We start from the raw sequence: 56885 nt of genomic DNA, 5'->3' as shown, positions 1-56885 counted from the left end.
TCGGTATTCGTTCATTGCGTGACCACGCCCCCTAGTGGTGGGATCATAGCCCGAAGCTGAACCTGCAGGAAGGCCGTCAATATCAACAATTGACGTCCAACGCCCTCTTGCTGAAGCTACAAGGTCCTGAACTGCTTCGAAAGGTAGGACGCCGGCCGAATTAGGCAACGTATCCGACGGGACCTTTAGTTACGACGACGATAATCACGCGCGCGCATCAGGACGAACAGAGGTGGCTCATGATTTCGTGATCATAGTGGCACTGCATCTGGGATCGCCGGCGCAAGTAAGCCCCCTCTTTTAAACTTCTCAACGTCGCCAACGATACGGGCCCATTCCTTTTCATAATCGGCCGCGAGCTGACCGGACAAATGTAACGAATCAGCCGCCGCAGCCTCATCCCCTACTGAGCGACGAGGAAAAACGCTTCGTAATCCTCTCACGAGGTTTTTAATCCCCGAAAGTACTATATCACGGCTGGCTTCCTTAGCTAAACCCGCTCTAAGCCAAAGCACATGAACGATTTGTCCCAAGGTGGCGTCTAACCGAACCATAGAGGGGGGATGGTTGCGCGTTGCCACGTCCGGATGGCGAAGTTCATCAAAATCCGAGAAAAGGCAATGCACCAGCGAACTGACGACGGTCGCTGCCACAATAGATTCATTTAAAGAGCCCCAAGCAGTTTCCTGCGGAAGCGACCACTTGTGCCTGCCATTAACGCTTGTGACTACCGGTCCGATGGCCATCAAGAGCACGTGTTGGGTAGCGGCTAAATCGGCGTCCCACTCTAACGTCTGGCGCGTAAGGCTGAGGCTTTCCCTCGAACCGCTGCCCAATTCGACTAGGTCTTGAATCCCAAACGCTTCGTTCAGGTAATCCACGTGACCGTTGTAAATATGAGCTAGCTCGTGATGAACAATGTAGTAGAATGACCCCTGAGCCAGATTATGCGCTTGTTCCTCGCGGACAGGGTCAAGGAGTGGTTCAATATGCCATTGGTCTGCGCGCAGAGGGAAGCGAATGGTTTCTTCCGAGAAGCTAAACGGCAGCTGGTTGAATTTCAGCGGATCGCCAATGTGTGGGAAAACATCAGCATGAGATAGCATTGCGCGATACGCGGAAACCAAGGTCACAAGAACACCAGCATTTATAGCAATGACATCGGTTTCCCTAGCTACCGATGCCCAAGCACCAAACCTCATGTCCTCTAATAGGCCAAATTCTAATTCCATTGGGTGGCCGTTTTTTATACCAGGCTCGATCGACTTACTGATCTGCTCGCGAGCCCTTGACGTCCACATATCAAATATTGTGCCCGGCGGGCCGATGAACTCTCTGCCCTTCCCTGCTACAATCTCGGCAAACGACGGCATACTTTCCCCCTAAAGCGCATCAGGTTCGAAGAATGCGGCGGATATACCCTCCGCCGCGATCGCCGTTGCGCTAGGATTTCAGCCTCAAGCTTCTGACGCGACTCTCCACGGCTGATTTCGAACGGCCTAACGCTACGGCGATTTCACGCTGGCTCATAGTTTCAGTCAACAGACGAAGCTTTGCGTCGTCATCGGTCGTCCAAGGCTTCCTACTGTTCAACGCTCTCTTGCGCTGTGCCAAGTCGTCTGCTGCGGCCAAAGACCTTGCCATTCTTATCCTCAACCTTCCGAATGCGGCGGAGCCCCCCCCGCCTCGCTCACGGCTTGGCTCGACGCGAACCGTCGGCGACGCCTTGCTGATAGAGGAGGCAGTCCGTCGCAAGCCTCACCCGGCCGTAGCTGGAGAGCCCATTACGATCGGCGAAGGATCGAATGTACTTGTCCTGATCGCCGCTTTGAAGCGCGTTTTGACAGACCCGCGCAATCGTTGGCACCTGCTTACGCGCGCGCGTCTCAGCAGCTCGCGCCTCCTCGCTGCGGGGCGGCCTCATTCCGAAGTCGAGAATCGACGGATCGAGAGCTTGGATCGCGATGAGCATCGAAACGAACGTCACGTGGATCTCCCAAGGTCCTTATGCGGCGGAGACACCCCCCGCCGCAGCACGCTATGACTTGGTCGGCTCGTTGCGTTCCAAGAGGTCGACCAACGCCGATATCAGTCCGAGAGTGAGCACCGCCTCATCTCGCGAAAGCGACACAGAATTTGCACTGAACGGAGCGAGCGCAGCTTTAAAATGCTCCTCCATGCCTTTTGCGATGGCCGTTACGTCCAGTTCATTCACGCTTATTCCTCCTCATGCGGCGGAGAACCCCTCCGCCGCGACCTGTAAAGATCCGCGAAAACGGTGGGTTTTTGCGGTCGGCCATGGGAGATGTACCCCGACGATACCCCGCTTTTTCGCCCACGTTGGCGCGTCTTTTATCGACGCGCGCTAAAGACGAAATCGGATAGATCGCTAAGGCCGGCCAAGACGAAGCCGGCCAGCAGGGAAAGAAGGAAGCTTCTCATGCCCATCTAGCGTCTCCTGTGCCATCCCGAGTCAGGGGCTAATTTCCATGGGTAGAGCGAACGCGACTTTCTCGATCCGACGAACGGAATGAACGATCCGATATTTCGAAGTACGCCGGGGTGCATTGAAGGATGCAGCCCCTGCGAAGTGATGTGCGCCGTCATGGCCGCGATCCAGGAACAGTCATGGCAAGATCTGCAGGACGTTCTGCTGGCGCCGCGGCGGTCGGCCCTGCGTCGGGAAGCAGATCGCGCAGTTGCGACAGCCCAATGGGTAACCGCTTCGCAAGCAGCAGCGCTTGCGCGTCCACCGGGGCGGAAAGATCCATTGATCGCAACAGCCCCTCAAACATTCGTGCCAAAGCACGTTCGCTAGGCAGGGCTACCGCCATCATGACGTGATGGACCGTCGGCGCCGGCGGGGGCGGAGGTGCGTTCTCGTCCGGGTCGTCGGTCTCGCCTGACATGTAAGCAGGCGTCGTTTGGAGTTCTCGCGCAATTTTGTGGAGGTGCGTCGATGACCGAGATTTGCCGGAAATGAGATTGTGCATCGCGCTTTGGCTCATGCCGACCCGGCGCGCGAGCTCGGCTTGGCTGAGTTCCACGATCTTCAGACGAAGCAGAATGCGCTGACCTACGATCATCTCGTTAGTGCTATCGGATTACAAATAGCATACCAGTCACGAATTCCCATTGACTGACCTATCTGTTTACAGATAGCTGGAAGCATGGGAATCGAAGCCACTCTTGATACGCCGCTTGCCGAATCGGTCCGCAAGGCAGGTTCTCAGTCGGCGTTCGCTAGACTGGTCGGCAGGAGTCAGTCGTCGATCTACGCGCTGATGCGCGAAAACAAGCCGCTCTGGGCGGAGAGCGTCCTCGCGGTAGAGGCGGCAACCGGCGTGTCTAAGCACCGCCTCCGCCCTGATCTCTACGGTCCCGACCCAGTCGGCGATACCTCGGCTTTTGCTACGGTCCCCGCAAATCTCGAGCCGACGCGATGACGTCGGCCACAACAGTTTCTCTTGCCCGCCACCCTGGCGGCGAGCGTCGACGGCGTTCATTGGCTCCCTGTCTGTCGTCGACGTCACCAATCCACCCTTTCGACCGCTGGCAAACCGGTCGGAACTGCCGCGTTGCGTCTCCCAACGTACGCGCGGTCGCCCCCCTTAGTCTGCCACTCCCAAGTCGCACCCCTGGCGCCGGCTGCACCCATCAGTCGGCGCCGTCCTTTTGCGCTGCAACTGGGCGTTCTACACTGGGAACTTTCGCGAACGTTTCCCCTCTGTCCGATCGCGGTTCTTATGCGTGAATTCAGACAGCTTCCGATCAACGAACGCAGGCTCGCTGATGCGACCCAGCGCGCGGTTGACGCGCTCGGCGGGTTGAAGGTCGCAGAGGCCGAAGCGACGATCAAGAAGTCGCAGATCCAGCGTTGCTGCTCGAAGACGCACCCCGCCAGTATTTCGATACGCGACGCCGTTCGTATCGATGCGCTTGGCGCAGACGAGGCCGGTCACCCGCACATCCTAAATACGATGGCGGACCTCATAGGAGCCGTTGTGATTATGCTGCCCGAAGCAATTGGCGGCGCGTCCTCCCTTCAGACGAGCGTTATTACGCTCGCCGTAGAGCTCGGCGACGTATCTCGTTCGATCACGGACGCTTTCGCCGATAGCAGCGCGGGGGGTGACGAAGTTACCGCCCGGGAAGCTGAAACTGTCCTTCAGCAAGTAGGCGACCTTGAGCGGGCGACCGCCAAATTCCGCCACCAGCTAGAACGGATTATTCGCGCCGACCAACCGGCCGAAGCGCCGCCATGATTTCACCTTAGCGGCTGACGCCGCCAACCGACCAACATCGCCGCCAAACCCGCCCGCCCGCTGATCAACGCGATCAACGGGGCGGGAAACTGTTGCCTGGACGATTTGCCATGCCCGACCGACGCGACCTGAAGAACATCGCAAACACCCTGCGCGAACAGGCGCAGAAGCTACAGGCGTTCAACCTGCCGAGCGACCACGACATCCCACAGGGCATGCGACTGCTGCTCGATGCAATCGATCGTGTCGATGTCGCGGTGCTGTCGAACTTCGATGTCCGGCCCCGCGCATGACCGTCGCCCCTGCCCCCGAGGCGCTGACCGCAGCGATCGTCGCGCCTTCGATCACGCCGGGCACGTACATTCGCCTCCGTCGCGAAGCAGCCGGCCTGACGATCGAGAACGTCGCGATGATGATCGAGAGCGATCCGCCGGTGTGCGTACAGCGCCGCATCCAGGGTCTCACGATGATCGAGGCGGACATCGATGAGATCTCGCCGTCGACGGCAATGGTCTTGCACGACGTGATCGGCGTCGACCTGCGGATCCTCGCCTACTGGATGGCGATCGCCGAGGGCGCGACGCCACCGCCCGTCGGCGTCGTAGGCACCTCGAACTGTGAGCTGCCCGCATGAGCGCACTGCGCACCGTCCACGCGATCGCCGTAATGATGAGCGGCCTTGCGCTCGCTCTGGTCCTGTTCGGATCGGTCCGCCCCGCGATCGGCGTGCTGGCGATCGTCACCATCGTGCTGACCTGGAGCCTCGAGCAGCTCCGCGTCGCCCACCATCCCCGTCCGGAGAAAAAGTCATGATGCGTCAGCCGAAGATCGAGCGCACCTTTCGCATGCGCGAGCCGCACGTCCGTGTCGTTGAGATCCACGATCACGACTGCGATTGCGCCGCGTGCGCGCCGTACGTGCCCAGCGATCCCGATCGGCTGACCGCAACCGACATGGGCAAGCTCGCCTACCTCGGCGCGGCTGTCGGCTCCGCCATCATGTTCGCGATCAATCCGGCCGGCGCCGCGGCCGCGCTGCTCGCGACGATCAGCATCGTTTCGTGAGGGCGCGTCAATGGCTCGAGGGGTCGACGGTCAGCCTCCTCGGCTGTGATTCGGCCAGCATCACGGACTGCGCAGAATTCGAGCGCGACCTCGGCGCCGACAGTCTCGACTTCCTCGAGATCATCATGACGGCCGAAGACCGCTTCAAGATCGAGATCGCCGACGACGAGCTACCTGGCATAAAGACGTTCGGGCAGGCCGTGGCGCTAATCGAGAGCAAGGTCGCGCCAGAATGAGCGGCGACGAGCGCCAGCATGGCATGGGCGGCGGAGCGGTCGCTGCCGACGATCTCCGCCTTCTGATCGAACGCGCCGAACGCCTTGAAGAGGAGAAGAAGGGGATCTCTGACGACATCGCCAACGTGATGGCGGAGGCGAAGGGCCGTGGATACGACCCTAAGGCCATCCGCAAAATCCTGGCGATCAGGAAGAAGAAGAAAGAGGAATACCAGGAGGAGGAAGCTATCCTCGAGGTCTATCTCCAAGCGCTGGGGATGATCTGATGGCCTGCCAGCACGTCACCCTGCCAGGCTTAGGCTCCGCGATCGTATGCGGTACGCGCAGCCGGCAGCGGTGCGCGTGCGGCTGGCCGGCGACGCTGGCCTGCGATTGGAAGGTCTCGGCTCGCCGGAGCGGCACCTGCGACGCACTGATCTGCACCAGGTGCACGACGTCGCCAGCGCCGGACAAAGACCTGTGCCCAACGCATGCGGAGGCATTCGCAGCCTGGAACATCCGTTTCACTGCGTCAGGTAGTCGCGATCAGAACGTCAGCCGCCGCGATCCGGAAGATGCCGGCGTCGCGTTCTATTTCACGCTCGACAAGCGGCCGCACGTATTGGCCTGCGATCGGTGGGATACCGTCGCCGACAACATCGCTGCGATCGCTGCACGCGTTGAAGCGCTGCGGGGTCAGGAGCGCTGGGGCGTTGCGGATCTCAAGCAGGCCTTCGCAGGTCATGTCGCCCTGCCAGCGCCTGATCGCTGGTGGAAGGTTATTGAGATCTCACCTCGAGCTGATCGCGCGACGATCGACGGCGCCTATCGATCGATGGCGAAGACCGCGCACCCAAACGCGGGTGGCCCCCGCGACGCGTGGGACCGCCTCAGCAAAGCCTACGAACAAGCAAAACAGGGGACATTGTGATGGCGGGATCTACCCCCCAGCGGGAGCGCCGTACCTTGGCTCAGAGCAAGCAGCTCGGCGTGCCCAGCGCGCGAGGCCGCTTCCTTCGGCTGGACGACATGATCGCGTCGACCGGCCTGAGTGAATCAACGATTCGTCGACGCGTTCGTGAGGGCCAGATGCCCAAGCCAATAGCCCTCACCAAACGCTGCGTGGGGTGGTGGGAAGGAGACTTCGCAGCGTGGGCGGATGGTCACCGGACACCACCACCAGCCGAATGACGCCCCAAACGAGGGGGCATCCTTGGGGGCATCCCCCGAAATCGAAAACCAGTTTTCAGCGCATTTCCGGGACTTTAGCCATGTTCAATCGATCCCTGCAACCGGCACCACCTTTTCGGCACCACCTTTTCAAATCTGTAACTTCGGCCATAAGCTGTCACTTTCGACGGCATAAGCTGTCAACGGCGTAGCTCCAGGCCAATCGGTAGCACATCGTTTAGTATTCAGGAGTAGGACCGGGGAAAGAGGGGTCGAGTTACACGGCAGTGGTCGTTGGGGGACCAGCGCCAATCCTCGTATCAGCGTGTCGTGTGACACATGATCATGGAGGAAAGGGCTTCTGGGCATGCCGAACGCGGAACCGTGGAGACTGTATGAAACCCCTCTGAGGAAAGTGAACACGCGCGGATCGCGCAACATCACGGGCTTCGTCTGCAGCCGAAAGATGGCCGGCCGCACCATCGATCACGAATCTCGCAACGAACTGGCCTTCATAAAGCGCGCGGAAATCGACCCGCGTGTAACTTCAATCCTCGCCCAGCCAATGCTTGCACGCTACCGCGACGCCGCCGGCGTCGTGCGCGACTCCTTTCCAGACTTCGCGATTCACGTCGACGGCCGGCTCGAGATCCACGAAGTCAAACCGGACGCGCAATACGCCCGTCCGGAAGTCCGCGATCGGCTGAAGCGCATCGCGGACGCGGCCGAGAGGCAGGGCATCGCCTACGGCGTCGTGCTCGCCAGCGACCTGCATCGTTCAAAAGACGCGCCGGCGATAGAGGATGCGTGGCGGCGCCTGAAGACCGAGGTCGCGCCAGACGTGCAGGTCGCGGTCGACGACTGTCTGGCGAATGGCCCGCTTCCGTTGGGCGAAGTGGTGATGGCCACCGCGCGACACCGCACGAGCGTCGTCACCATGCACGCGCTTCTGGCACAGGGCCGCATCCGGGCCGACATGACGAAGGCTGCGGACCTGTCCATGCTCCTGCACAGCAGGCATGGGGAAGTCTGGTTCGAACGCCTTATTTCCTTCCGTGATCCGCGGGAGAACCGGCGATGACGCGTTTCGCGCTCACCGCCGCAACGCGTCTGCTGTATGACGGATCGAACCTTCGCCTCGTCGAACAGCGAGGCGACGAAGTCGACTGGTCGTGCGACCGGCACGCACGGCGCTTCACCTTCACCCACTCAGAGATGGCGGAACTGATCCGCACAGGCCAGGCGAGCCTCCCGATCGCTATGACAACCGCGTCACCGCAGCCTCTAGAAGATCCCGAGCAGGTCGAACCGGATCGGCGACGCGAGGCGGAACGCCGCTTCGCCTACGTCATCGACATGCACGAGACCGGGCTTGCAAGCCGGCCGCCGAAGGAAAAGGTCGAAAGCCAGATACGGAAGACCGCGCTCCGCCTCGACGACCCGCTCCCGCCCGAGATCTGGACTGTCAAACGCTGGATGAAGAAGGCCGGCGAGAAGCCGACGTGGCTCCGCCTGCTTGACGGAACCCCCGCCAAGGGCAATCGCGGCCTCCGCATCACCGAGGATCAGCGCGCGGTGATCGAACGCGAGATCGACGAGCGCTACATGAGGCGCCCGCCCATCTCCGTCGAGGCGTTCCTCCCCTTCGTCCGCGACGCGATTCGGCGCTGCAATCTCGAACGGCCGTCAGACGACCAGCTCGAGCACGCGTCGCGAGACGCAGTCCTATCCGTCATATCGCTGCGCGAGCCGAGAGCGGTCCACGCCGCAAGGCACGGCGAACCGGCTGCGAGGGACAAATTCGACCGAGTGACCAAGCAGAAGGACCCGGACGCGCCGCTCGACCGCATCGAGATCGACCACACCAAGGCGGACCTGTTCGTCGTGAGCGACGTCAACGGCCTCCCTATCGGTCGCCCCACGATCGGCTTCGCGATCGATCGGTGCACGCGCATGCCCTTCGGACTCTACGTCGGGTTCGAACCGGAAAGCGTCCTTTCCGTCATGCAGATCCTCAAGAACGGCATCTTCCCCAAGACCTACGTCACCGAGAAGATCGAATCCGGCGAATGGGATCTCAAACACGACTGGCCCGTCTGGGGCATGCCCCGCGGCCTCGTGTTCGATCGCGGCATGGCCGGCCTCAGCGCGGACCTGCGCGCCGCGGCGTCGGAGCTGGGCATCCGCGACGTCACGTTCGTGGCAGCACGGACCGGTCAGCAGAAGGGGGCGGTGGAACGGTTCTTCCGCACCCAGAACCAGAAGCTCCTGCACGCCCAGCGGGGCACGACCTACAGCAACGTCGTCATGAGGGGCGACTACGACTCCGCCAAGAACGCGGTGATTCCCTTCTCGGACTTCCTGAAGATGTCTCACCGCTTTCTGATCGACATCTACGCCCATGACAAACACGGAGGTCTCGGGGGCGAGATGCCTATCCGCGCCTGGCAGAGGCTGATCGACCGACACCCCAGCGATCCCCTCGTGCCGATGGCGGACATGATCCACCTCTTCACCCGCACCGAGACGCGGACCCTCCGGCGCGAGGGCATCCGCTTCAAGTCCATCTTCTACAATTCCGAGACGCTCGATGCCGAACGTCTCACGGCCGACTTCGCCAAGGTCTGTCCGGACCGGAACGTCCTGATCCGATATGATCCAGCCGACCTCCGTCAGGTATGGGTCCGGCTGCCCCACCGGACCGATCGCTACCTGGCCGTCCCGGCGGACACGGCATGGTCGGACTACGCGGAGGGACGGTCCATCTGGGAGCACGGGCAGATCCGAGACCACCATCGCCAGACCGTCGGGGGTGAGTTCGACGCGGATGCCGCCGCCGAAGCGCGGGTCGCCCTGGCCGCAGATCTCGACAAGGCGGACGCGAAGCGGCGATCGGCGAAGTCGCGAGCGCGCAAGGCCCGGCACGATGGCGTCGGACGCACCTCCCCCGCCGGAAGCGACCACTCGACGTCGCCGAAGGGAAGCGCGGCCAAGACCGCGCAGTCGACCGTCAGCCGTCAACGACCGGCGAACGACGCGGACGCGCAGATCGACAACAAGCCGCCACCGAGCCGTGGCGCGTCGGCACCCTCCGGCGGTCGTCGAAACGGCCTGCTCCGCCACAAGTCGACGGGAAAGCCATGAGGCGAACGGACATACCGTGGGTCGACGTCGCCGACGCCACGCGTCGCCAGATCGTCAACGACCTCTTCGTGGAACGCGAGAGCTTCGAGCCGATAGCCGCGACCATGAACCGCCTTCGCGAGGACCATCGCGAGGGCAAGGAGACCTCCTGCATGTCGATCGTCGGCGTTCCCGGCGTCGGTAAGTCGCAGCTGCTGAAGCGGTATGCCGCCGCGAACGGCATAATAACGGAAACGACTTCCGACGGCATAAGACGCCGCCTGCCGGTCCTCTACGCCGAACTCGATTCGAACATCACGGTGAACGACGCCGCGGAAACCATCCTACGTGCCCTGCTCGGAAAGAGAGCACCGGGAGGCAGCACGATCAAGAACCGGGTCCTGCCAGATCAACTCGAGATATGGCGCGTCGAACTACTGATAATCGACGAATTCCAGCACGTCGGCGAACGCGGCCGGTCCAAGACGCGGAACGCCACCGCGGACTGGATCAAGAGCATTGCGAAGAAACTACGCATTCCCGTCGTCATGGCGGGCATGGAGGTGGTCGCTCAACTGATCGAAGACAACGAACAGCTCTCGTCGATCACGCCATACCGCTTCACGATGCCGCGCTACGACTTCGACGAGCCCGAGGACCGAGCAGCCTTCGCCGAACTGCTGAAAGGGCTCGACGCGGCACTGCCCTTCGACGCCTCATCGGACCTCGGCGACGTCAGCACTTCCAATGCGCTGCTGAGGGCATCCTGCGGCTACCTGAGGGACCTGTCTCGCATCGTCGCCACCGCTGCGCGGCTTGCCATCGCCGACTCGTCGTGCGCCATCTCGATCGACCATCTGCGCCAAGCCTGCGACGAGGACATGCACCTGGACTGCCTATCGAATCCGTTCGACGATCCGTTCGCCGATGCGGCCTGAGCGGGCGAAGCCATGATTGCCAATTCGCCCCTCCCGGTCGCCGGGGAGCACGTCGCCGGCTATGTTCGGCGGCTAGCCATCGCGAATGCACTGCCGTCCCTGCGGATGCTCGGGACGTTGAACGACGTCGGCCCCATGTCCCCGCTCAGCGTGGACGAGTCCTGGCGAGCGCTGGCCCGAACCACGGGCCTGCCGATCGAGACGCTGGAGGCGATGCGCTGGAAGGGCATCGCCCGGAATTCCCACAGCTGGTTCAAAGTCGGGGACGACGCATACAGGCTGACCGATCTCGACCTCCGGCACCTACGACACTGTCCGGCCTGCTTGGCCGCCGACGGCATTCTGCAACAGGCCTGGTCCATCCGTTGCGTGACCGCATGCCCGATCCATCGCACCTCCCTGGTCGATGCGTGTTCCGACTGCGGGCGAACTCTGCTGCTCGACGAGCGCACCCGTCTCTTCGCCTGTGCCGGATGCAGCGCCTCCTTCAACGAACAGAGGACGTCCACCGCCGAGGACGGCGCAATCGCCATCTCGATCGCGTGCGGCGCGAAGCATCTCGATTGTCGGCCGACCACCACGTTCGATGCGCTGTTCGCCCTTCCTCCGGGACACGCCTCGGCCGTGGTCCATCATCTCGGCCAGCTGGGCATCTCACGAGAGACGCCTGGTTCCACGGTCTCACGCGACGTCGCACGCCTCGCTCCCACGCTCGCGCAGGTGAGGCGGGAAGTCGCCGGCGCGCTGTCGTTGCTCGCCCACTGGCCGGACGCATACCTCGATCTGCTCTCCTCCATGCCCAGTCTGACGGAAGGAGGTTCGAGCTGCAGTCCCGCCACGCACATCGCCCGTATGACGACGCAACCCCTCCTGGACGAGAAGGACATGCCCATCCGCTTCCTCCTCGAACCGACGAACGGCTATCGAAAAGAGGCGCTCAACGCGGAGCCGCGTCGTCGTGCGCCAGGCCGCAATCAGCGGCCGATCGCACCGGGATCGGCAATTACCACGACGCTCCCCGGGAGCTTCCAGCCCATTTCGCATGCCGCGGCCATGGGCATCCTCGAAGGTCGCGAGGACAACCGGCTCGCGCACTGGTGGATCGCCGCAGGTCTCCTGACCGAACACCACGACGCAAGCGGTTCCATCCTTTCGCTGGAGGAGGTGACGGAACTCCGGCTTCGCGTCGACGTCGAACGCGGGGAGAGCTCCCCTCGGCATGTCCGGCTCGACAATGTCGACCTGAAGTTCACCAGGGGAGGCGACTACCGCAAGGACCGCTTCCTGCGCGACGTCTTCGCCGGCCGCATCGGCTGCGTGCGGGTAGATGACGGTTCGGCGCTGAACGGGCTGGCCTTCGATCGTCTCGATCTGGAACGTCTGCGCGCCCAGGCCCGGCTTTCCGTGTGGCAGGCGGCCGACTCCCATGTCGCGATCACCAAGTTCGTTGCCGCCGCCCTCCCGGTCTTCGGCGCGCAAGCTCTGCCGACCATGGCCGACTGCAACGCCGCGGCGCGGCGCGGCGAGACGCGGTTCGAATACTATCTGCCGCCGACGCCGGGCGCGCGTCGACAGAAACGATGGGCGGTCCGAGACCTCATCGACGCGATCGAGCGCGGTCGATCCGAGCACATGCCGTCGGTGTCAGAGGCGTAGAGAAACGAAGGGGGAGGCATACGCGCTGACGCGCGGGCCCAGTCGTGGCGCTTCGCGATGGATGGAAGGGAAGGTGATCGCAAGGTGCCGGAGGAAAACCGGCCCGCGTCCACCCGCGCACAGCGCGCATCCAATGCAGGAGCAGGCACATGAAGGAAGCACGACGGCGACGGAACGCCGAACGTCTCCATGCGGAGATCGACGTCGCATCGCGACGCGATAACGAGCGCGACGCGGTCGGCGGATAAGCACGAAGGCCTTCACGTCGCCGAACGCGACACAGACCGCGTTCTGACACCCTGGTCCCGCCTGCGAATGGGACCTTCGAGACAGGAATGAGAAATGGACCGACTCCACATGGAGGACGGGCAGCACCCGTTCGTCCTCTCCACGACGCACATAGCCACCCTAAACCGCAGGGCGTCGCGATGCGACCACCCGCTCGCCAAACTGACGACGATCGCGACCCTCGTGCCCATAGCCGCGCACGTGCTGACCGCCTCGAAGGTTCGCGGCTTCGACAGACGCACGGACGTGCTGACCACCGCCGCGCCGAATGGCTGGTTGACCAGCATCTCGCTGGGACAGGCCGCCGCAGCCGCGATGCGCGCGGCGATCGAAGGGAGGACGTCCGGCGTCCTGTTCGAAGATATCCATGGTGCGCCGATCGCACCCGATGCCGACGCAGTGGCCTACGTCGACGATCTGCTGCTTGAGGACGGAGAAGGCCCCCTGCCCTTCGCCTGGTCGTTCCGCAGTCTGCGGGAAGGCGTGTTCGCCGGCATGGCTGACGGTGGCGTGCGTCGGGACATCGTGGAGGCCCAGGCGGGCCTGCGCCACATTACCGACGGAAAGTTCTCCGACACGTTCCTCCACTTGCACGAGCGCGCGGCGTCCGACTGGTGGGCGGCGCAACTCGGCGTGCCGGTCCCCGCCACCATCGAGGTCATCCGGTCGAGCCTCCGCCAACTGAGGTGGAAGGACGGGCCAGCGAAAAGGACCAAGGATCGCGGAGGTGCAGCATGACCGGCGCAAGACCGCTGCCAGCCAGATACCTGGACGCGAAGGGCCGGATCGACATCGCCCGCCTGAAGGCAGAGACCTCGATCACGAAGATCGCGGCGGACGTCACCGACCTGAAACCGTCGGGCGATGAGATGAAGGGGCTCTGCCCCTTCCACGCGGAGGACACCGCCAGCTTCTTCGTGAACGAGAGCAAGAAGGTCTTCCACTGTCACGGCTGCGAAGCCGGCGGCGATGTGATCGACCTCCACCAGCGCATCCACAACGTCGACTTCCGGCAGGCCTGCCTCGATCTTGCAGGCGCGGAGCACATCGTCCCGACCACGCTCAAGGACCCCATCATCATCGCGCTGCGTCGCGCGGAGTCGGTGAAACGGGCGCGCAGGATCTGGCAGGAGGCCACGCCGATCGGCTGGTCGCTGACCGAGACATACCTGACAAGGCGCGGCGTCTGCCATGCCGTGCCAGGATCGATCCGCCACGCGCATGTCTCGCGCTGGTGGGACGCGCACGGGAGGGAGGGCCGCCGCGAACCGGCGATGCTCGCGGCGCTTCAGGACCGCGAAGGCGGGGTCTGCGGCATCCAGCGCACCTTTCTCGACAATGAGGGCCGCAAGTCTTCCCGCGGCACGCCGAGGCTGTCGCTCGGTAGGGTGCGCGGATGCGCCGTCCGCTTCGGCCCTGTCGCCGACACGGTGATGCTCGCCGCGAGCGTCGAGGATGGCTTGGCGGTAAGGCTCATGTTTCCAGGCGCCAGCGTGTGGGCGGCGGTCGGCGACGGCAACCTGCCGAACGTCCGCTTCCCGGATGCGGTCAGGCGCGTGATCGTGTGCGGAGACGCGGACGACCCGGGCAGGATCGCTGCGGCAGCGGCAGTTACCGCATACGCGGCCGCCGGACTCGTCGTGGAAGATCTAGTGCCGAAGGCAGGCAAGGACTTCAACGAGGAGTGGCTGCTCCTGCACGCCTGAGCAGCGGAAGCGAACCCCGTCAACTTCCCGGTTCCCGACCAGCCACGTCATCGCGACCGTTATATCGATCATTCAGGTCCGATGTGATCGAGGAGGGAAATCGCTAGCGTCCGGAGTTCCGTGATGAGCCGATCGCTTTTCGCAAAGCGCTTGGCGTTATGACGATCGGCCAGTTCGAGCACAGCCTCCGTGACAGCGTCCGAGTGGCGCATCAGGACGACCAGTCCCGCGCCGCTCGGACCATTCCGAGCATGCAGCCAGTTCTGAACCGTTCGGGCGTTGGTTCCGGTCAAACGCGCGATGTGCTTCACCTTTGCCGGGGTCGTGCCGAAATCACGTCTGAGGGCGTCAGCGATAACGCTGGCAAACACCTCCATCGTGTCGGCGGCTGGGTCCATGGGAAACCGATTTCCGGCTTCCGCTCGAAGATTTCGGTTCTTGCCGGACAACGACATTCCGCCCTCCCTCGAATAGAAAGCCTCTGTCGGACACGGACGCGACACGCCCGTGACAAGCGTCAGGAAAACCGGTGCCAGCAGAGCCTCCAGACAAATCGGCGACCCGTGCTGCGCAGTATGTGCGCATGTCGACGGACCTTCAGAAATATTCGACCGAGAACCAGGCCGAAGCCATCGCCGACTATGCTGCGCGCAGGAACTTCGAAATCGTCCGCACCTACGCCGACGAAGGCCGCAGCGGTCTCAACATCGCGGGACGCGATTCGCTCAAACGCCTGATCAACGACGTGCAGGACGGCGATGCTGACTATGAAGCAATCCTCGTATACGACATCAGTCGCTGGGGCCGGTTCCAAGATGCGGACGAAAGCGCGTATTACGAATTTATCTGTCGCCAACGAGGGATACATGTCCACTATTGTGCGGAGCAGTTCGAGAACGACGGAAGCTTCCAGGCCGACATAATAAAGACTGTCAAGCGCATGATGGCCGGCGAGTATAGCCGAGAGCTGTCGACCAAGGTCTTCGCCGGGCAATGCAGGCTCATCACGCTCGGCTATCGTCAGGGGGGGGCCGCGGGATACGGACTGCGGCGACGTCTCGTGAACGAGCATGACGAACCGAAGGCCATGCTGGCGGCCGGCGAGCAGAAAAGCCTTCAGACCGATCGCGTCATCCTAGTGCCGGGACCCGTCGCTGAAATCGATACCGTCCGCCGCATGTATCAAATGTTCGTGATCGAACGCCGTTCGGAACGCGAGATCGCGACGCTTCTCAACAAGGAGGGTCTAGTCACAGATCTCGGCAGGCCGTGGAACCGCGCGGTCGTCCGCCAGATCCTGACCAACGAGAAATACATCGGCCATAACGTCTACAATCGGGTTTCGTGCAAGCTGAAGAAGAAGCGCATCGTCAACACGCCGGACATGTGGATACGTAGGCTCGGTGCCTTCGAGGCGATCGTCGACCCTGGACTCTTCGAAGCGGCGCAGACCATTCTCGCGGAGCGCGCCCGCCGGTTCTCTGATGCGGACCTTCTCGGGATGCTGTCCGAACTGCTGTCGGTCAGAGGCGCTTTGTCCGGCATGATCATCGACGAGGTCGAGGCGATGCCGTCAACTGCGGCCTATCGAAACCGTTTCGGCAGCCTGCTCCGCGCATACCAGCTGATAGGCTACGCCCCAGTCCGCGACTTTCGTTACGTCGAGACCAATCGGCAGCTCCGCCTCATGCATCCCGACGTTTTGGCGAGCACCATCGCGGGCATCGAAGCGATCGGCGGACATGTCGCAGTAGACGGGACCACGGATCTGCTCTTCGTCAACCACGAGGTGACGATCGCGGTCGTCATCGTCCGGTGCCAGACGACCGCGGCCGGATCGTTGCGCTGGCGAGTCCGCCTCGACGCCGGTCTCCGCCCCGACATCACCGTCGTCGTCCGCATGGCGCCAGACAACGGGTCGGTCCGAGACTACTACCTCCTACCTTGGCTAGACCGTGGGTCGGATCCGCACATCGGCATGGCAGAGGAGAACGGCATCATGCTCGACGCCTATCGAACGGAGGATCTGGCGCCCCTCTATCACCTGCTGCGACGTCATGCGGTGGAGTATGCGCTGTGACCCCTGATATCATCGACATCCCCATCGTCGCGATAGAGGTCCTCAATCCCCGAGCGCGCAACCGCAAGGTGTTCGACGAACTGGTCGAGAGCATCCGCGCGGTCGGCCTCAAACGCCCCATCACGGTCAGGCGGGGCCCCTCCGGGAATGGCTACGAACTGGTCTGCGGACAGGGCCGCATGGAGGCCTTCGTCAAATTGGGCGAGACGTCCATTCCCGCCGTCATCATCGAAGCGACCCGAGAGGAATGCTACGTGATGAGCCTCGTGGAGAACATGGCCCGCCGAAACCTGACGCCGCTCGAACTTATCCGCGAAATCGGTGCGCTCAGGGAGCGTGGCTACGGTCATACGGAGATAGCCCGCAAGGTCGGCTTCAGCCCGGAATACGTCTGGACGATCAACTTCCTTCTCGACAGGGGCGAGGAGCGATTGCTGGATGCGGTCGAGCGAGGCGTCATCCCGCATACGATCGCTGCCGAGATCGCTCGTGCCGACGACACGCAAGTGCAGCGAGCGCTGACGGAAGCCTATGAGGCCGGATCGCTGCCGGGCACACAGATCCTGGCGATCCGCCGGATCGTCGATCAGCGAAATCTGATCGGAAAAGGAATCAAGTCGATCAGAACCGGCGCGAGGCGCAGTCAGCCCACTACGGCTGCGTCCCTAGTCCGCGCCTATCAGAAGGAGGTGGAACGCCAGCGGCTGCTCGTGAAGAAGGCCACACTGACGGAAGGACGACTGACGTTCATAGTGGGCGCCATGGGCAAGCTTCTCGCCGAAGACCATTTCGTCACGCTTCTTCGGGCGGAGGGCATGGCGAACCTTCCTCAACCGATCGCGCGGCGTCTGGGCAAGGCCGGCGACGCAGCATGACGGAACCCGTGCACATATCGTTCGAACGCAAGGTGTTTGAGCTGCCGCTCGATACGATCCTTCCGCTCCGGCCGATGACCGACCGCATCACGGAGTCCAAACGGTATGCGAGGATTGCCACGTCGATAACCGAGGTCGGCATCATCGAACCGCTCGCCGTGACCGTCGCGGGCAAGAACGGTCGACACATGCTGCTCGACGGACACCTTCGTCTTCATGCGCTGCGAGCGACCGGCGCCGCTTCTGCCCCCTGCATAGTCTCTGACGACGACGAGGCATTCACATACAACAAGCGTGTCAATCGACTTGCCACGGTCCAAGAGCACTACATGATCACCCGCGCTATCGATCGGGGAGTGCCCGCCAGACTGATAGCGGCGGCGCTGGGCATGGACGAAGCTCTCGTGGCACGACGCCGCACGATGCTCGACGGCATATCAGCGGATGCCATCGAGATCCTGAAGGACAAGCAGGTGACCGCGGTCGTCTTCGACGTCCTCCGCAAGCTCAAGCCCGAGAAGCAGTTCGCCGCAGCGGAGATGATGGCGGGAATGAACAACTTCACCGCAAGCTACGCACGCGCGATGCTCGCGGCGACACGGCAATGCGATCTTGCGAAACCTGATCAGCCCAAAAAAATACCTGGGGTGACGCCCGAGCAGATGGCTCGGATGGAGCGCGAACTGGAAACGCTCAACGCCGATTTCCGTGCACGCGATTCGACGTTCGGCGACGACGTCCTCGAACTCGTGCTGTCATCGCGCTATCTGAAGCGCCTGATCGAAAACGACAACGTCGCAGGCTATCTTACGTCCCGGCATCAGGAAATCATGAACCAGTTCCGGGCAATCGTAGATGCGACGTCACTGGATGCCACCTGACGCGCCAGCTGTCCTACAAGGAACATAACGGATACGCAGAACTGCCACGAGCCGATGGAGTCGCGTAATGATAGTCCTGGATCCCCCGCTTCTGCTCGCCGTCGCCGCGTTGATCGGCAGCCTGTCCTCGCTGGTCTGGGCGTTCCGACGATCTCGGTCGAGTCGATAGACGGCAGGCGGGGCGATCGTTGAGATGCCTTCGCTTGATTTCGGGGCTTTAGGATAAGATGATCATTCAACCCGCCTGATGAGATAGGCCAGCTTTGTTCAAGTATCGAAGTGGTGTCACATCGCACCGTAATCCAAAAACGCTGCGTTGACAGCCGAAGGGTGTTTGATAGTTTGGAATAGCCCCATACCTGGGACGGAGATCGTCATGCATCAGCTGTTGTTCGCCATTGCAACCCTTGCTTTAGTCGGTGCGCCCGCTCCGGCGTTCTCTACACCTTGCAAGGACGCAAAGGGCAGATTTGCGAAATGTCCCAATAAGCCCCCCCCGAAATCAGTCCGCTGCAAGACTGCCAATGGCAAGTTCGCAAAGTGCGGATCAGCTGGCGCAAAACCAGTCTAATGCCCATGGGTTCGAAGCACGAGGAGACCGGCCGGCTAGACCTGGAGAATGGAAATCTCGTGTTTCGACGGGATGCAGGAGGCACTTGGCGGCTCGACGCCTCACGTCGGGCTCAAGAGTTAGCCGGGGAAAGGGTAACCGTCGTTGGCACGCGCGTCGATTTTGATCTGCTGCAAACCATATCCGTCGAACGGCTCCGAAGCCCAATATAGAAACATCATTCGACTGTGTCGGCCTCGCACGGAATATCAACGCTTCATTCGGCCAAGCTGATGCCGAAAAACACAGACTGGGCACCCTCCCAAGCACCACATCGAACGATTTACGGGCTGGGAAGCCGCTCGTCGGCTTTCGGCCTCAAACAAGCGTGACGGCCGGTCTCCTTAATGAAGCAAGATAGGAAGGTTAATGCCTCCTCACACGCGGATGCGTTCGATTTTCAGTCCGTTATCCAAACGCCCTCTTGACCAAGAGCGGCCTAGGCGTTTGCCTTTATGGTCGATCCGCCTAGGACTGGGCGTTCCGTTTCAGGCGTGTGCCGATGCTTTGCATGACGCGGCGAGCGAGAGCTTTCAGTCTAGCTCCCAAGGCACGCCAAGGCATCGCAACAACCAGCCAGTATGCAAGGATGCACCCCGCGACGGCGGCGGCGGCTAGCAGGTCAGCGTGCAGCTGCGTCGAGGGGATCGGGTGACTCAGCCTCGCAGAGATGATTGCGGCCAGCAAGCTACCCATTGCCCCAAACAGCACGATCGCCACTGCATAGATACCGAGATGAACGCGAGCTGCCCGAAAGCTTGCAAACGCCGTGAAGGATTCCACAAATGCGTCATCGTTAGCTTTGGATGACCAATGATAGATCGCGAGACGACGGACCACCCCCGCCGGCGCTCGCCACGTGCTAGTGCGTGTTGGTTCGCCCTGCAGGTAGGGCGTCCATAGCCCAGCTTCGAGACGACGGACGTTCCTGAGCGGGCTGTGCTGGCTGGTGAGCTGTTGCTCGATGTCCCGGATCAGGAAGTAATGGATCTTCTCGATCCTGAAGGCGCCTTCGCCGACGCGTCGAGCTACCACGTCCGGATAGCTCCGCCGCTCGTTAAATCGGAACTCGGTGGTTTCAGTGATGCTGGTTGCGGTCGTCAGTCGCCAGTCGCCAGCGGCGATCTCGCTGCTGAAAAGGTCGCGAGAACGACCGTGCAGGTGAATGCGCAGCCGAACATAGTGTCCGCCAGCGCCAACGGATCGCATTCTGTCGCAGAGCGACTCGCCGAAGGTTACAATGGTTCCGTCCGACGCTGGCATAGCTACGGGCTCGAGGCTGAGATCTCGGTCGATGTCGAGCATCTGAACGGTGAGGTGCGGTTTGCCGTCCAGCTCCGTGCCGTAGAAACCCGAGTCGCCGCTCCCCGCCGTGACCAAGTCATTGAATACCGCCTTGAGAGTGTCTGCGTATCGAAGCGTTTCACCGAGGTCGGACATGCAGTCCAGTCGTAAAGGAACCGGAAAAAAGAGATGGAAGCGGCGTAGATTTTCGATTTCGGAAAGCCGAAAACCAACGTCGAAGAAGTTGAAGTCCGCAGATAGGTCGCGCCAGAGATTCACGTGCAGCTCAAGGCAGGGCGCCTGCCGATCTGGCTCGAGCGGGTCGAACCACAATGCAATTGTGCCTTCCATGTGGCTCCCCGGCGATCGCCGCGAAAGACGGCCGTGAGAAAGTAGCGGGTTGAGGGTGTCGTGGCCACCGGCTAGTGGGGGATATGGCTCAAACGCTCCAACTCGTAGGCTTCGACAAGGTGGACCTAGCAGACGCCTTCTTCGACTCGCTAAAGAAACAGTATTCTGAGTTCCCTCAGTGGTTTGCGAAGAAGAGCGCCGCGAAGGAGCCCGTCTACGTCATAGAAAAAGCGAAGAGCGGCGGACTTCGCGGCTTCATTTACCTCAAGGTGGAGACTGGCCCGCTTGACGACGTTCAGCCTCCACGTCCGGCTGCGCGGCGCCTCAAAGTAGGCACGCTGAAGATCGACGCTCACGGGACCAAACTCGGCGAGCGCGTCATTAAGAAGATTTTCGATCATGCGGTCAGCGAGGCTGTTGAGGAAATCTACGTGACCGTCTTTGATACGCACGCGAAGCTCATCGCGCTGTTCAAGCGCTATGGCTTTGCTGAGCAGGCCGCGAAAAAGACGCCAAACGGCACCGAGATCGTACTTGTCCGCGAAATGTCTGCTGCGACGGGCGATGCTGTAGCTGATTATCCATTTGTCCATACTGCTGAACGCAAATTCTGGCTTCTGGCGATCTATCCTGAGTATCATTCTAATCTATTTCCGGACTCGATCCTCAATACGGAATCTCCGGACATCCTCCAAGACGTGTCGCACACCAATACCATTCATAAGGTATATGTTGGCGGTGTCCCACTCACGCGAATGAAGCGCGGGGATGTGGTGATCCCGTATCGGACAACCGATATACCCGGTCGCGCCCGTTATCGTTCGGTCGCGACCTCAATCTGCGTAGTCGAGGAAGTCCAGAGCAGAAAGCAGCTCGGGAACGCAGAAGCTCTGGTTGCCTTCGCCGAGGAGCACAGCGTCTTCGATGAGAAGGAACTGCGCGACCTTTTTGGCGCGGGAAAGCCGCTCTATGCGGTGAAGATGACTTACAACTTGGCGCTACCAAAGAGGCCGAATCGGGAAGCCTTGCTTGAAGACGTTGGCGTCAGCGAGCAGCCTCGGTGGCAGCTTCGCGAACTCACCTTGGGCCAGTTTGAGCGCATCATTGAATTGGGCGAGGTAGATGAAGGTCTTATTGTCGATTAAACCCGAATTTGCGGAGCGCATATTCGATGGCTCCAAGCGGTTCGAGTTCAGGCGTTCGGTCTTTCGCGACCGGTCGGTGCAAACGGTCGTCTTATACGTAACGCGGCCGGTCGGGATGATAATAGGCGAATTTGACGTCGCCCGGATCATAACCGCGACGCCGGACGGTCTATGGGAGCATACCTCCGAATATGCCGGAATTAGCCGCGAGTTTTTCGACAGCTACTTCGACGGGAGGCCCAGCGCCAACGCCATCGAAGTTGCGGAGGCTCGACGTTTTGCCAGTCCTATCGAGCCTGCTTCCGCGATCGAGAACTTCACACCTCCCCAATCCTACATGTATGTGAGCGACGACTTAGGCCGGGTCAAAGGCGACGATCGACAACTGGAACTGCTTTGAATGACAGCTGAAGGCGAACGCCCCGGCGTCGCGTGCGCGCGGGCAGGCCCCGTCGCCGGCCTCTTCGGCATTTCCGGGGTTGGCAAGACTTGGCTGGGATCTGGATTAGTAGCAGCAATGCCAAATATCCTGCATCTGCAGGCGAGCACCTTGCTGCGGCAGGCTCATGGTATAACCGACGAGGCTCTGCGCACTTCATCGGCCGAAGATCTCAGATCTAACCAGGTGGCACTAGCGCTGGCGATGCGTGACGCCAGACTGGGACAGCAAAATCGACCGGTCTTGATCGATGCGCACAGTGTGATCGACAACGACAAGGGGCTGGTCTGGATTCCATACGAGGCAATAGAGCCTCTATGTATAGGTCATTACCTCTTCCTGTCCGCCGACCCTGAGACGATTGCCCATCGTCGTGCCTGCTCTGATCGGGTGAGGCCAATTAGGTCGGTCGAGGTGCTGCGCGATCAGCAGCAGCAAGCACTTGCCGCTTGTAAAGATTATGCACAGCAAAGCGGCGCCCCGTTAACGGTGCTGGAATCGACGGACGGGGCAGAGAACCTGACCTCGGCTCTGTGCGTATTCCAGGAGCTCACAGATACGACAGCACAATCGGGCGGGACGGGCATGAACATCCGGCAAATCACCCAAGCGATCAACGGTCTCGATGCGCAGGGCCATGCTCGGATTTGGATTGCGCTCCGCGACGGCGAAGGTGTGGAGGTGCCTTTGGGTGAAGACAACGCCGCACTAACCTTCGACGATAAGGATGGTGCTGTGACATTCAGTATCGGAGGCAAGCCGCGAACGACGGCGATACGTCTCGAAGATATAGATGCGATCCGGGCATCTGGCGAAGATTGATCCGGCCGATCAAATTGCACGACCGAAATCGTCGGCTGCCCGGTATAGATGCACCCTACAGTCCGACGTATGCCATTAGACGCCGTCGCTTGCTACTCAGTCCGTGAACGAGGGCCGCGTCCACTTTTTTCGTCCAATACATATTTCGGCTGCCGCCTGCTGATCTATAAACCCGAATGATTGAATGTCATAAATTGGGAAACGCGGGGAAGCGGCTGAATGTCAACTTATGGGTCATGCCGCCCTGCTGGCAGGCAGTTCCCCAACAAGCTGACGTCGTCGTCAAGAAACATCGAATATCGAAGCTCCACGCCGGTTGCGTAGGTCGCGCGATCAGGGAGATACCGTTCGAGCTCTAGGCACATCAGAAACAGGACGTCCGCGTGTCGCCGCGATTAGGTTCGCAACAATTACGTAAACCTCATTCCGCGAAGCCTCCTGGCTGCGGCATATCGCCGCGGTGAGTAAGACTTTTCAATCACTGGAAACCATCAGCGCGTCGAGCGTCTGTGGCGTGATCGTGCCCGTCACAGCCAGCGACCGCTGCCCTTGGAACTTGCGAAGTGCAGCCCTCAGCCGGGGTCCGACGATCCCGTCGATCGGCCCGACATACAGCTCGCGGGCCAGCAGGGCGATCTGCACCCGCCTCACGATCGAGGCGAACCGCTTCGTGCGTCCCGACAGCGTCTTCGCGGCCGGCTCCACCGCAGCGGCCCGTTCGGTGGGCGAGAACAGCGGCGAAGGCTGAGTTGGCGCAATGGGCTCGGATCGAACTGCAGGAGGCGTGTAGACGGGACGGACGGGAGCAATCGTTTCGCCGTAGTATCCGCCTCCGGTGCTCGACCTATGGCTGGTATGACTGTAGTGCCCGCCGCCGCCGTAGCCAGAGCGGTGGCTGGAGTGGCTGGAGTGGCTGCGATGGTCCGCCAGGACAACGGTGTGATCCTGTCGGAAGACGTCCATCAGCGTGCCATTGTCCTGATCGTCGCGGGGCCCCGTGAGATTGCGGACATACAACGCCTGCGCCGGATCGACGCCACCGAAACCCGCCGCCAGGAGTCCCGAAACAAGGTATTTGATGCGTCTCAAAGCGGTCTCACTCCTGCCTCGGCCTGTTCCGTGGGGTGCCATTCGAAAAAGCCGCTGCATGCGTCGCGCTCGCGGCAGGGCGAGCAGGCATCGGCATAGCGCCTCTTCCAGTCCGAGATGGACGCGCGCGCCAGACCCCGCCATGCGACCGGCACCGTGCAGCGCGGAAAGTTGAAGAGCTGGGCACGGACTCCGCGGAGCATCGCCTGATCGATGGCCTCCCCGATCGGCGCGAAATCGGCGGCATGATCCACGAACAGCGACGCCCAGCGCGTGCGGGCGAAGCCGATGTGCTCCAGCTGCATGATCGACCAGACCTCCACGAAGCGAAGACGTCTTGCGATGTAGCTCGCCAGGATCGGAAGAGCCTGGACGTTGTCGGCAATCAGCACCGTTCGGAGCTCGATCCGAGCCCCTGCCCGAGCAAGCACCGCCATGCTCGTCTCGAGCCGATCGAAGGCACCGTCCTTTCCGACGATGCGGTCGTGCAAAACGGCTTCGGCCGCATAGACCGGTATGCCCCAGGTCACCCGGCCATAGCGGGGATCTCGAAGCCGGACGACGTCCGCGTCGTCGAAGAACTGGCCGTTCGTCAGGACGTGGAACTCTATGTCCGACCGCTCGCCGAGGACGCGCTCCATCATGCCGAGCAGATCCGACTTGTAGAGCGTCGGCTCGCCGCCCGAGACGCCGATCAGACTTCCAGGCTCCGCTAGCAGGCAGGCCTCCTCGAACAGCGCGAACCGGTCGACATGGGTCTTCTTGGGTGGCTGCGAACACATCAGGCACAGCTGGTCGCAGCGCTCGGTCACCAGCAGGGTGTTGTGCGTGGACCCTCGGCGCAGGATGCGTTCGGCCCGTCCGCCCGCAGGGTCGACTATGATGACGTCGCCCTCGAGTTCGGCAGCCGTTGCGCCATCGATCGCGACCAGGCCGTTACGTCCCACATACGTCGCGCCATCGACGTCCTCGCCGATCAGTTCGAAATCGTGAACACCATTCGAGCTGCCAGTGCGGCCGAGTCGCGCCACATAGGGGCGCTCCGCATCCGACATGGCGGGAAGCGTCAGTCTGATCATGACAGGACCTCTCCGAACCTGCCAGGCGTTCCGGTCAGCCGCAGCCAACGCGCGAGGGAATGACGGACGGCGGGTTCATCGGAATAGATAAGCTCGAAGACGAGGTCGAACATCGCGAGGTGCCGGCGACAGAACTCCGTTTCGTGACGCGGCATGTCGATCCGACCGTAGCGCGACAGGTCGTCGATCAGATCCCTTCCGCAGAAAGGCTGATACGCACACCGCTGACATGTCGGATCGAAACGGTTGGTCGCAAGAGCGTTCAGCTGGTCCCGCATATCGCCCTGCCAACCCTGGAACACGTCGCCCATCGCGAGATCGATGACACCTGACCGGGTCAACATGCGTGCCTCGTCGGTCGGATAGACATGACCGTCATAGTCCACGACCACGTAGTCGACGCCGACCGGGTTGGGATCCCGAAGGTCGACGTGGCGATCCGCCCCGGGCTGGAAGACGCGGCGGAGGCAGATGCTGAAGTAGGTCTCCTCAAGCACCCGACTCCGATCCGTCCAGTTCCGCTCGATCAGCCGCCGGACGAACGCGGCGTGATAGTCTCGCCATGCCGCATCCAGCTCGCGGACCTCGGCATGTCGCTTGCGGGCGAAGCCCTGATAGTTGATCGGCCTGAGGAAGACGCTGTCGATGCCGTGCGCCACGTAGCTGTCGATCAACGCGTCCATGTCCGGCAGACAGGCGGGATCGACCGTCGGCAGCGCGGACACCTTGGTGGCCCCGTATCGATCAACGACGAACCGCAGGTTCTCGAGGAACGTGTCCGTCGTGGCGGCGTCGCCCGTGCGCTGCCGCGCGTGCGTCGACACGTCGCCATCGAGCGACGTGCTGATGAACACGTCCGGCCGGTCGAACAGCGTGATCACCTCGTCGCCGAGGCGCTGCAAATTGGTGCAGATCACGAACTGGCGCCTGGCGAAGCGTTCGCATCGCTCGATCACCGCGCGGATCAGATCCGGTCGCAGGGTTGGCTCGCCGCCCTGGAACTCTATCTTGACCTGGTCGACCTCCAACGCGTCGATCACCTCAAGGACCGCCGTCAGCGTGCGGTCGCTCCAGTCGAAGCCCGTGCTGCGCTCCGCCACGCGAGAGACCTGGCAATAACTGCAGCTCAGATTGCATCGGAGCGTGGGAACGAGGATCAGATAGTCGAGAGCCCCCGCACCGCCGACCCGGCGCGCAATTGCGTGGCCGTGCGCCACCTGTCCGAGAGCGTCGCCTTCGGCCACGAGCAGGCCTTCTCGGGCAAGCGACTTCCGGTCTTCACGCGTCAGCGCGTCGGTGCCGAGCCGCTCTACGATCGACCGTGGGCCCACCGCGAAGGCGCCGGAATCGCCGACCAGCAGCATCCGACCGGGCGATATGGGGCGCGCCTTGACGGGGAGAAACGTCACGCGATCAAGCTCGAAAGCACGGCTTCACGGCCTTCGGCGTTTTCTGCCAGAAGCCGCTCGTTCGCGAGCGCGCAGGCCCACGCGTCCTCCATCTGACTTCGGCTGAGCAGCGAAGATCGCAGCACCATGACGCCGTCTTCGGCACCATCCGCCGAAATCGAAGGATAAAACGCGATCAACCAATATAATGCCGCCTCGAACGGACCGGCGGCGCCTATCCGCAGCTCTTCGATGTGATCAGTCCCCAAGCAATGCACCCTCCCCCAGAGTGCAAGTGCTGAAGGCTACGCGTGACACAACAGCGACACAAGCGCCGATACATCGATTTCGAGGCGAACAAGCCGGTTGAGCACTTCTGCAGGACCGCTATGTTCGACACCGGAAAAGGGGAACTGCCATGCCGGGGAGAACAACGCCTGCGTCGTCCAAGACGTCGAAAACAGGCGTAGGCTGGCTGATTGCGATCGTCGGCGGACTCTTCCTGATCGGAAACATATCGAAGTGCTCGTCGAGGACTTCGACGGCCAGCGCTGCCGACGTGGCCATCAGCGATTCGCCGATAAAGACGCTCAATTCAGCTGTTGCCGCTCAGACCCCGCCCCCCATAGAGGCCCTGAACGCTGCGGGCGCGTCGATCGGTTTTGCAAACATGCGCAAGGCCGTCTCTGCCGAAGGCCTGTCGGGAGCGATGATCTACAGCCAGAACTGCTACGACGCGCTGTCGCGAGCTTTCAGCTGGCGACGCCTCGACGTCTGTGGGGCTGCTTACCTCAAGGCGATCGCATCCGTGCCGGAGGACGACATCACCGCGATGAGCCGAGAGATCGCCTACTTCCAGAGCGAAGTCGCAGCCGCCAGGTATCTGGGTGCCGTCACTGGAGCGGGCGCATCGGCGGCGGAAGCAGACGAACGCATCGCGGCGATGCAGGCCAGACTCCCGGCGGCGAAACCAGCCGAGGCAGTCGAGGTCATACCTATCGATCCGGATGTCACGTCGCCTGATCTCGAAACACCCGCGAACGCAGATGCCGTAGAAAGTTTCAATCAATCCCCTCAAGAAACGTAGCGCGCGGTGATCCACGGCGCGATTCCGCTCTGTTCCGTCGCGCCCACAAGGACTTTAACGACGAATCGCTGCTACTACACACCTAAACTATCTGCATTGATCGGGGCCCGCTCAGAGTAGCGCGAGGCAGGGCCGGCAGACGTCGCGAAGACCGTCACGGGTCGAGATCGTCGAAAACGTCGATGAAGTCGCACGGTGAGATCCGCTACCAGTTCTTGGTCGCCTTCGGACCTGTCGTGGCGATGGCGCTTCGCTTCACGCATCCAAGCTTCTACACCCAGATAGCCACGGCTTTCGAAGCTGCGCTCAATGACGAGAAGCCACCGGATAGTCCCGGGCTACGCGGCCTGTCGATCGAAGACCGAGAACAGTCCAGGCTGCCTAGACAGGCTGATCTCGTCGTTCCAATCGAACTTCCTGACCGACCGACGCAGAGCGCCGGTCGGTGCGGCTATCATGACGTCCTTCGCCTCGCGGAGCTGCACCAATGCCGCGTCGACGATGCTGGCTATCACAGGCGCCTCGTTGCAGTGCGACGCGAAGAGCGCCTTCTTGGTCAACGGCCCTGCGCCGGCAAGCGCGCGAGCATGAAGCATCCTGGCGAGCTGATCGACCACCGCCACCTCGGATCTGGTCCGAGCATTGTCGTTAAATCCGAAATCCAGCATGTCCTCGCGGACGTCCTGGTCAGGTTGGAACCCTAGCGAATTGAACCCGGCTCGCCCGAAATGCTCGAACGTGTTCTCCATCGACCAGTGGATCTTGCCCATCTCCTCGCGTGCCTGGTGATGCTTCGACAGATGCAGCAGCCAGTAGTCCCGGTTCGATCCGCCGTCCGGATGGATGAAGAAGGGCGTGTAGTAGTCCGCGCCGGTATTGCGTTGGATGTGCTCGTAAAGCGTGTTTTGGATGAGCCTCTTCCAACCACGCATCTCCTTCATCTGAAGCATGTCTCGGACGTCATCGCGGTCCAAATCGATGGCGGCGAGCCCGGCAGTGCCTATCATCCGGTCGTTGAGCAGGTTCACGAGATTGTCGACCATGAAGGTCAGGACGACTTCCGGGTTCAGAAGCGCGCCCATGATGCGGCGGATCGTCGCGAACGTGACCGCGCTCCAACCGTATTGATCTAGGAAGAACAGCGACCGGTGTGCGGTTCCCTTCTTCCGGATGCGTTCGATCACTTCGCCGGCGACATCCTCGAACTTTGACGGCACGATGTGGATGTCGCGCCCGATACGCGCGCCATGCCCTTCCCGCTCCAGCAAATCCCTCAGGAAGTCGACGTGGTTGCTATTGGCGTCTACGAATACGAAGTCGGCCTTGATCTCGACGCCCCTCGCCCGTGCCGCCGCGACCTCGAGCTGCGCCCGCTCGACGGATGCAAGCATCCGCAAAGGAGATCCATCCACTTCCGATCCATCTAGCAGATACCGACCGCCGCCGCAGAAGCCGTCAACGATCGTCAGATTGAGTTCCCGGACGCGGTGGCTCTTCGTCAACGTTTGAATGTAGGCGCCGACATATCGGTCAAAGATCTCGTGCTTGGCAACGCTATGTCGCCCCAGCTCAGGGAGAGCGCCACCTACGATCCAATCATATCCCAGACTTGCCGCCATCGAGATTCACCTCTCCGACGTCCAGTCGTCGCGAACCAAGCTTATGGGTGCTTTGTTCGACTTCTGTCCAGCCCCCGGCCCTTCACGCTTCTCGCTTTCGCCACGATCGAAGCGCATTGTCGTTGCGCCTTGAGTCGCGATATGGCAGATTCACGGTTCGTTCCGGAGATGCGTGACTATGGCCGACGGCAGTGCAATCGAATGGACCGACGCAACGTGGAACCCGGTGACGGGCTGCACGAAGATCACGGCTGGCTGCGACAATTGCTATGCGGCTCGCTTCTCGGAGCGCTGGCGCGGCATACCCGGACATCCTTTCGAGAACGGCTTCGATCTGACGTTGCGGCCTGAGCGCATCGAGCAACCGCTCGCGTGGAAGCGGTCGAGGATGATCTTCGTCAACTCGATGAGCGACCTGTTCCACAAGGATGTCCCTCGGGAGTTCATCGATCGCGTGTTCGACACCATGGAGAAGGCCGACTGGCACGTGTTCCAGGTGCTCACGAAGCGGAGCTCGCTAATGCGGGACTACCTCAAGCGTCGTTACCGCAATGCGACGCCGCCGGACCACATGTGGTTCGGCGTCTCCGTTGAAGACAGCCGTTCCAGCGCACGCGTAACGCACCTCCGTCAGGCACCCGCCGCCGTCCGCTTCCTTTCAGTGGAACCGCTCATCGGTGCCGTCGGCGAGATCGACCTGTCGGGCATCCACTGGGTGATCGCTGGTGGCGAGAGCGGGCCCGGTGCCAGACCCATGGCGATCGAATGGGCTCGCGAGATCCGCGACCAGTGCGCGCAGCAAGGCGTGGCGTTCTTCTTCAAGCAATGGGGTGGCATCAGGCCAAAGACGGGCGGGCGGGACCTGGACGGGCGAGAATGGAACGAGTTGCCCGTTCCGGTGGCGTCCCGAGCAGCCTGATGCGACCGGACATCGCGAACTACGGCGGCCGCGAGCAGGCCTACGTCAAGCACCACTTCCTCGCGGACTACGTTGAGAAGCTCGTGTTCAAGGTCGCGAGCCATCGCGACGTAGTCTACGTCGACGGGTTCTCAGGGCCCTGGAAGGATCAGGGCGAGAATTTCGAGGACACCTCGTTCGGCATCGCTCTCGAAGCTCTTCGTCGTGCGAAGCAGGCCTGGGCCCGGCTCGGTCGTGGCGACCGGAAGATGACCGCCCTACTGGTCGAGAAAGACCCGCAAGCCTACGAACGCCTCCAGGAGATCATCCCTCGATACCCAGACATTACGATCACAACCTTCAACGATGACTTCGTGAAGGTCGTGCCGGATCTGCTCGCGGCGATACCCGACGACGCGTTCTCCTTCGTTCTAATGGATCCCAAAGGGTGGAAGATCGACATGCACGCGGTTGCGCCGCTGCTTAGTCGATCGAACTGCGAAGTCGTATTCAACTTCATGTTCACGATGATCAACTGGTCGGCCTCAATGCCGAACGCCGCCATCCAAGCCGGCCTTGAGGCCTTAATGCCAGCGACCGCTTGGAAGGCGAAACTCGACGACCTTGAGGTCGTGGCCGGCGAGACAGTCGCAGAAGCCCGCAAGCGGGTGCTCGTGTCGGCGATCAGTTCCGTCGTCGAACGCCTAGGCGGATACCCCTTCGTGATGGAGACCCCGGTCCTCTTCCCGACCAAGGACCGAACCTTCTATTCGCTGATCTACGCGACGCGCAGCACCAAGGGCATCGAAGTGTTCCGAGACTGCCAGCACGCCACTCTGAAGGCGCAGGATCAGGTGCGTGCCGATCTGCAGACGGCCAAGCGAGACGACCTGTTCGGCACCGCCGACATGTTCGGCAGCCCCATGACTGGAAACGAGTTCGCTGGGCGATGGATGGCGGAACAGGAAGCTTTGGCACGAGAGGCTCTGTTGAACAGGGTGCCGATAGGTCCGCAGTCGATCGCCTACGGTGCTCTATGGCCACCGATTCTAGCCCAGTATGGCGTCCGAAAGACGCGGCTCGGGCGCATCGCGGCCGAATTGAAAGACCGAGGAGACATACGCTTTCTTGACTGGGGACATCGCAAACAGGTCCCGGACGATGGGTATCGGGTCACGCGCTGACGCGAGCGCGCCGCCGCGTTCTCAAGCCTACGAACAGATAAAGACATTCGCTAACGCGACCTTAGCATGCGCCCTGCAATGAAATTGCCGATATGCTCGGCAAAGCTCCACATCCATACCCGGACGAACATCTGGGAAGCTATCTCCGGCGGCTCGTCACCCTAAACGGGTTGATCACGATCGGTCAGCTCCAGACCTTGATGGGAACCGGCAAGGTCTTCACCCCGCGCAGCGACAACGGGGTTTGGAATAGATTCGCCGAGGTCACTGGCCTGCCGGACACGGTGCTGGCGCCGATGAGGTGGGACCTGCACGGCGAAGGCGACGACCGGTGGGTCGTCATGTCGGGCGCTCGAGTTCGCGCCACCTACCTGAACTGGTCGTTCCTGAGGATCTGTCCGGCCTGCCTGGCGGAACATGGCTACTCGCGTCAGAGCTGGTCCTTGCAACCCGTGACGGCTTGCGCCGAGCACGGCGTGCGGCTGAGCGATTGCTGCCCGTGCGGGAACCCGATCTCGACGGGCGCCACCAACTTCGTGTGGAACTGCCCGAAATGCGGCACGCATCTCGCGGACGCGCCTCGCACTCCCGCCAGCATCGAGGAAACGAACATGGCGGCGGCGTTTGCCCCTACCCCCGCCCAAGCCGCATATGGCTTTTCGCCCTTTCCCCAGGCTTTCATGTCGCTGGACCTGAGCGACAGGATCTCAGTCGTGGAGCGCCTGGGCAATATACACCGCCTAGCCCTCGTTTCAGAAGCAGCGCCTCCGATCAGGCCCGACAGGATCGCTAAAGTCGATCAGATATCGAAGCGCCGCCGACTTGACGACGCGAGGCCCATCACGATCGGGGCGCATCGACTGCTGAAGCGGTGGCCGGAAGCGTATATCGAGCTGCTGTTTCTGATTTCAGACAGGCACGGTCCGCCCATGCCCGGCGACCGGTTGATCAGCCGATTCGGAACGCCCGCTGGCGTCCTCGCGATGTCGAAGCTGCTGGGTCTCGACGGAACGCCCATAGGATTCGTCGACCAGCCCACTTCAAACTTCATGGTTCAGATAGGGGGATCAACGACGCGGCGAAACCGCACGCTCGGAGCGCAGGCCACACTGGCTAGACATGCTCCCAAGGCGAGTGGGATGAGCAGCATTGCCGCAGACGAGGCCATTTCCACCGGGCAGGCCGTGGCGCTGCTTCAAGGCACCGCCGCCAAGGTAAACTCGCAACGGATCCGACCTTGGGTGAAAACGGGCCTCCTGCCTGTCCATAAGCTGGCAGATGATATCCTGGTGGTGCGACGCGCGGACGTTGCTGACGTTGTCCGCAGGATCGAGGCGCTAAGGGCTGAAAACGATCACGACGACTGGTTGGAGATCGCGGAAACGTTACGTCTCGTCCGTCCGCCGTATAGACCCGAAGACCTAGTGCTCGATCTTTTGTGTGGCGACGTGACCGCGACTAGGATGCACCCCACCCGTTCAGGTCTGGCCTCGCTCGGGGTATCACGCTCCAGCCTGCAGCGACGACGGCGCGTGGCGATCGTCGCTGGGTGGCTGATGGGAGACGAATACCAACCCATAAAAAGGCTTTCGGACGAGATCGAGGCTATTTGGGGCAAGTATCTTCGGCTCGGCGTCGCGCAGGCCGACGCGATGGTCGACAAGGCTCTATGGCACAGAAGAATCGTCATGTGGACCGGCCCGAAATACGATATGCCCCAGAAGCATTACCGAGTGCGCGACGTCATTGAATGGGTGCAACAACAGGAAAGCGATCAAATTTTCCGTATCTCGCCTGAAGTGACGATCAAGGAAGCTGGATGGCGCAACGCCCTCGCGACGCCCACCACCCCCAACCAAAATGACAGCTTTTGGCCCGATTTTTCTATGTAATCACAGCTTATGCCGGATGCGGTTGACAGGTCGATGTGTGCGTAGGCAGTTTGGTAAGAGGGCGACGCTCAATATAGTTCACAGCTTATGCCCCGAGTTACAAAATCCTATCGGCACACGCCTGCTCGCTTGCCGGGACCGTCCGATCGTCCTACGACCCGATGACAAGACCAATCTGATACCGGGAGCAAGAGATGGCGCGACGTACCGGAGAAATCGGCGCCGCCGTGTCGCTGGTGGCACTACTCGCAGCGCTGGCGACGGCGCAACCGAGCCAAGCCGCCAGCTATCCTGCGATACGCCCTGCGATCTTCCCGACGCCCGCCACGATGACGCTGACGACGGGCACGATAGCCTTGGGCACGTCGGTCGTACTCGTCACTGCACCGGGCGCCGACCCCGATACCGTTGCGCTCGTTCGCACCATCCTGAAATCGGCGGGGGTGGAGACGATCGCATCCGCACGGCGCCTGCCCGCTGTCCCCGACCGCGTTCACATCGTTCTGGGCCTTGGTAGCGACGACATCGTCCGCCACGCGCTCGACCGCAGCAAAACCACGCTCGACACACATGCCGAGGGCTACACCATCGCCACGGTAGCAGCCGGCGCGACCGGCGCGGGTATCGTCACGCTCTCGGGGCACGACGCCGACGGCCTGTTCCACGCGGTCCAGACCTTCCGCCAGCTCGCCCGGAGCGCCAGCCTGCCCGCGCTGGTGATCCAGGATCACCCAGCAATGCCGATCCGCGGCACGATCGAGGGCTTTTACGGCGCGCCCTGGTCGATGGCGGATCGCACCAAGCATCTCGACTTCCTCGCCACGGTGAAGGCGAACACGTATGTCTACAGCCCGAAGGACGATCCGTACGCGCGCGATCGGTGGCGCGAGGCCTATCCCGCCGCGACGCTGTCGGCGCTCGGCACGCTGGCCAAGACCGCGCGGCGCAACCATGTCGACTTCGTCTACGCGGTCTCGCCCGGGCCGTCGGTCTGCTTCTCCGACCCCGCCGACGTGCAGGCGCTGGAACGCAAGTTCGACGCGCTGCGGGCGATCGGCGTCGGCAGCTTCTACGTCGCGCTCGACGATATCGAATACACCAAATGGAATTGCGAGCGCGACAAGACCGCGTTCGGCCCCTCGGGCGCGGAAGCGGCCGGCGTCGCACAGGCGCAATTGCTGAACGCGGTGCAGGCCGACCTGAGCACCAAGGACCCCGCCGCACGCGCGCTCATCATGGTGCCGACCGAATATTACGATGCGAAGGAAACCCCGTACAAGGCGGCGTTGCGCAAGCATCTGGACCCACGGATCGTCGTCCAGTGGACCGGCACCGACGTCGTCCCCCCCGCCATCTCGATCCCCGACGCCAAGGCGGCGACCAAGGCGTTCGGCCGCAAGACGCTGTTGTGGGACAATTATCCGGTCAACGACTATGCGCAGACCACCGGCCGGCTGCTGATGGCGCCCTATGCGCGGCGCGAGGCCGGGCTGTCGGGCGAGCTGACCGGCATCCTGTCGAACCCGATGAACCAGGAGGCCCCGAGCCGCCCGGCGGTCACCGGCGTGGCCGCGTTCGGCTGGAACGACACCGCGTACGATGCCGAGCGGACCTGGCATTTTTCCGCGCGGGAACTGGCGGGCGGCGACGAACGTGCGACCGCGGCTCTGCTGACCTTCTTCGATACGCAACACATGGCGCCGACCTTTGGCAGCCAGCCCTGGCAGGAGCAGGCACCGCGGCTCAAGGCGACGCTCGATGCGGTGCGGGAAGCACTAGCGGATGGCGATGCGGCAGCGCGGCAGCGGGCGATCGCGGACCTGACCGCGCGTGCCGACGCAATCGCCAACGCGCCCGACATCATCCGCTCCGGGACGATCGACCCCGGCTTCGCGGCGCAGGCGCGGCCTTGGCTCGACGCGATGCAGCGCTGGGGCCGCGCGCTCCAATTGACGGCCGCCGGGCTCGGCGCCGCCGATAGCGGCAGCACTGCCGCCGCACGCTATTTCGCCGAGGCGCGAACACTGGCGCGCGAGGCGGCTGCGATCACGACGATCCCCGGCGCGACCCGGTTCGATGGCCCGATCAAAATCGCGGACGGCGTGCTCGACGCCTTCGTCAGCGACGCGCCGACCCTGATTGCCGCCGCGCCGGCAATTGAGGCCGACGGCGCGGTACCGGTGCGATCCGATGGCCCCGAATGACCGGTCTTCAGCCGAGGCTCGCTGGCTGACGCTGACCCGCGACATCCTGCCGACAGCGGCGCCGACGCGTGGCTGGCCGGTCCGCGCCGATCATTGCTTCCAGCGTATCTTCCTCGACAACGCCTGCGGCGGCGTCTGGTACGACTTCATACCCGATCGCCCCGCCTATGCGCGCGCCGACCGCGTGGTGCTCGATCGCGCTATCGCGCTCGCCGAAGCGAGCTTGGCGGGCGAACTGGATCTGGCCGTACTCAATCGGCAATCGCTGGCGTGGCGAAGGGTCCGCGCGGCACGCAAATGACGCCCGTCACCCGCAGCAGCGTTTGGACTTCTTCCCCGATCCGCATGGACAGGGATCGTTCCGTCCTGCCTTGACCGGCGCTGCGCCGGCCGTTGGCAACGGAGCGGCGGCAGCTGCCCGCAATCGGGACGCATGGAGCTGGAGGACACTCGTCGCGAGATCGGCCGGTGCCTGGTCCTCGCGTTCGTTGATCTCCACGCTGTCCAGCGCGCTTTCGTTGCGCGCGATCGCGATCAGCACCGACAGACGCGCGAGACCATCGACCGCCTCGGCGTCGTCGCCAGCCGCCACCGCATTCCAGGCTTCGGGCCGCAACGCCATCGCCTCGGCGAACCCGTCGATCCACAATTCCCAAAGGACGTCGCCGGTCCGCTCGTCCACGTCGAAGATCGGACGCAGCTTTCCCCGCTCCAGGTCGCGGGCGATCTCGGTGTATCGTGCCATGACGGCATCGACGAACCATTGCACGTCGAGCGGATCCTCGAACGGCGCGATGCCGTCCTCATCGAGCCCCCAAATGCTCTGCAGCCATTCGCCTTGCTCGATACGCTCGGGTCCGACCAGCAGCCCGGTGAGAAACCCGTCGAGCTCGGTCAGCAGCATCGGCTCTTCGAGCGGCAGGTCAGCCAGCGCATCGTCGAGACGACGGAGTCGGGACGGGCGCGGCTTCATGCCCCCAGGCACCGTGTCGTCGTCATCACAGGCTCAAATTCCGTTTCGTCATTTCGGCTGCCGCCATCGCGGTCAGCGGCGCGCGCGTTGCTCGAGCGAAGATATCCGCCAGATCGAGCAGGTCCTCGTCGTTCAGGGCGGTGATCGATGCCTTGATTTCCGCCAGGCACAGGACCGCCCGGTCACGCTCGATCATGCGTCGCTTGATACGGGATTTCAACATTGTCAGGCCGATAGAAGGAGGGGATGGAACGACAGACGCGGATACAACCAGCTTTGGGGGGGACGCCTTGGGCGCCCCCCCCGGTGGCTGTTACACCCCTTTAGGAGACCTTCGCTTGGTCTGTTTGGCGGTGTTCGCGCGCTCTTCGGCTCCCAGCCGCTGCCAACGATCGAATCGGGCACGCGTGAGATGTCCCGCTGCGATCCCGGCCTGAACCGCGCACCCGGGTTCGACGCTATGCGAACAGTTGGAAAAACGACACTCCTCCGCAGCCGCGACGAAATCGTCGAAGATCTCCGCGATCCCGGTGGCCGCGTCGGCCAACTGCAATTCGCGCATGCCCGGCGTATCGAGCAGCCACCCTCCCTGCGCCAGCCGGTGCATCTCGCGCACCGTCGTGGTGTGGCGGCCGGTGGAGTCGTTCGCACGAATGGCCTGGGTCGCGATGCTGTCCGAGCCGCGTAGCGAGTTGACCAGCGTCGACTTGCCGACCCCGGACGAGCCGAGGAACGCGACGGTCTGGCCGGGGCCGCACCAGTCCGCGAGGCCGGTGACGGCGTGTGGATCACGCCCATTGACGATCTCGACCCGCAGGCCGGGCTCGATCGCTCGCGCCGCCGCGACGTAAACGTCCGGTGTGTCGGTCAGGTCCGCCTTGGTCAGCACGACCACCGGGGTAACCCCCACATCGTGCGCCAGCACCAGATAGCGCTCGAGCCGCGCGACGCTGAAATCTTCGTTGCACGAGGCGACGAGGAATACCGTATCGACGTTCGCGGCAATCATCTGCTCGCGACGCGGATCGCCCGGCGCGCGACGCTTGAACAGGTTCTTGCGGTGAAGCACGCGGATCGGCAACCCGGTCGACGTCTCGATCAGCACCCAGTCGCCGACTGTCGGATGATCGTCGGTCGGTTGCGCCCCCGCGATATAGGGCGTCACGAGCTGCCGGCCGCCGGCTCCCGCAACGGCGATCTGGCCACGATGGACCGACGTCACCCGGACGGGATGACGGTCGCGCAGGTCCTCGTCCGACAGCTGGGCGCTGAAATGGTCATCCCAGCCAAGATCTTCCAATGTCTCGTCGGTCGGCATCATAGGGCGCAGCGGCATCTTTCTTCACGACGGTTCGCGATCATCGAAGGTCGGGCTCACCGATATGGTGATCCCTGCCCGGTATGGCACGCTCGCGTCGAGGAAGCGACCATGCAGGGCATCCGGCGGAACGGCAAACGGGCAACGTCCGGTTTACTGGTCCCGGTTTATTGGTCCCGGTTTATTGGTAATGCGTGACCTTCTCGAAGCCGTCGTTGAGCTTCACCATCCGGATCACCTTATTCGTATAGCTGCGGACGTGCCGGTCGAAACGCGTGTCGTCGTAGACGCCGCGCCAGATATAGTCGTCCCGCTCCAGCAGCGCGCGGAGGAGGTTCGATACCGCCTCCTGCGTATCCAGCGAGCCTTTGGCCTTCAGTATCAGCGAGCAGACCATCTCCTCGGCGCTTGCCTTGTCGCAATCGTCCTGAAGCTCCCGCCCGCCGCGCTCCGCGACGACCTGATCCGCGCGCGCAGCGACGACCCGACTTTCGAGCCATTTGCGGGCCACCGCCCCGTCCCAGGTCTTTACGATCTTGTCCGCCACACGCTTCTCGCATTCTCTCGCACGCGACGAAGGCCTGCCGACGTTTCCCGGCCGGCCACGGTGATCACGCCAGCCGACCGCCGCCGATACCACCGACGCTCGCCCAGGTACACCACGCCTTGGGAGGGCCGGAGTTGAGCTCGCGTGCCGATTGACCTAGGTCTGTCGCGCTACCCGAACGCATCCGCATCACGCGGTGACGGCTCCGGGGCGAATTGGGAGAGGTGCCGCATGGACCAGCAACCAACGCACCGGTTTGTGCCGGACGGGTCGATCGGGCGCATCATGATGGCGAGGGCGATCCGATGATCCTGCTGATACTTGCCGCGCAAGCCGCCACGCTGGGCGCGACCAATTACAGCGTCAGTGCACCGATGCCCGTGCCCAAAGGCCGCCCGAGCTTTGCCGACGAGTTCGACGGCAAGGCGATCGACCAGACGAAATGGCGCTTCGACGTGTCGCGCAATGCTGAGGGCTGGTACAATAACGAACGCCAATATTACGCCAAGGACCGTGCCGAGAATGCGCGGATCGAAAACGGCGCTCTGGTGATCGAGGCGCGGCGCGAGACGCTGTCGAAGGCGCGCTTCTCCGATTGGGGCGGTCAGGCATATACCTCGGCCAAGCTCGTCTCGCGCACCCCGCGCGGGTATGGCTTTTACGAGGTCCGCGCCAAACTGCCGTGCGGGCGTGGAAGCTGGCCGGCGATCTGGCTGCTGCCGTCGGGCGGAAAATGGCCCGACGAAGGCGAGATCGACATCATGGAAATGGTCGGCTGGGATGCCAATATCGTCCATGCCACGCTTCACACCGCGGCATTCAATCATGCCAAGGGCACGCAACGCGGCGCGCAGATCGGACTCGCGACCGCCTGCACGGCATATCACCGCTATCAGCTCGACTGGCGCGCCGATGCGATCACGATCGGTGTCGATGGCCGCGCGATTATGCGCGTCGCCAACGACCAGCCCGGTGGCAAGGCGGCGTGGCCCTTCACGCGCCCCTACGACCTGATCCTCAACCTCGCGGTGGGCGGCGACTGGGGTGGGCAGAAGGGGATCGACGATGCCGCCTTCCCCCAGCGCATGGCCGTCGATTACGTCCGATACTGGCGGCGCTGACCAGAGGCACCTCTACCGCAAGCTTCGACATTGCGTGGGACAAGGCAGGACGGTTCGACGAACGCCTCGATATGACGTCATCACGCGCTGACGGATCGCGTCCCGTCGCTTGTCCAGGCAAGAGCGTCAGTCGGCGTGCTCGGTATAGCGGAAATACCCGAAATCGGCGGGATGACCGGATCCGGCCATGTCCTGGCACGCCATTCCGACGAACCCGCCGGTGAAATTCGGCAATCCGGACAGCGTCGCTTCGTCCGAGAGGACGCTGGCATCGAAAATGTCCTCCAGCCAGCACCAGTCGGCCGAACCGACCGATCGATACCCGAAGCGCAGGCGCTCGTGATCGACATCGGCGCACAGCTCGATCGGCCCAGGCGCGATATCGATGGGGCGCGTCACGATGCTGCGCCCTTCCCCTTCGGGCAGCATCGACAAGACCTGGATCTGGCGCTCGCCCTGATCGCCCGCGGTAAGATGGAAATAATGGAACTTGGTACTGTTGTAATAGCAGACGAGGCCGGCCGCCTGCTGGAAATGGCGGGGTTCGAAATCGAGCGACGTCTCGGCGCGGTATCGAAACGCCTGCTGGCGACGCGCGACCAGGGCCTGTTCGAACAGACTGCCGATCGTTTCCCGCCCGAACAGGCGAAGATAGCCGGCGCGGTCGGTCAGGCTGAACAACCGCTTGGGATACGGCGTCCGCAACCACTGGAACGCCGCCGGCAGCACGGCGCCGTCGAACGTGTCGCGCACGTCCATCGGCGCCTCGGGTGCATCGTCCGCAAACGCCGCGTCGTCGTCGAGCGTATGGAGCCAATTGTCTTCGCCCCACTGCATCGGCCGCAGCGCGGTTTCGCGTCCCAGCACGCAGCGGTCGCTGCCGGGTAGTGGCCGGCCGCAAAGAAACGCCATCCACGTCTTGCCGTCCGGCGTATCGACAAGGTCGCCGTGACCGGTCCGTTGCAGCGGCGCCGACGGTGTATGCCGCGCCGTCAGCACCGGGCCATGCGGCGATGGCTCGTACGGGCCGAACAGCGACCGCGAGCGCGCCATCACCACCGCATGCTCGCGCCCGGTGCCGCCCTCGGCGACCAGCAGGTGATACCATCCGTCGCGCTTGTAGAGGTGCGGCCCCTCGGTAAAGCCGAGCGAGGTACCTTCGAATATCCTGTGACGCTCGCCGATCAGGCGAGCACCGCTCGAGCGACCGGGGTCCAGGTCGATCTCCTGCACGACGATCCCGGCGAAGCGACGGCGGTCTGGCCGGTGATCCCACAGCATGTTGAGCAGCCAGCTGCGGCCGTCATCGTCATGGAACAGCGCCGGATCGAACCCGCTGCTGTTCAGGTGGATCGGATCGGTCCAGTCGCCGTCGATCCTGTCGCAGGACACGATGTAATTGTGGAAATCACGCAGCGACGCGCCCCGCGCACCGTCGACGGTCGTCCGGCCATAGCGCTTCACGTCGGTGAAGATCAGGTGGAACCGGCCGTCGCGATAGCTGAGATCCGGTGCCCATACGCCGCAGGAATCGGGGTTGCCGCGCATGTCGAGCTGGCTCGGCCGGCGTAGCGGGCACGCGACCAGCGTCCAGTTCACCAGATCGCGGCTGTGATGGATCCGCACGCCGGGAAACCATTCGAAGGTCGACGTGGCGATATAATAATCCTCGCCGACCCGCACGATCGAGGGATCGGGATGGAAGCCGCGCAGGATAGGATTGGAAACGGTCATGCCGGCTTTCGTATCAGGGTCCAGAGGAGCGCGGCTCCGACGAGGTCGAGCAGGCCGAGCAGGATGAAGAATGGCTGATAGCCGACCTGATCGACCAGCATGCCGAGCGTCAGCGTGAAGATCAGCACGCCGAGATTGGCGGCGGTGCCCGATATCCCGGTAGCGGTCGCGACCTGATCCTGCGGGAACAGATCGGAGCACAGGGTGATGACGGTGACCGACAGCGTCTGGTGCGCGAAACCGCCCAGGCACAACAGCGCGATCGCCGCGACCGGGCTGGTGACGCTGCCGACGAACATCATCCCCATCATCAGCACCGCGCCCAGCGTGAAGGCGCAACGACGCGCGTCGATCAGATGGATCCCGCGGCGCTGGAGGAACGCCACCACCGCCGGGCCGAACAGACAACCGAGATCCGCCGCAAGAAACGGCAGCCACGCGAACATCGCGATCTGGCCGAGATCGAAGTGGCGCGCCTGCACCAGGTACAGCGGCATCCACAGCGACAGCATACCCCACACCGGGTCCGCCAGAAACCGCGCCGCGGCGATCGCCCAAAGATTGCGTCGGCGCAACAGTTCGCCGAGCGGCGGCCGGCGACGCTGCTTGACCAGCGACGCCTCCTGCCCCTCGACGATCAGCGCGCGCTCGCCGTCCGACAGCGCACGGTGCCGCGACGGCGGTGCGTACCAGAGCAGCCACGCGACGACCCATGCCAGCCCGAGCCCGCCCGCGACGAAGAACGCCGCCCGCCAGCTGTGGTTGAACACCGCCCAGGCGACCAGCGGCGGCGCGAAGACCGCGCCGAACGACGCCCCGATCTGATAGATGCCGCCCGCGACCCCGCGCTCGCGCGCCGGGAACCACTCTGCGACCAGCTTCATCCCTGCTGGCTGCGCCGATCCCTCGACCAGCCCCAGTGCGCCGCGCAAACCGGCAAAGCCGACCCAGCCGCTCGCCAGCCCATGACCGAGCGTGATGACCGACCAGACCGCGACGAACAGCGTGAACCCGATCTTCAGGCCGATCACGTCGAGCAGATACCCAGCGACCGGCTGGAACATGATGCCGAACTGAAACGCACCGGTGATCCACGAATATTGCGCCGACGAGATATGCTGTTCGGCCATGATCGCCGGTGCGGCCACGCCCAGGATGCTTCGCGTCAGATAGTTGATGACCATCGCGCCGACGAACAGGGCGATGATCGTCCAGCGAATATAGGGAAACCGCTTCATTCTGCCCCCTCCCCCGGTAACGTTATCATGGTGTCCGTAGGCGGACCGCGTAGGGTCGGGCAAGTCGCCGCGGCGATAAACTTCGCCAATCCGCCGCCCGTCAACGGTCCGCTCCGGACGTCATGCCCGCGCCGACCACGGCCGCACCGCCGATATCCGCCATTGACGATCCCCTGCATGCCGAGGCACGTCGGGCGGTGAAGGCCGCGGGGTGCTTGCCGGCGGGAACGTAGAGAGACACGTGAGCCCCAATACCCGGCGCCCCCGCGGCGTGACCGTCATCGATGTCGCGAAATACGCCGGCGTGTCGCCGATGACCGTGTCGCGCGTCATCAATGCCGACCCCGGCGTCCGCGACAGCACCCGCGTGCGGGTCACCGATGCGATCCGTACGCTGAACTACACGCCGAACCTCGTCGCGCGCAGCCTGGTCACCTCGCGCGAGGTCCGGATCGGCGTGATCTATTCCAACCCCAGCGCCGCCTTCATGAGCGACCTGCTGGCGGGCGTATTCGAGGAAGCGTCGGCGCGCGCCGCGCAGCTGATCCTGCTCAAGGGCGATAACGGAAAGCCACCGACGCAGGCGGCGATCGAAGGGCTGATCGCGTCCGGCGTCGGCGGGATCATCCTGGCGCCGCCGCTGGGCGAATCCGATGTCGTCCGCACCATATTGGCAGCGGCCAACCTGCCGATCGCGGTCGTCGGGGCGGTCGCGCCGGATGCGATCTGCGTCAGCATCGACAATCGCCGCGCCGCCTATGACATGACCCGTCACCTGATCGGCTTGGGCCACCGGAAGCTGGGCTTCATCCTCGGCAACCCCGATCAGTCGGCAAGCCGCGAGCGGCTCGCGGGCTTCGAGATGGCGGTGGAGGAGGATGGCGCGCTGGAGACGCAGGTCGTGCGCGGCGATTTCAGCTACGCCTCCGGCTTGGTCGCGGGTGAGGAACTGCTCGACCAGCCGACACCCCCGACCGCGGTGTTCGCCAGCAACGACGACATGGCCGCTGCGGTCGTATCGGTGGCACATCGCCGGCATCTCGACGTACCCGGCGACCTGACGGTGACCGGGTTCGACGACAGCACCGCTGCAGTCACGCTCTGGCCGCCGCTGACGACGATCCACCAGCCGGTCCGCGCGCTCGCCGCCGAGGCGCTGCAACGGCTGATACAGGCGATGCGCTCGGGTGTGCGGACACCGCAGTCGCATATTCTCGATCACCGGCTGATCGAACGCGAGTCGACCGCAGGCCCGCGCCGACCGGCCCCAGGCGTGTAGATCACGAGCATAGGGGCCATCAGCGGAGAGGAACGGAGACGCCGGCGTCGGTCTGCGCCACCGGCACCATCGTACCATCGGCGTTATAGCGCAGATGCTCGACGGTAACCGCGCGACGACCGATCGCTCCGTTCATGTCGCCGATCGCCAGCGTCGCGTTGTGCAGGAACAGGTACCAGTTCTTCTTGAACTCGACGATTCCCGGATGGATCGTGAAGCTGTACTTCCCCGATCCCGTCAGTTCGCCGCGATAGGTCCACGGCCCGGCCAGCGACGGCGCAGTGGAATAGGACACATGCTCGTCACGCTGCGTGCGCCGGTCAAGCGAGGCATAGGTCAGGTAATAGAGCTTGCCCCGCTTGTGCAGCCACGGCCCTTCCTCGAAATGCGGCGGGGTGATCTCGCGGATCGGCCCGTCGATCTCGATCATGTTGGGCTTCAGCTTGGCGATATAGCATTGCCGGTTGCCCCACGCGATCCAGGTCGTGCCGTCGTCGTCGGTCAGCACGGTGGGATCGATATCCTCCCAGCTGTGCGTTCCCTTCGGCGTCATCTGGTTGGTGATCAGCGCCGATCCCTTCGCATCGACGAACGGGCCGGTCGGCGTATCCGACACGGCGACCGCGATCGCCTTGCCGGGATGCGTATCGTCATGCTCGACGGCGGCGTAGAACCAGTATTTGCCGTTCTTCCTGATCGCCTGCGACGCCCAGGCATCCTTCTTGGCCCATTTGAAATCGCTGAACTTCATGATCGGGCCGTGATCGGTCCACGTCTTCATGTCGGTGGTCGAATAGACCAGCCATTCACGCATGTTGAACATCTCGTCGCGCTGCGCCTCGTCGTGCCCGACATAGAGGTACAACCGATCGCCCACGACCAGCGGCGCCGGATCGGCGGTGAATTTGTCGCGGATGATCGGGTTAGCGCCAGCCCGCGGCACCGGCTTTTCAGCCGGTGCCGCGACGACCGGAGCGCCGACGACCAGCAGGGCCATCGCCATTCGGAAACCGGGCATTCGGAAGTTGGTCATATCGTATCTCCAGCGGTGCATCGGAGCTGGCCGCATCAGAACTGGAACCGGACGCCGACGCGGTAGGTCCGGCCATAGACGTCGTACAGCGCCGGGTTGACGAAGAACGGCGACCGCGAAGGATCGCGGTCGAACAGGTTGTCGACCTTGAAATAGCCGGTCACCTGATCGGTCACATTATACGTACCGCCGACGTCCATGTAGAATGCGCCGGGAATGGAGTTCTTGTCGATAGTCGGGCGATTGTTGGTCGATACCGGGCAGTTGCCGGGGGCGCACTGGACATATTGATGGCCGAGCACGCCGTCGCTGAACCAGCGTTCCTGGAGCAGCAGCGAGAAGTCGTCATTGGCATAGGTCTGCACCGCCAGCCATTTCCAGTCGGGCGTGTTGCCGATGTTGACGCCCGCCGTATCGTTGGGGATCGTTCCCGGCAGGCCGGTGTCGGTGACGAACTTTCGGATGTGGGTGGCGAGCCCGCGAAGCGTGAAGCTGCCCGGCAGGCCGAGCGGCCGCTGCCAGCGATAGCTCGCCTCGAAATCGAAGCCGTTGGTGTCGATCGACGCCAGGTTGAACGCCTGGACATTGATGAAGTTCGGCCCGTTGGTGTTGTTCAGGTTGAACGCGCCGCAGCTGTCCGGAAGGATGTTCTGGAAGCACAGGTTGACGATATCGGCGGCGCCGAGGCTCGAGACCAGGTCCTTGATCTTGAGTTGGTAATAATCGACCGACAGGCTGAGGCCGGGAACCAGCGACGATCCGGAAAACGCGATGCCGACGGTCGAGTTACGCGCGATTTCCGGCGTCAGGCTGGTGTTCCCGATCGTGTTCTGGATGGCGAGCACGTTGACGTTGCGGAACGGGTCGAAGAACCCCGGCAGCGTCGTCGTGACCGGCGCGGCGAACAGCTCGGACAAATTCGGTGCGCGGACGTCGCGCGACGTTACGCCGCGGAGGCGGAAACCATCGATCGGCAAATCCCAGGTGCCGCCGATCTTCCAGGTCCAGACGGTGCCGGAGGTGCTGTAATCGGTGACGCGGACCGCACCGTTGACGTTCGCGCGGCCCAGCCCGTCGGAGTCCAGGATGGGCACGTTGGTCTCGACGAACGCTTCCTTGACGCTGTAGGCGCCGCGGCCGTTCTTGTAGTTGCCGGCGTACCAGTTGTTGCCGCCGGTCAGCAGCGTCGGATCGAACGGATACGCCGCGTTGTTCGGCGTATTGTCGATGCCTGCACCATAGGCGTCGGCGGTCACTTCGTAGAATTCGTGACGGAACTCGCCACCGAAGGCGAACGACACCGGCCCGGCCCACAGGCTGAATGGCGAGCCCGAGAAATTGACGCTGACGACGTCCTGCGTCTGCCGCGTCCGCTGGCGCGGACCGTTGTCGGGCATGATGTAGCTCAGCGCGCCCTGCGACGGATTGCCGCCGAAGATGTTGAGTGGCTGGCAGCCATTGGCGCGCGCGACCGGATCGGCGCAGACGATCGCCCCGTTCAGCGTGGTCGCGTTGATCGCCTGGTTGAAGCGGTTGGACAGCAGGACGTTGTTGACGTCGATGTTCGAATAGTTCGTCCCGTGCTCGTAATACATGTCGTAGGTCCAGTTCGACCCCGCGACCAGCTGGCGCCCCTTCGCGCCAGCGACGAAGCGATACTGGCGCCGGTCGGTATAGACCTGCGTATTGCCGAGCGCCGCGTTGCTGGTGCCGTACTGGAAATTGGTGATACCCGCCGTGGCGCAGGCGGCCTGGACCAAGGTGGGGACGAACGGGTTGGCGCACTGGATGGTCAGGTTCGGGCGATTCTGCCCGCCGACCGGCTGGTTGCTGGTCTTCACCTGGCCGATGTTCGCGCTGACGTAGATCTCGTTGTCGGGCGCCCAGTCGAACCCAATCCGGCCATAGCTGTTGACGCGCTGGATCCGCGACTGGAGCGAGCGCCCGGCATCGACATTGCCGGACAGATCGCCGCCGATGCAGAAGCCGGGGTAACAGCCGTTGACGTTGCCGGCCGCGTCGCGGGCCGGCGTGCCGTTCGAGCCATATTGGAACTGAAACGGCTGGCCGGACTGGTCGAACGCGGTGCCCTGCAGCGGCCCCGCAGTGATCAGCCCGTACTTCGTATAATTATACGGCTGCGCGTTATCCAGGAACAGATATTGCGGCGACCCGTCGTTCAGCACGTTGCGGTTGATCAGGGTCGACTGCCGGAACCAGTCGCGACCATTGGCCAACTCGGTGCCGAAATCGCCGCCGCCGATGCCGGCGTCATGCGAATATTCCGTGCTGGCGACGATATGCAGGCGATCCTCGAGATAGTTCGTGCCGGCCGCCAGCTGGAGCAGCACCTGCTCGTTGTCGCCGTAGGTGGTGATGCCGCCCTGGATATTGCCCTTCACGCCCTTGAACCGCGTATCGGTGATGAAGTTGACGACGCCGCCGACCGCGTCGGAGCCATAGGATGCGGAGGCACCGCCGTTGACGACGTCGACGCGCTTGATCAGCAATTGGGGGAATAGGCTGATGTCGGGAACCCCAGTGACGTTGGCCCCTACCACGCGCTGGCCGTCGAGCAGGGTCAGCGTGCGGATCGCGCCGACGCCGCGCAACGAGAACGAGCTCAACCCCTGCTGGCCGCTCGAGGTGCTGAACGTGCCGGTGCTGGTTCCGGTCGAGCCCTGCAGCGACGGCAATTGCGCGATCGTCGCGAAGACGTTCGGCTGCGCATTGGCGGCGATCGATCCTGCATCGATGACGGTGGTCGGCGTCGGTGCGGTGAAACCGCTGGCCGTGATGCGCGACCCGGTGACGACGATGTCCTGCGCCGTTGCGACCTCGGGCTCGCTGGCGGTGGGTGCGGGTGCCGGGGCGGCGGTGGTCTGATCCGCCGTTGAGGGCTGGGCGACGGGCGCTTCGGCCGGTGCCGTTTGCGCGGGTGTGGCCTGGGCGGCCATGGCCTCGGCAGGCATAGCCTCGGCGGGCCTGGTCTGGGCGACCGGCGCAGTTTCAGTCTGGGTCTGAGTTTGGGCGGGTGCCACTTGGGCGATGGCGGGCGATGTCACTGCACAGGCCGCGATGATGGCCATGCTTGCTGTCCCAGATCGGAAGCCTGCAATCCTGCGCATGTTCGACGTAATCATATCCATCGTCCTCTCCCTGGTCCCGATTTTCTAAAACCGGTAACGTTACCATTGGACGGTCATCAATTTTCGCGGGAATGTCAATACTCGGACAAGATTGATGCCGAGCGTGGTTTTGGGGCGCGGTGCGCCAAGGCGATCGTTGCAAAGAGCCGTGGGGTCAGCGCGTCGGCACTCGCCCCCAAGCCAGGTTCGCGGCAGTGTTCGCTCGGGTCGGCTGGGTGCGCCCGAACCGCTATTCCGCTCGACGTGGCGAAGTGCAAGGCGGTGTGATCGCCAGGCCGATGGTCGGGGGGACGGTGCCGAGGAGCTTAGCGACGGCGCTAGCGTTTGCCTCGTTCTTCGCGATACTCCTGCAGCGTCTCTTTCACGTCGCGCCGGTCTTCGCGCGAGACGGGCTCGGGCCGCGTGTTCATGGATGCGGCACCTGCCAGGCAGAGTTCGGAGCGAACCGGAAGATGGTCGGAGCCGACATCCTCGAGCACCTCGAGAGAGCGAACTTCGAACTGCGGCGTGACGAACATGTGATCGAGCGGCCAGCCCAGCAGCGGCATCTGGGCCGGAAACGTCGCAAAGGTGCCGCGGCCGATCCGCGCGTCGAGATAGCCGCCGACGCGCTTGAACAATTGCGACGTGTGCGACCAGGCCACGTCGTTGAAGTCGCCGATCGCCAGGACCGGCTGCCTAGCGGCTGCGGCGCGCCGTGCGGCGATCGCGATCTCGGCGTCACGCGCCTCGGTGTCCTGCCCCGGCAAAGGCGGCCTCGGGTGAAGCGCAATCACCCGAAAGGGATCCCGAGCGGTCAGTTCGGCATGGACCGAGGGCGTATCCTTCTCGGCGATCGTCTCGATCCGTCCGTCGCGCATCGGCAGGCGGGTGGCAAAGATAATGCCATAGGTATTGCCGATCGGCCTCTCGAGCCTGTGGGGATAGCTTGCAAGCTGCTTCGCCAGCGCTTGCGCCCATCGTCGGTCGGTCTCCATGAGCAGCAATATATCGGGCCGGACGCGATCGATCAGACGCGCCGTCCGCGCATAATCGCGGTTGGATTCGAGTACATTCAACGACAGCACGCTGAAGCACCGGCCTTGCGATACGCGGGTTTTGTCAGCGAACGCGATCTCCTGCTCGGCGAACGGCGTGTACGGGAAAATCCGATAGAGCTGCCAGGCGGCGGCGATGGCGCATGCCAGCGCGATCCACCGGCCGGCCTGTCGGTCACGCCATAAAGCGACGGCCCCAGCCAGTAAAAGCGCCACCAGGATCTGCGCCCGCGGAAAGTCCCATATACGGATCCACCACGCGTTCGACTCGACGATGCTGAGGCCGGTGACGACGATCAAAATGCCCGCGAGGAGCCTGATGCTGAGGGTGCCGAGGTTCATCCGCTTCGGCCTAATAGAAGCCAGCTCGAAGACCAAGTACGCGTCCATCACCACCACGCTACCGCATGGCGGGGCTGTGCGCCGAGGTCTGCGCCCATCTGGAGCACGGCGTCGGCAAGCCCCCCCGGCCTGCCCAGGCGACCGAGCCGCTCGAGATCGACGTATTCCTGGTTTTCAGCGATTGCGCCTCTGCAACCTGCCAAAGCTGTCGAACTGGACGAAGAATCAAAATGGCATAATTTTCACGTTTGCCGTGGCACGAAGCAGCGTCCGCGCGTTGTCGCCGTTCCTCAGCGAACGGGATATCATGCCGAAAACATTGACTATTATCGGCATGGGCGCCTGTGGCGTCGCTGCATTCGCCGAAGCTGTCACCCGGTTATGCTATGATCCAGGCGACGGGTGGAGAATCCATCTGGTCGAGCGCGACGATGAACTTGCGCGCGGACTGGCGTTCGGCACGGAGCAGCCCGGCCATCTTCTGAACACGGAATCCCGTCTCATGGGGCTCTACGACCGCGAGCCCGATCATTTCAGAACCTGGCTTGAGGCGCGGCGCGCGGCCTCGGGCACGCCGCTCGACTCCGACGGCGTCGAATACCCGCAACGCCGCGAATACCGCGTCTACATGCGGGAGGTTCTCGACAATGCGCTCCAGCAGGCGCGCACCGCCGGGATCGATGTCCAGGTCCACCGCGAGGAAGCAATCGCCATCGAGGGCGATCACGCTGCGGCGACGGTTCGGTTCGCGAACGGGTCGACGATCGCCACCGACGTCGTCCTGCTGACGATCGGCACGCCCGATCCGGATCGGTTCGGCAATCTGAACGGTGCGCCCGGCTATTTCGACTCCCCCTACCCCGCCCACCGCATGACCGAGGAAATCGACCGGGATCAGTCGGTCGTCATCCTCGGCAGCGGCCTCAGTGCCATCGACGCGGTCATGACACTGCTCGACGATGGGCACCGCGGCCACATCCACCTCGTATCGAAGGAAGGGATGCTGCCACGCGTCGAAATCCCCGCGCCTGAGACAGGCTATGACCGTCAGCACCTCACGCTGGAAAACGTCCATCGCCTCATTCGCGAGCGGGGCAGCGCGTTCTCCGTAGTGGATCTGTTCCGCCTCTTTCGTCTGGAGGCCGAAACTGCCGCGGGACGTGCGATCGATTGGCAGGCGGAGGATCGCTACGACGGGGACGCCGAGGCCGCCTTGCTGCGCGACATCGCCGCGGCGGAGTCCGGAGACGAACCGTTCCAACGCATCCTCACCGCCACGCGCCATGACTCCACGGCGATATGGAATTTGCTGCGACCCGCGGACCAGAAACGGTTCGGGCAATGGCTGGCGCCACATTTCGCCGCGGCGCGCTTCGTCACGCCGATGGTGAACGCGCAGCGCTTGGCGGATGCGATGACGCGGGGGCTGCTCAGCGTACGTGGTCGGATCGATGAAACCGTTGCCAGCGAGACCGGTAAGGGCTTCACGGTCCGGTTCGAGAATGGCGATACGCTTGAGGTACCGGTCGTCGTCAACGCCACGGGACAAGCCACCGCAATGGACGAGATGAAGGAGACGCTGGTCAAGGATCTGCTCGCGAAGGATTGGCTGCAGCCGCATCCGGTCGGTGGCGCCATCGCGCACCGGGCGACGTGTCGGATCATATCCGCCACGCGCGATGCACCACGGCTATACGCGCTTGGACAATTGCTGAACGGCGAGTTGCGCGACACCAATGCGGTCTGGTTCAATGTCGAATGCGCCGGTCGTGCGGTCGACGACATCCTGCGCCAGCAATGAGCGCGATCGGCAACATCGCGGCGGCACTCCTGCCGCTTTACGGCGTGATCCTGTTAGCATGGGCTGTCGGTTCCCGCGTTCCCTGGGCAGCGAGGCTGTGTTCGAGGGCACTCGTCTTCGGCCTCATCCCGTTGCTGGTCATCGACAAGGTGCTCGGCGCGGACGTGCAGCAGCTGTTGGTGATCCCACCGCTGATGTTCGTGGTCTCGGCACTGATGAGCATCCCTGCATACCGGTTGGCCAAGCGTCTCGGCGACGACTTCGATCCCAAACTGCTGTCGGCGTCCTTCTCGTTCTTCAACGTTGCGTTCTTCGGGGTGCCCGTCAGCCAGGCCTTGTTCGGCGAGATCGGCGTATCGACGGTGATCTGCGCGTATATCGGCAGTGCGCTGTACGGCAACACGATCGGATATTTCCTGATCGCGCGTACCAAGGAAGGTACGCGCAAGGCCGCGACCAAGGCGTTGCGGGTGCCCCTTGTCTATGTGGTCATCGGCTCGCTCCTGGCAAAGTGGGGCGGCGTCACGATGCCTGAAGCGGCAGCGCCGATCGTCTCGATCGCCGGCACGTTGGTGTCGGTCCTCGGCATGGCGGTGATCGGCCTCAACCTTGCCGAAACCGGCCGCGACGACTGGCGGCCGACGCTGATGACGCGCATCCTCGCGGTCAGGCAGGTCGCCGGGGTGATACTGCTCGGCGCCGCGCTCGCACTCGAAGCCGCCTTCGTCGGTGTATTGAGCCCACGCGACCGCGTGATCGTCGGGCTCGTCGCCCTGTTCCCGATCGCCAGCAACGTGACCCTGTTCGCGACCCTCCTCGACACGAACCGCAAAGCGGCGGCGATCCTCGTCGCGCTGTCGAGCGCCGTATCCCTTGTCCTCGTGCTGCTGGTCGTGGGCGTCTTTCACTCGGCCATGCCGACGAGTTAGTCACAGTTCCCCAGTGCCGTCCCCGCTTTCAGCGGATAGCAGCGGCGCAAAACTCATCACGTACCCCGCTCGGCAGCAGGCACACGATAGCGTTCTCGACGATGCCGTGCAGCGCATCACGGCTCGGTCACGCGGTTGCCTCATGCCGAGGGAACCGATGTGTATCGACCGAACGGCCCACCCAAACCCAGTTTTTGCGATTGCCTCGCAGTAGCTCTAAAGCTAGAGCGCTTGAGACACGCCGGGGGGCGTGATGATCTCGGAGGTAGTTATGAGACTGAACCTGTTCGCGGGGCTGCTGGTTGGCGTCGCTTCGCCGGCGCTTGTCGCCGACGCGCACGCGGCAAGGCCGATCGGCCTGGTCGATGACGCACCCAGCGACACGCTCGATCCACAACGCTCCGACGACATCATCGTCACCGGATCTAAGAGCAGCAAGGCCGACGACAAGCAGAGCGCGTCCCCCACCGGCTTGGCGCTGTCACTGCGCGAGACGCCCCAATCGATCACAATTATCGACCGCGAGCGGATCGACGACTTCGCGATCACCAACGCGAACGACCTGCTGACGCAGACGGTGGGTATCAACGTCGAACGTACCGAGACCGACCGTACCGAATATAATTCGCGCGGCTTCGACATCACCAATTTCCAGATCGACGGCATCGGCCTGCCGCTGTTCTTCAACATCCAGACCGGCGACCTCGACACCGTGCTGTTCGAGCGGGTCGAGGCGGTGCGCGGCGCCAACGCGATCATGACCGGCGTCGGCAATCCCTCCGCGACGATCAACTATCTGCGCAAGCGCCCGACCGCCGAATTCCACGCGAACGCATCGGCGTTCCTCGGATCGTTCGACCAGCGCCGGCTCGAAGCCGACGTGTCCGGCCCGATCACGCAGGACGGCACGTTGCGCGTACGTGCGATCGCCGCGCATGAAGAGCGTGACAGCTATCTCGACTATAATCGCGTCAACCGCGACGTCTATGCAGGGCTCGTTTCGTGGGACGTGCTGCCGTCGTTAACCGCAACCGCGGGCTATATGCGGCAGGACAACAGGTCCGACGGCGTGCTCTGGGGCGCGCTCCCGCTGGTCTACAGCGACGGCAGCCGGATCGATTACGCGCGTTCGGCCTCGACCTCGGCCGACTGGACCTATTGGAACGTGCTCGACCAGACCGTATTCGGCGAACTGGCGCTGAAGCTCGGCGGCGACTGGTCGGTGCGCGGCGTGTATACCTACCGCAACTGGCAGGAACGGGCCAAGATCCTCTACGCCTTCGGCACGCCCGACCCGACCACCGGGCAGGGCATTCTCGGCCAGACCGGGATCTATCCGTCGCAAAACAAGCAATACATGGCGGATAGTTATGCGTCCGGCAGCGTCGACCTGTTCGGCCGTCGCCACCAGCTCGCGTTCGGCTTTTCCAACGGCATCTCGAACGGCAGGCAATATGGGGCGTTGTCGGCCAGCTTTGTCGATTACGGTGACATCCGCCAGCTCGCCGGCCTTCGTGCGGCCGAGCCAGGCTATCCGGACGTCCAGATCCAGGCAGATACCCGCGACCGGCTTACGCGCGCCTATGGATCGATGCAGGTCAATCTGGCCGATCGCCTGAAGGCGGTGGTCGGCGGGACCGCGATCTGGCTCAAGAGCTCGGGCTATTCTTACGGCGTCGACCAGGCACGGAACAACAAGAAGCTCAGCCCCTATGCCGGCCTGTTGTTCGACCTGACCTCGAACCTGACGCTGTACGCAAGCTACACCGACATCTTCAACCCGCAGAGCGAGGTCGATGCCACCAACCGTCGACTCGATCCCGCCAAGGGCACGAGCATCGAAGGCGGCGTGAAGGGCGAATGGCTTGGCGGGCGCCTCTATGGCGCCGCGTCGATCTTCCAGGCCAAGCAGAAGGGCCTTGCCGAGTTTGCCGGGCAATTCGACGCGAACAATCCCGCGGGCCAGATCGGCACCAGCTACTATGTCGGTCGCGACACCATCTCGAAGGGCTTCGAGGTCGAGGTCGCGGGCCACGTGTCGGAGCGTTGGCTGGTATCGAGCGGCTTCACGCATCTGACGCTCGAGAGCGACGACGGCAAGGCGGCACGGCTGTTCGTCCCGCGCGACACCTTCAAGCTGGCGGCGACCTACACGATCGAGGATCTGCGCGACCTGAAGCTGGGCGGTCAGCTCCGTTACCAGAGCCGGATCAGCGCGCCGAGCGGGATCCTCGACGCGGCGGGCGACGATATTGCGATCCGCCAGAACGGCTATGCGACGCTCGACCTGCTGGGCAGCATCCGCGTCGTCGACCGGCTGCGCGCAAGCCTGAACGTCCGCAACGTCACCAACACCAGGTATCTCGGCACGCTGAAATACGCATCGGGATTCTATGCCGCGCCGCGCAGCGTCATCGCCACGCTCCGCTTTGAGTATTGAGGGGAGGTCCGCCGCCGAGCCGGGTTGCGGGGAGCGTAGAGCGTTCAAGCCTGAGCGGTGAAGGCGGCGGCAAAGGCCGGGCGAGAGCGTGGTCTTGCGGGGGCCTTATGTCTCGCGCAGCGGCGTCCACGCCGGGCCCGTGCAAACGCCAAGTGCCCGTTCGCGCCACGCCTAAGCGTATGCAGCGAAGATCCGCACCCGTTTCGTTTCAAGCTAACCCACTTGTGGCGCATGGCGCGTCTGCCACGATCTCCTGGCCAACGGCCTTTGATGCGGCCTGTATCGTGTGGAGCGGCACTGACGACGAACCCGGCGGCGGAGGTGGTCGCGAAGGTATCGGACCTGCTGGCCCGGGCCAGAAACGACGACGCCGCCCGTGAGGGCGGCGATTATCGTTGTGGGTTGGTTGCGGGGAGCCGCACCAGCCTAGCCCGACATTCGCTATCTGTTCCAGTTTAGTTCCAGTGGTTTCGAACCGCATGCGCCGTTCCATAATTGATTTAAATGCGGCGAATGGCTCAATAGCGGACGCTCGCGATTTCTTTTGCGCTTCCCAACCTCTGTCGCTCGTTCATATCCCAAGTACATTTCGGGGCGGGCAGGTTTGAAAATTTGCTGACGGGAATTATTCGATCAGATGACTGCTCAGGTCCGCTTTATCGGCCGAGCTTGCGGCGCGCTTCCTTGATCTCTGAAGGCGTGAACAGAGGCTGCCACTGTGGATCCAACACAAGTGCCTCGACTGACAGGTCAGGCTTACCCAGCGCGAACAACTTTGTCAGTCCCTTCGATGGTGGACCAGGCCGGAGTAGCTCACGCGCTGTCGCCAACCCTCCATCCTTCTGCAGCATTTCGAGGAAACGAATAGGGCGATAGCCGAGCGTCGCCGCCTGATCGTAAATCGATCGCATCGCTTGGTTGAATGCTTTAGGATCCGGCAGAGTCCCCAGCGGTGCCGCCGCGTCGAGCATCTGTATGACCTCGCCAATCGGGACCAGCGTATTCGCTGCACCCTTGCCGAATTTTTGAAGCAGAACCCGCGCCATTGTTTCCAAGCGCTTCTTATCGGTCGGAGCGAGCGCAAGAGGCGGCATCGCCGGCAGCAGCATCCGAGGATGTTTGCGCACATAGGTTAGAGTCGCGCTCTCGATCTTCGGGTCGCCAAGGTACCAGTATCCGGTCAGCGCGGGTATCTTTCCAGAAAGATCGAGATCGATCAGCCATTCGGACGCCTGAAGCTGCCCCTTCCAGCCCTGATAATAATCGTAATTCGAGAGCGCGGGCTGAAGTGTCACCTGCGCCTCTGCTTCAGTCTGACCTTTCTCGTCGATGTCTTCGCTCCATATCGCCAAGCGGACCCGCTCCCAAACGTCCCGATTCGGACTTGCACGATAAGCTTCGAAGAGATCGTTGGTCATCCGCGTGCCGGTGCCGGACGCCTCGCGTCGCTCAGCCCACAGGACTTTCGCACGCTTAAGATGGTGCGGCTCGATGACGTAGCCGTTTTCGAACCGGCGATCGAACCATGCGCCGATCTGTTTGATGATCGCGGGATCCTCGATCAGGACATTGGCCTCTGCCCACCCGGCCAGCTCGTCTCCTTCCACCGCGAGCCCGTTCGCCGACGCGTTTGACGAGCCCATGACGACGCGACTCGGCGTCCAGTAGACTTTGGCATGAAGCCGAGCATCTGAGACGACGCGGCCTTTCGTATAAAGCTCGATGATGTCACCGATCTCATTGGGATTACAGGCTCCAGAATCCAGGTTGCAGACCATCCGCAAATTGAGAATTTTTCGATCGAGCCCGAGCCGCTTGATCGCATCCTTTCCCCAGAAGGCTACGGCAAGCCTGACTTCGGTGCAGTCTTGGAGTATCGCCTTGATGGCACCCAATGCCTCGCCATCTTCAAGGAACCTCACAACCGTTATCCTTCCATGTCGGCACCGCCGGTCCGACCTCGCACCTAGGCGCGAGAGAGGCTCATCGATTAGCGTGGAAGTGTCGAGCTTTACCAACACCTAAAGAGTTTTCTCGATGACCGGCGACAGACTACCGCTCGCCGAGCTGACGGCGAAGACCAGACCGTCGAAGTCGGCCGACAGGGACATCGGACGCCCTGCCATGAATTTCGGGCGCATGGCTCATCCCGCGCGGAGATAGCGCCAATTCCAAAAAGCTCGTGCACAGAACCATTTTTTAATTCGGTCGGGATAGTCAGGGAAGGGAGGCGATGTGCTTTTCGTGTCGGTCGATGTCGCGGAACGCTGATCCCTCGTTTATCGCGAGCGTGTCGAGTTGCTCGATGATGTCAGCCTTGCAGCCGTCAGCGACTTTGATCCGCCTGATCGCGATGTCGCCGCCGCCTGTTTCGGGCAGTTCCGCGTTCCGGCCGAAAAGAAGGAAAGCGCCTGACTGAGCGGTAACTCGGTCGTGGCTATGACGGCCTCTGACGCATATCACGCGATCGATGTCTGAACCGCGCCGGGTTTGTCGGAGGCTCCAACTCCTGAGAAGGTGGAGCCATGACGAGCAAGACGACGAACAAGTTTGCGCCCGAAGTCCGCGAGCGGGCGGTACGGATGGTTTTCG

Annotated in this window: 56 protein-coding genes (1 of these 56 running past the window's edge); 34 read left to right on the top strand and 22 right to left on the bottom strand. The window is 62.9% G+C overall.

What is annotated here, in order from left to right:
• The 5 genes from U1737_RS13625 to U1737_RS13605 form a co-directional block, all read right to left on the bottom strand.
• A protein-coding gene (locus U1737_RS13625) for a LexA family protein (protein WP_332797139.1) crosses the window boundary here: on the bottom strand, positions 1-15 show its 5' portion. 372 nt of this gene lie to the left of the window's left edge; the window shows 15 of its 387 coding nt (coding positions 1-15); its start codon is at positions 13-15; its stop codon lies off the left edge, out of view.
• Positions 16-251: 236 nt separating this feature from the next.
• A complete protein-coding gene (locus U1737_RS13620) occupies positions 252-1373 on the bottom strand; it encodes a phage exclusion protein Lit family protein (protein ID WP_332797138.1) in 1122 nt (373 codons plus the stop codon).
• A gap of 317 nt (positions 1374-1690) precedes the next feature.
• Positions 1691-1987 carry a hypothetical protein gene (locus U1737_RS13615; RefSeq protein ID WP_332797137.1) on the bottom strand — a complete coding sequence of 99 codons (297 nt, stop codon included), beginning with the start codon at positions 1985-1987 and terminating at the stop codon, positions 1691-1693.
• A gap of 51 nt (positions 1988-2038) precedes the next feature.
• A complete protein-coding gene (locus U1737_RS13610) occupies positions 2039-2215 on the bottom strand; it encodes a hypothetical protein (protein WP_332797136.1) in 177 nt (58 codons plus the stop codon).
• A gap of 388 nt (positions 2216-2603) precedes the next feature.
• A complete protein-coding gene (locus U1737_RS13605; RefSeq protein ID WP_332797135.1) occupies positions 2604-3086 on the bottom strand; it encodes a helix-turn-helix domain-containing protein in 483 nt (160 codons plus the stop codon).
• Between the two features lie 84 nt (positions 3087-3170).
• Here U1737_RS13605 and U1737_RS13600 point away from each other — a divergent pair, with 84 nt between their 5' ends.
• From U1737_RS13600 to U1737_RS13530, 16 genes are all read left to right on the top strand, one after another.
• Entirely contained in the window at positions 3171-3446 is a 276-nt protein-coding gene (locus tag U1737_RS13600) for a transcriptional regulator (RefSeq protein WP_332797134.1), read from the top strand.
• 300 nt (positions 3447-3746) lie between these two features.
• Positions 3747-4265 (top strand): phage regulatory CII family protein, encoded by a 519-nt coding sequence (locus U1737_RS13595; RefSeq protein WP_332797133.1) that lies wholly within the window; start codon positions 3747-3749, stop codon positions 4263-4265.
• 110 nt (positions 4266-4375) lie between these two features.
• Positions 4376-4558, top strand: a complete 183-nt coding sequence (locus tag U1737_RS13590) for a hypothetical protein (RefSeq protein ID WP_332797132.1) — start codon at positions 4376-4378, stop codon at positions 4556-4558.
• A complete protein-coding gene (locus U1737_RS13585; protein ID WP_332797131.1) occupies positions 4555-4899 on the top strand; it encodes a helix-turn-helix domain-containing protein in 345 nt (114 codons plus the stop codon). The genes U1737_RS13590 and U1737_RS13585 overlap by 4 nt, the downstream gene beginning before the upstream one ends.
• Positions 4896-5078 carry a hypothetical protein gene (locus U1737_RS13580; protein WP_332797130.1) on the top strand — a complete coding sequence of 61 codons (183 nt, stop codon included), beginning with the start codon at positions 4896-4898 and terminating at the stop codon, positions 5076-5078. The genes U1737_RS13585 and U1737_RS13580 overlap by 4 nt, the downstream gene beginning before the upstream one ends.
• The gene (locus tag U1737_RS13575; RefSeq protein ID WP_332797129.1) at positions 5075-5329 is read left to right on the top strand and encodes a hypothetical protein; all 255 of its coding nucleotides are present in this window, start codon (positions 5075-5077) and stop codon (positions 5327-5329) included. The genes U1737_RS13580 and U1737_RS13575 overlap by 4 nt, the downstream gene beginning before the upstream one ends.
• Entirely contained in the window at positions 5326-5565 is a 240-nt protein-coding gene (locus tag U1737_RS13570; protein WP_332797128.1) for an acyl carrier protein, read from the top strand. Before U1737_RS13575 ends, U1737_RS13570 begins: the two co-directional genes overlap by 4 nt.
• A 23-nt stretch (positions 5566-5588) precedes the next feature.
• Positions 5589-5831, top strand: a complete 243-nt coding sequence (locus U1737_RS13565; protein ID WP_332797294.1) for a DUF2312 domain-containing protein — start codon at positions 5589-5591, stop codon at positions 5829-5831.
• The gene (locus tag U1737_RS13560; protein WP_332797127.1) at positions 5831-6475 is read left to right on the top strand and encodes a hypothetical protein; all 645 of its coding nucleotides are present in this window, start codon (positions 5831-5833) and stop codon (positions 6473-6475) included. Before U1737_RS13565 ends, U1737_RS13560 begins: the two co-directional genes overlap by 1 nt.
• Positions 6475-6735 carry a helix-turn-helix transcriptional regulator gene (locus U1737_RS20755; protein WP_443027128.1) on the top strand — a complete coding sequence of 87 codons (261 nt, stop codon included), beginning with the start codon at positions 6475-6477 and terminating at the stop codon, positions 6733-6735. The genes U1737_RS13560 and U1737_RS20755 overlap by 1 nt, the downstream gene beginning before the upstream one ends.
• A 394-nt stretch (positions 6736-7129) precedes the next feature.
• Entirely contained in the window at positions 7130-7795 is a 666-nt protein-coding gene (locus tag U1737_RS13555; protein ID WP_332797126.1) for a hypothetical protein, read from the top strand.
• Positions 7792-9858: a TnsB C-terminal domain-containing protein gene (locus U1737_RS13550; RefSeq protein WP_332797125.1), complete on the top strand. Its 2067-nt coding sequence runs from the start codon at positions 7792-7794 to the stop codon at positions 9856-9858. Before U1737_RS13555 ends, U1737_RS13550 begins: the two co-directional genes overlap by 4 nt.
• On the top strand, positions 9855-10775 hold the full coding sequence (locus U1737_RS13545) for a TniB family NTP-binding protein (protein ID WP_332797124.1): 921 nt from the start codon (positions 9855-9857) through the stop codon (positions 10773-10775). Before U1737_RS13550 ends, U1737_RS13545 begins: the two co-directional genes overlap by 4 nt.
• 12 nt (positions 10776-10787) lie before the next feature.
• A complete protein-coding gene (locus U1737_RS13540; protein WP_332797123.1) occupies positions 10788-12431 on the top strand; it encodes a TniQ family protein in 1644 nt (547 codons plus the stop codon).
• 342 nt (positions 12432-12773) lie between these two features.
• Positions 12774-13457, top strand: a complete 684-nt coding sequence (locus tag U1737_RS13535) for a hypothetical protein (RefSeq protein WP_332797122.1) — start codon at positions 12774-12776, stop codon at positions 13455-13457.
• Positions 13454-14425 (top strand): DUF7146 domain-containing protein, encoded by a 972-nt coding sequence (locus tag U1737_RS13530; RefSeq protein WP_136189598.1) that lies wholly within the window; start codon positions 13454-13456, stop codon positions 14423-14425. Before U1737_RS13535 ends, U1737_RS13530 begins: the two co-directional genes overlap by 4 nt.
• A gap of 68 nt (positions 14426-14493) precedes the next feature.
• Here the strand turns inward: U1737_RS13530 and U1737_RS13525 are convergent, their stop codons facing one another.
• A complete protein-coding gene (locus U1737_RS13525; protein ID WP_136189597.1) occupies positions 14494-14880 on the bottom strand; it encodes a hypothetical protein in 387 nt (128 codons plus the stop codon).
• Between the two features lie 74 nt (positions 14881-14954).
• Between U1737_RS13525 and U1737_RS13520 the strand changes: the two genes are divergently transcribed.
• The 4 genes from U1737_RS13520 to U1737_RS13505 all read left to right on the top strand — a co-directional run bounded on the left by U1737_RS13520 (position 14955) and on the right by U1737_RS13505 (position 19044).
• Positions 14955-16505: a recombinase family protein gene (locus U1737_RS13520; RefSeq protein ID WP_332797121.1), complete on the top strand. Its 1551-nt coding sequence runs from the start codon at positions 14955-14957 to the stop codon at positions 16503-16505.
• A complete protein-coding gene (locus U1737_RS13515; protein WP_136189595.1) occupies positions 16502-17380 on the top strand; it encodes a plasmid partitioning protein RepB C-terminal domain-containing protein in 879 nt (292 codons plus the stop codon). Before U1737_RS13520 ends, U1737_RS13515 begins: the two co-directional genes overlap by 4 nt.
• Positions 17377-18261: a plasmid partitioning protein RepB C-terminal domain-containing protein gene (locus tag U1737_RS13510; protein WP_136189594.1), complete on the top strand. Its 885-nt coding sequence runs from the start codon at positions 17377-17379 to the stop codon at positions 18259-18261. Before U1737_RS13515 ends, U1737_RS13510 begins: the two co-directional genes overlap by 4 nt.
• Positions 18262-18831: 570 nt before the next feature.
• Positions 18832-19044, top strand: a complete 213-nt coding sequence (locus U1737_RS13505) for a DUF5818 domain-containing protein (protein ID WP_136189592.1) — start codon at positions 18832-18834, stop codon at positions 19042-19044.
• Positions 19045-19339: 295 nt separating this feature from the next.
• Here U1737_RS13505 and U1737_RS13500 read toward each other — a convergent pair whose 3' ends face one another.
• The gene (locus U1737_RS13500) at positions 19340-20506 is read right to left on the bottom strand and encodes a hypothetical protein (protein ID WP_332797120.1); all 1167 of its coding nucleotides are present in this window, start codon (positions 20504-20506) and stop codon (positions 19340-19342) included.
• Positions 20507-20589: 83 nt separating this feature from the next.
• On the opposite strand from U1737_RS13500, the gene U1737_RS13495 reads away from it, so the two are divergent.
• The 3 genes from U1737_RS13495 to U1737_RS13485 are packed head-to-tail and all read left to right on the top strand — an operon-like array spanning position 20590 to position 22912.
• Positions 20590-21651: a GNAT family N-acetyltransferase gene (locus U1737_RS13495; RefSeq protein WP_136189590.1), complete on the top strand. Its 1062-nt coding sequence runs from the start codon at positions 20590-20592 to the stop codon at positions 21649-21651.
• Positions 21629-22051, top strand: coding sequence for an ASCH domain-containing protein (locus tag U1737_RS13490; RefSeq protein WP_136189589.1), 423 nt, complete (start codon positions 21629-21631; stop codon positions 22049-22051). The genes U1737_RS13495 and U1737_RS13490 overlap by 23 nt, the downstream gene beginning before the upstream one ends.
• The gene (locus U1737_RS13485; RefSeq protein ID WP_136189588.1) at positions 22052-22912 is read left to right on the top strand and encodes an AAA family ATPase; all 861 of its coding nucleotides are present in this window, start codon (positions 22052-22054) and stop codon (positions 22910-22912) included.
• A 474-nt stretch (positions 22913-23386) separates the two neighbouring features.
• On the opposite strand, the gene U1737_RS13480 is transcribed toward U1737_RS13485, so the two are convergent.
• From U1737_RS13480 to U1737_RS13465, 4 genes are read right to left on the bottom strand one after another with little or no spacing between them, the layout of a single operon-like run.
• Complete coding sequence (locus U1737_RS13480) at positions 23387-24001, bottom strand: peptidoglycan-binding protein (protein ID WP_136189587.1); 615 nt, start codon at positions 23999-24001, stop codon at positions 23387-23389.
• Entirely contained in the window at positions 23998-25080 is a 1083-nt protein-coding gene (gene hxsC / locus U1737_RS13475) for a His-Xaa-Ser system radical SAM maturase HxsC (protein WP_136189586.1), read from the bottom strand. Before hxsC ends, U1737_RS13480 begins: the two co-directional genes overlap by 4 nt.
• The gene (hxsB, locus tag U1737_RS13470) at positions 25077-26489 is read right to left on the bottom strand and encodes a His-Xaa-Ser system radical SAM maturase HxsB (protein WP_332797119.1); all 1413 of its coding nucleotides are present in this window, start codon (positions 26487-26489) and stop codon (positions 25077-25079) included. Before hxsB ends, hxsC begins: the two co-directional genes overlap by 4 nt.
• Positions 26486-26668: a hypothetical protein gene (locus U1737_RS13465; RefSeq protein WP_136189584.1), complete on the bottom strand. Its 183-nt coding sequence runs from the start codon at positions 26666-26668 to the stop codon at positions 26486-26488. The genes hxsB and U1737_RS13465 overlap by 4 nt, the downstream gene beginning before the upstream one ends.
• Positions 26669-26886: 218 nt before the next feature.
• Here U1737_RS13465 and U1737_RS13460 point away from each other — a divergent pair, with 218 nt between their 5' ends.
• Positions 26887-27555 carry a hypothetical protein gene (locus U1737_RS13460; protein WP_332797118.1) on the top strand — a complete coding sequence of 223 codons (669 nt, stop codon included), beginning with the start codon at positions 26887-26889 and terminating at the stop codon, positions 27553-27555.
• Between the two features lie 338 nt (positions 27556-27893).
• On the opposite strand, the gene U1737_RS13455 is transcribed toward U1737_RS13460, so the two are convergent.
• Positions 27894-29174: a three-Cys-motif partner protein TcmP gene (locus tag U1737_RS13455; RefSeq protein ID WP_332797117.1), complete on the bottom strand. Its 1281-nt coding sequence runs from the start codon at positions 29172-29174 to the stop codon at positions 27894-27896.
• Between the two features lie 178 nt (positions 29175-29352).
• On the opposite strand from U1737_RS13455, the gene U1737_RS13450 reads away from it, so the two are divergent.
• The 5 genes from U1737_RS13450 to U1737_RS13430 all read left to right on the top strand — a co-directional run bounded on the left by U1737_RS13450 (position 29353) and on the right by U1737_RS13430 (position 35653).
• Positions 29353-30093 (top strand): DUF5131 family protein, encoded by a 741-nt coding sequence (locus tag U1737_RS13450; protein ID WP_136189581.1) that lies wholly within the window; start codon positions 29353-29355, stop codon positions 30091-30093.
• Positions 30093-31256 (top strand): three-Cys-motif partner protein TcmP, encoded by a 1164-nt coding sequence (tcmP, locus tag U1737_RS13445; protein ID WP_168711585.1) that lies wholly within the window; start codon positions 30093-30095, stop codon positions 31254-31256. The genes U1737_RS13450 and tcmP overlap by 1 nt, the downstream gene beginning before the upstream one ends.
• Before the next feature lie 92 nt (positions 31257-31348).
• Positions 31349-33148, top strand: a complete 1800-nt coding sequence (locus tag U1737_RS13440) for a TniQ family protein (protein ID WP_136189579.1) — start codon at positions 31349-31351, stop codon at positions 33146-33148.
• 194 nt (positions 33149-33342) lie between these two features.
• Positions 33343-35352 carry a glycoside hydrolase family 84 protein gene (locus tag U1737_RS13435; RefSeq protein WP_332797116.1) on the top strand — a complete coding sequence of 670 codons (2010 nt, stop codon included), beginning with the start codon at positions 33343-33345 and terminating at the stop codon, positions 35350-35352.
• Positions 35339-35653: a GCN5-related N-acetyltransferase gene (locus U1737_RS13430; protein ID WP_248523003.1), complete on the top strand. Its 315-nt coding sequence runs from the start codon at positions 35339-35341 to the stop codon at positions 35651-35653. The genes U1737_RS13435 and U1737_RS13430 overlap by 14 nt, the downstream gene beginning before the upstream one ends.
• A 6-nt stretch (positions 35654-35659) precedes the next feature.
• On the opposite strand, the gene U1737_RS13425 is transcribed toward U1737_RS13430, so the two are convergent.
• From U1737_RS13425 to U1737_RS13410, 4 genes are all read right to left on the bottom strand, one after another.
• A complete protein-coding gene (locus tag U1737_RS13425; RefSeq protein WP_332797115.1) occupies positions 35660-36325 on the bottom strand; it encodes a UPF0149 family protein in 666 nt (221 codons plus the stop codon).
• A 25-nt stretch (positions 36326-36350) separates the two neighbouring features.
• Positions 36351-36521, bottom strand: a complete 171-nt coding sequence (locus tag U1737_RS13420) for a hypothetical protein (RefSeq protein ID WP_332797114.1) — start codon at positions 36519-36521, stop codon at positions 36351-36353.
• A 117-nt stretch (positions 36522-36638) separates the two neighbouring features.
• Positions 36639-37661 carry a ribosome small subunit-dependent GTPase A gene (gene rsgA, locus U1737_RS13415; RefSeq protein WP_332797113.1) on the bottom strand — a complete coding sequence of 341 codons (1023 nt, stop codon included), beginning with the start codon at positions 37659-37661 and terminating at the stop codon, positions 36639-36641.
• A 163-nt stretch (positions 37662-37824) separates the two neighbouring features.
• The gene (locus tag U1737_RS13410; protein WP_332797112.1) at positions 37825-38190 is read right to left on the bottom strand and encodes a hypothetical protein; all 366 of its coding nucleotides are present in this window, start codon (positions 38188-38190) and stop codon (positions 37825-37827) included.
• A gap of 305 nt (positions 38191-38495) precedes the next feature.
• Here U1737_RS13410 and U1737_RS13405 point away from each other — a divergent pair, with 305 nt between their 5' ends.
• Positions 38496-39311, top strand: a complete 816-nt coding sequence (locus U1737_RS13405; protein WP_332797111.1) for a glycoside hydrolase family 16 protein — start codon at positions 38496-38498, stop codon at positions 39309-39311.
• A 126-nt stretch (positions 39312-39437) separates the two neighbouring features.
• Here the strand turns inward: U1737_RS13405 and U1737_RS13400 are convergent, their stop codons facing one another.
• Positions 39438-41045, bottom strand: coding sequence for a glycoside hydrolase family 43 protein (locus U1737_RS13400; protein WP_332797110.1), 1608 nt, complete (start codon positions 41043-41045; stop codon positions 39438-39440).
• Positions 41042-42283 carry an MFS transporter gene (locus U1737_RS13395; RefSeq protein WP_332797109.1) on the bottom strand — a complete coding sequence of 414 codons (1242 nt, stop codon included), beginning with the start codon at positions 42281-42283 and terminating at the stop codon, positions 41042-41044. The genes U1737_RS13400 and U1737_RS13395 overlap by 4 nt, the downstream gene beginning before the upstream one ends.
• A gap of 241 nt (positions 42284-42524) precedes the next feature.
• On the opposite strand from U1737_RS13395, the gene U1737_RS13390 reads away from it, so the two are divergent.
• Complete coding sequence (locus tag U1737_RS13390) at positions 42525-43562, top strand: LacI family DNA-binding transcriptional regulator (protein WP_332797108.1); 1038 nt, start codon at positions 42525-42527, stop codon at positions 43560-43562.
• Positions 43563-43581: 19 nt separating this feature from the next.
• On the opposite strand, the gene U1737_RS13385 is transcribed toward U1737_RS13390, so the two are convergent.
• The 3 genes from U1737_RS13385 to U1737_RS13375 form a co-directional block, all read right to left on the bottom strand.
• Complete coding sequence (locus U1737_RS13385) at positions 43582-44595, bottom strand: glycoside hydrolase family 43 protein (RefSeq protein WP_332797107.1); 1014 nt, start codon at positions 44593-44595, stop codon at positions 43582-43584.
• A gap of 35 nt (positions 44596-44630) precedes the next feature.
• Positions 44631-47567 carry a TonB-dependent receptor plug domain-containing protein gene (locus tag U1737_RS13380; RefSeq protein WP_443027134.1) on the bottom strand — a complete coding sequence of 979 codons (2937 nt, stop codon included), beginning with the start codon at positions 47565-47567 and terminating at the stop codon, positions 44631-44633.
• 494 nt (positions 47568-48061) lie between these two features.
• Positions 48062-49171 carry an endonuclease/exonuclease/phosphatase family protein gene (locus U1737_RS13375; protein ID WP_332797292.1) on the bottom strand — a complete coding sequence of 370 codons (1110 nt, stop codon included), beginning with the start codon at positions 49169-49171 and terminating at the stop codon, positions 48062-48064.
• A 259-nt stretch (positions 49172-49430) separates the two neighbouring features.
• Between U1737_RS13375 and U1737_RS13370 the strand changes: the two genes are divergently transcribed.
• From U1737_RS13370 to U1737_RS13360, 3 genes are all read left to right on the top strand, one after another.
• The gene (locus U1737_RS13370) at positions 49431-50924 is read left to right on the top strand and encodes an FAD/NAD(P)-binding protein (protein ID WP_332797106.1); all 1494 of its coding nucleotides are present in this window, start codon (positions 49431-49433) and stop codon (positions 50922-50924) included.
• On the top strand, positions 50921-51853 hold the full coding sequence (locus U1737_RS13365; protein ID WP_332797105.1) for an AEC family transporter: 933 nt from the start codon (positions 50921-50923) through the stop codon (positions 51851-51853). The genes U1737_RS13370 and U1737_RS13365 overlap by 4 nt, the downstream gene beginning before the upstream one ends.
• 271 nt (positions 51854-52124) lie before the next feature.
• Positions 52125-54293 carry a TonB-dependent siderophore receptor gene (locus U1737_RS13360; RefSeq protein WP_332797104.1) on the top strand — a complete coding sequence of 723 codons (2169 nt, stop codon included), beginning with the start codon at positions 52125-52127 and terminating at the stop codon, positions 54291-54293.
• 656 nt (positions 54294-54949) lie between these two features.
• Here the strand turns inward: U1737_RS13360 and U1737_RS13355 are convergent.
• On the bottom strand, positions 54950-56215 hold the full coding sequence (locus U1737_RS13355; RefSeq protein ID WP_332797103.1) for a phospholipase D family protein: 1266 nt from the start codon (positions 56213-56215) through the stop codon (positions 54950-54952).
• Positions 56216-56885 lie beyond the last annotated feature (670 nt).

Origin of the sequence: Sphingomonas fucosidasi (assembly GCF_036663855.1) — a bacterium.
Lineage (GTDB): Bacteria > Pseudomonadota > Alphaproteobacteria > Sphingomonadales > Sphingomonadaceae > Sphingomonas > Sphingomonas faeni_B.
This window is presented reverse-complemented; position numbering and strand designations above follow the sequence as displayed.

Excerpts from the sequence above, each read along its gene's own strand:
- U1737_RS13575 (WP_332797129.1), top strand. The coding sequence starts at position 5,075 with ATGATGCGTCAGCCGAAGATCGAGCGCACCTTTCGCATGCGCGAGCCG.
- U1737_RS13365 (WP_332797105.1), top strand. The coding sequence starts at position 50,921 with ATGAGCGCGATCGGCAACATCGCGGCGGCACTCCTGCCGCTTTACGGC.
- U1737_RS13440 (WP_136189579.1), top strand. The coding sequence starts at position 31,349 with ATGCTCGGCAAAGCTCCACATCCATACCCGGACGAACATCTGGGAAGC.
- U1737_RS13430 (WP_248523003.1), top strand. The coding sequence starts at position 35,339 with ATGGCCCCGAATGACCGGTCTTCAGCCGAGGCTCGCTGGCTGACGCTG.
- U1737_RS13405 (WP_332797111.1), top strand. The coding sequence starts at position 38,496 with ATGATCCTGCTGATACTTGCCGCGCAAGCCGCCACGCTGGGCGCGACC.
- U1737_RS13620 (WP_332797138.1), bottom strand. The coding sequence starts at position 1,373 with ATGCCGTCGTTTGCCGAGATTGTAGCAGGGAAGGGCAGAGAGTTCATC.
- U1737_RS13530 (WP_136189598.1), top strand. The coding sequence starts at position 13,454 with ATGACCGGCGCAAGACCGCTGCCAGCCAGATACCTGGACGCGAAGGGC.
- rsgA (WP_332797113.1), bottom strand. The coding sequence starts at position 37,661 with ATGCCGCTGCGCCCTATGATGCCGACCGACGAGACATTGGAAGATCTT.
- hxsC (WP_136189586.1), bottom strand. The coding sequence starts at position 25,080 with ATGATCAGACTGACGCTTCCCGCCATGTCGGATGCGGAGCGCCCCTAT.
- U1737_RS13505 (WP_136189592.1), top strand. The coding sequence starts at position 18,832 with ATGCCCATGGGTTCGAAGCACGAGGAGACCGGCCGGCTAGACCTGGAG.
- U1737_RS13500 (WP_332797120.1), bottom strand. The coding sequence starts at position 20,506 with ATGGAAGGCACAATTGCATTGTGGTTCGACCCGCTCGAGCCAGATCGG.
- U1737_RS13540 (WP_332797123.1), top strand. The coding sequence starts at position 10,788 with ATGATTGCCAATTCGCCCCTCCCGGTCGCCGGGGAGCACGTCGCCGGC.
- U1737_RS13375 (WP_332797292.1), bottom strand. The coding sequence starts at position 49,171 with ATGGACGCGTACTTGGTCTTCGAGCTGGCTTCTATTAGGCCGAAGCGG.
- U1737_RS13455 (WP_332797117.1), bottom strand. The coding sequence starts at position 29,174 with ATGGCGGCAAGTCTGGGATATGATTGGATCGTAGGTGGCGCTCTCCCT.
- U1737_RS13425 (WP_332797115.1), bottom strand. The coding sequence starts at position 36,325 with ATGAAGCCGCGCCCGTCCCGACTCCGTCGTCTCGACGATGCGCTGGCT.
- U1737_RS13460 (WP_332797118.1), top strand. The coding sequence starts at position 26,887 with ATGCCGGGGAGAACAACGCCTGCGTCGTCCAAGACGTCGAAAACAGGC.
- U1737_RS13525 (WP_136189597.1), bottom strand. The coding sequence starts at position 14,880 with ATGTCGTTGTCCGGCAAGAACCGAAATCTTCGAGCGGAAGCCGGAAAT.
- U1737_RS13435 (WP_332797116.1), top strand. The coding sequence starts at position 33,343 with ATGGCGCGACGTACCGGAGAAATCGGCGCCGCCGTGTCGCTGGTGGCA.
- U1737_RS13560 (WP_332797127.1), top strand. The coding sequence starts at position 5,831 with ATGGCCTGCCAGCACGTCACCCTGCCAGGCTTAGGCTCCGCGATCGTA.
- U1737_RS13600 (WP_332797134.1), top strand. The coding sequence starts at position 3,171 with ATGGGAATCGAAGCCACTCTTGATACGCCGCTTGCCGAATCGGTCCGC.
- U1737_RS13385 (WP_332797107.1), bottom strand. The coding sequence starts at position 44,595 with ATGACCAACTTCCGAATGCCCGGTTTCCGAATGGCGATGGCCCTGCTG.
- U1737_RS13450 (WP_136189581.1), top strand. The coding sequence starts at position 29,353 with ATGGCCGACGGCAGTGCAATCGAATGGACCGACGCAACGTGGAACCCG.
- U1737_RS13580 (WP_332797130.1), top strand. The coding sequence starts at position 4,896 with ATGAGCGCACTGCGCACCGTCCACGCGATCGCCGTAATGATGAGCGGC.
- U1737_RS13565 (WP_332797294.1), top strand. The coding sequence starts at position 5,589 with ATGGGCGGCGGAGCGGTCGCTGCCGACGATCTCCGCCTTCTGATCGAA.
- U1737_RS13360 (WP_332797104.1), top strand. The coding sequence starts at position 52,125 with ATGAGACTGAACCTGTTCGCGGGGCTGCTGGTTGGCGTCGCTTCGCCG.
- U1737_RS13490 (WP_136189589.1), top strand. The coding sequence starts at position 21,629 with ATGAAGGTCTTATTGTCGATTAAACCCGAATTTGCGGAGCGCATATTC.
- U1737_RS13535 (WP_332797122.1), top strand. The coding sequence starts at position 12,774 with ATGGACCGACTCCACATGGAGGACGGGCAGCACCCGTTCGTCCTCTCC.
- U1737_RS13585 (WP_332797131.1), top strand. The coding sequence starts at position 4,555 with ATGACCGTCGCCCCTGCCCCCGAGGCGCTGACCGCAGCGATCGTCGCG.
- tcmP (WP_168711585.1), top strand. The coding sequence starts at position 30,093 with ATGCGACCGGACATCGCGAACTACGGCGGCCGCGAGCAGGCCTACGTC.
- U1737_RS13420 (WP_332797114.1), bottom strand. The coding sequence starts at position 36,521 with ATGATCGAGCGTGACCGGGCGGTCCTGTGCCTGGCGGAAATCAAGGCA.
- U1737_RS13550 (WP_332797125.1), top strand. The coding sequence starts at position 7,792 with ATGACGCGTTTCGCGCTCACCGCCGCAACGCGTCTGCTGTATGACGGA.
- U1737_RS13395 (WP_332797109.1), bottom strand. The coding sequence starts at position 42,283 with ATGAAGCGGTTTCCCTATATTCGCTGGACGATCATCGCCCTGTTCGTC.
- U1737_RS13510 (WP_136189594.1), top strand. The coding sequence starts at position 17,377 with ATGACGGAACCCGTGCACATATCGTTCGAACGCAAGGTGTTTGAGCTG.
- U1737_RS13400 (WP_332797110.1), bottom strand. The coding sequence starts at position 41,045 with ATGACCGTTTCCAATCCTATCCTGCGCGGCTTCCATCCCGATCCCTCG.
- U1737_RS13380 (WP_443027134.1), bottom strand. The coding sequence starts at position 47,567 with ATGCCTGCCGAGGCCATGGCCGCCCAGGCCACACCCGCGCAAACGGCA.
- U1737_RS13495 (WP_136189590.1), top strand. The coding sequence starts at position 20,590 with ATGGCTCAAACGCTCCAACTCGTAGGCTTCGACAAGGTGGACCTAGCA.
- U1737_RS13370 (WP_332797106.1), top strand. The coding sequence starts at position 49,431 with ATGCCGAAAACATTGACTATTATCGGCATGGGCGCCTGTGGCGTCGCT.
- U1737_RS13605 (WP_332797135.1), bottom strand. The coding sequence starts at position 3,086 with ATGATCGTAGGTCAGCGCATTCTGCTTCGTCTGAAGATCGTGGAACTC.
- U1737_RS13545 (WP_332797124.1), top strand. The coding sequence starts at position 9,855 with ATGAGGCGAACGGACATACCGTGGGTCGACGTCGCCGACGCCACGCGT.
- U1737_RS13485 (WP_136189588.1), top strand. The coding sequence starts at position 22,052 with ATGACAGCTGAAGGCGAACGCCCCGGCGTCGCGTGCGCGCGGGCAGGC.
- U1737_RS20755 (WP_443027128.1), top strand. The coding sequence starts at position 6,475 with ATGGCGGGATCTACCCCCCAGCGGGAGCGCCGTACCTTGGCTCAGAGC.
- U1737_RS13595 (WP_332797133.1), top strand. The coding sequence starts at position 3,747 with ATGCGTGAATTCAGACAGCTTCCGATCAACGAACGCAGGCTCGCTGAT.
- U1737_RS13590 (WP_332797132.1), top strand. The coding sequence starts at position 4,376 with ATGCCCGACCGACGCGACCTGAAGAACATCGCAAACACCCTGCGCGAA.